This window comes from Sulfurospirillum sp. 1612 (genome assembly GCF_036556685.1).
In the GTDB taxonomy this organism is placed as follows: Bacteria; Campylobacterota; Campylobacteria; order Campylobacterales; family Sulfurospirillaceae; genus JAADIZ01.
On the sequence record NZ_CP140614.1, the window covers coordinates 2189887 to 2247557 of the forward strand.

The 57671-nt window shown below is 38.5% G+C and carries 60 protein-coding genes (2 of these 60 only partly in view); 24 read left to right on the plus strand and 36 right to left on the minus strand.

The annotated features are described in order from the left end of the window. On the minus strand, positions 1-121 hold the 5' portion of the coding sequence (locus SFB89_RS11015; protein WP_331774740.1) for a hypothetical protein. The gene continues 341 nt to the left of window position 1, outside the view; 121 of the gene's 462 nt are visible here — the first part of the coding sequence; the start codon lies at positions 119-121; the stop codon falls past the left edge of the window. Between the two features lie 130 nt (positions 122-251). Between SFB89_RS11015 and SFB89_RS11020 the strand changes: the two genes are divergently transcribed. The 6 genes from SFB89_RS11020 to SFB89_RS11045 all read left to right on the plus strand — a co-directional run bounded on the left by SFB89_RS11020 (position 252) and on the right by SFB89_RS11045 (position 4458). Continuing rightward, positions 252-761, plus strand: a complete 510-nt coding sequence (locus SFB89_RS11020; RefSeq protein WP_331774741.1) for a YbgA family protein — start codon at positions 252-254, stop codon at positions 759-761. A gap of 123 nt (positions 762-884) precedes the next feature. Then, the gene (locus tag SFB89_RS11025; protein WP_331776084.1) at positions 885-1361 is read left to right on the plus strand and encodes a glutathione peroxidase; all 477 of its coding nucleotides are present in this window, start codon (positions 885-887) and stop codon (positions 1359-1361) included. A 10-nt stretch (positions 1362-1371) separates the two neighbouring features. Next, complete coding sequence (locus SFB89_RS11030; protein ID WP_331774742.1) at positions 1372-1635, plus strand: hypothetical protein; 264 nt, start codon at positions 1372-1374, stop codon at positions 1633-1635. An 8-nt stretch (positions 1636-1643) separates the two neighbouring features. Further along, positions 1644-3188, plus strand: coding sequence for an ABC1 kinase family protein (locus tag SFB89_RS11035; RefSeq protein WP_331776085.1), 1545 nt, complete (start codon positions 1644-1646; stop codon positions 3186-3188). A gap of 13 nt (positions 3189-3201) precedes the next feature. Then, positions 3202-3603 carry a DUF2721 domain-containing protein gene (locus tag SFB89_RS11040; protein WP_331774743.1) on the plus strand — a complete coding sequence of 134 codons (402 nt, stop codon included), beginning with the start codon at positions 3202-3204 and terminating at the stop codon, positions 3601-3603. A gap of 30 nt (positions 3604-3633) precedes the next feature. Next, the gene (locus SFB89_RS11045; protein WP_331774744.1) at positions 3634-4458 is read left to right on the plus strand and encodes a TIGR01777 family oxidoreductase; all 825 of its coding nucleotides are present in this window, start codon (positions 3634-3636) and stop codon (positions 4456-4458) included. Positions 4459-4466: 8 nt separating this feature from the next. Here the strand turns inward: SFB89_RS11045 and SFB89_RS11050 are convergent, their stop codons facing one another. From SFB89_RS11050 to SFB89_RS11100, 11 genes are all read right to left on the minus strand, one after another. Next, entirely contained in the window at positions 4467-5276 is an 810-nt protein-coding gene (locus SFB89_RS11050; protein ID WP_331774745.1) for a glycerophosphodiester phosphodiesterase, read from the minus strand. A 1-nt stretch (position 5277) separates the two neighbouring features. Then, positions 5278-6138, minus strand: coding sequence for an ABC transporter permease (locus SFB89_RS11055; RefSeq protein ID WP_331774746.1), 861 nt, complete (start codon positions 6136-6138; stop codon positions 5278-5280). Continuing rightward, positions 6135-6992 carry an ABC transporter permease gene (locus tag SFB89_RS11060; RefSeq protein ID WP_331774747.1) on the minus strand — a complete coding sequence of 286 codons (858 nt, stop codon included), beginning with the start codon at positions 6990-6992 and terminating at the stop codon, positions 6135-6137. Before SFB89_RS11060 ends, SFB89_RS11055 begins: the two co-directional genes overlap by 4 nt. Next, the gene (locus tag SFB89_RS11065) at positions 6989-8056 is read right to left on the minus strand and encodes an ABC transporter ATP-binding protein (protein ID WP_331774748.1); all 1068 of its coding nucleotides are present in this window, start codon (positions 8054-8056) and stop codon (positions 6989-6991) included. Before SFB89_RS11065 ends, SFB89_RS11060 begins: the two co-directional genes overlap by 4 nt. 54 nt (positions 8057-8110) lie before the next feature. Next, positions 8111-9172: an extracellular solute-binding protein gene (locus tag SFB89_RS11070; RefSeq protein WP_331774749.1), complete on the minus strand. Its 1062-nt coding sequence runs from the start codon at positions 9170-9172 to the stop codon at positions 8111-8113. Between the two features lie 98 nt (positions 9173-9270). Further along, positions 9271-10857 carry a glycerol-3-phosphate dehydrogenase/oxidase gene (locus SFB89_RS11075; protein ID WP_331774750.1) on the minus strand — a complete coding sequence of 529 codons (1587 nt, stop codon included), beginning with the start codon at positions 10855-10857 and terminating at the stop codon, positions 9271-9273. A gap of 138 nt (positions 10858-10995) precedes the next feature. Next, positions 10996-11427 carry an acyl-CoA thioesterase gene (locus tag SFB89_RS11080; protein ID WP_331774751.1) on the minus strand — a complete coding sequence of 144 codons (432 nt, stop codon included), beginning with the start codon at positions 11425-11427 and terminating at the stop codon, positions 10996-10998. Positions 11428-11713: 286 nt separating this feature from the next. Then, the gene (selD, locus tag SFB89_RS11085; protein WP_331774752.1) at positions 11714-12754 is read right to left on the minus strand and encodes a selenide, water dikinase SelD; all 1041 of its coding nucleotides are present in this window, start codon (positions 12752-12754) and stop codon (positions 11714-11716) included. A 9-nt stretch (positions 12755-12763) separates the two neighbouring features. Next, positions 12764-13354 carry a sulfurtransferase-like selenium metabolism protein YedF gene (gene yedF, locus SFB89_RS11090; RefSeq protein ID WP_331774753.1) on the minus strand — a complete coding sequence of 197 codons (591 nt, stop codon included), beginning with the start codon at positions 13352-13354 and terminating at the stop codon, positions 12764-12766. A gap of 168 nt (positions 13355-13522) precedes the next feature. Next, positions 13523-13705 (minus strand): sodium-dependent tyrosine transporter, encoded by a 183-nt coding sequence (locus SFB89_RS11095; RefSeq protein WP_331774754.1) that lies wholly within the window; start codon positions 13703-13705, stop codon positions 13523-13525. Between the two features lie 100 nt (positions 13706-13805). Then, on the minus strand, positions 13806-14387 hold the full coding sequence (locus SFB89_RS11100) for a TetR/AcrR family transcriptional regulator (RefSeq protein ID WP_331774755.1): 582 nt from the start codon (positions 14385-14387) through the stop codon (positions 13806-13808). A 138-nt stretch (positions 14388-14525) separates the two neighbouring features. On the opposite strand from SFB89_RS11100, the gene SFB89_RS11105 reads away from it, so the two are divergent. Beyond that, complete coding sequence (locus SFB89_RS11105) at positions 14526-15020, plus strand: rhodanese-like domain-containing protein (protein ID WP_331774756.1); 495 nt, start codon at positions 14526-14528, stop codon at positions 15018-15020. A 28-nt stretch (positions 15021-15048) separates the two neighbouring features. On the opposite strand, the gene SFB89_RS11110 is transcribed toward SFB89_RS11105, so the two are convergent. From SFB89_RS11110 to SFB89_RS11160, 11 genes are all read right to left on the minus strand, one after another. Further along, positions 15049-15822, minus strand: coding sequence for an ABC transporter permease (locus SFB89_RS11110; RefSeq protein ID WP_331774757.1), 774 nt, complete (start codon positions 15820-15822; stop codon positions 15049-15051). Then, the gene (locus SFB89_RS11115; RefSeq protein WP_331774758.1) at positions 15819-16796 is read right to left on the minus strand and encodes an ATP-binding cassette domain-containing protein; all 978 of its coding nucleotides are present in this window, start codon (positions 16794-16796) and stop codon (positions 15819-15821) included. Before SFB89_RS11115 ends, SFB89_RS11110 begins: the two co-directional genes overlap by 4 nt. Then, positions 16796-17743 (minus strand): tungstate ABC transporter substrate-binding protein WtpA, encoded by a 948-nt coding sequence (gene wtpA / locus SFB89_RS11120; protein ID WP_331774759.1) that lies wholly within the window; start codon positions 17741-17743, stop codon positions 16796-16798. The genes SFB89_RS11115 and wtpA overlap by 1 nt, the downstream gene beginning before the upstream one ends. A 57-nt stretch (positions 17744-17800) precedes the next feature. Continuing rightward, positions 17801-18541: a winged helix-turn-helix domain-containing protein gene (locus SFB89_RS11125; protein WP_331774760.1), complete on the minus strand. Its 741-nt coding sequence runs from the start codon at positions 18539-18541 to the stop codon at positions 17801-17803. Continuing rightward, positions 18528-19325 carry a formate dehydrogenase accessory sulfurtransferase FdhD gene (gene fdhD / locus SFB89_RS11130; RefSeq protein ID WP_331774761.1) on the minus strand — a complete coding sequence of 266 codons (798 nt, stop codon included), beginning with the start codon at positions 19323-19325 and terminating at the stop codon, positions 18528-18530. The genes SFB89_RS11125 and fdhD overlap by 14 nt, the downstream gene beginning before the upstream one ends. Positions 19326-19424: 99 nt before the next feature. Further along, positions 19425-20348, minus strand: coding sequence for a formate dehydrogenase subunit gamma (locus SFB89_RS11135; protein ID WP_331774762.1), 924 nt, complete (start codon positions 20346-20348; stop codon positions 19425-19427). 12 nt (positions 20349-20360) lie between these two features. Then, complete coding sequence (fdh3B, locus tag SFB89_RS11140) at positions 20361-20960, minus strand: formate dehydrogenase FDH3 subunit beta (RefSeq protein ID WP_331774763.1); 600 nt, start codon at positions 20958-20960, stop codon at positions 20361-20363. Between the two features lie 10 nt (positions 20961-20970). Beyond that, the gene (locus SFB89_RS11145) at positions 20971-23802 is read right to left on the minus strand and encodes a formate dehydrogenase subunit alpha (RefSeq protein ID WP_331774764.1); all 2832 of its coding nucleotides are present in this window, start codon (positions 23800-23802) and stop codon (positions 20971-20973) included. An 18-nt stretch (positions 23803-23820) separates the two neighbouring features. After that, on the minus strand, positions 23821-24021 hold the full coding sequence (locus SFB89_RS11150) for a twin-arginine translocation signal domain-containing protein (RefSeq protein WP_331774765.1): 201 nt from the start codon (positions 24019-24021) through the stop codon (positions 23821-23823). Between the two features lie 124 nt (positions 24022-24145). Next, positions 24146-24931: a TorD/DmsD family molecular chaperone gene (locus SFB89_RS11155; protein WP_331774766.1), complete on the minus strand. Its 786-nt coding sequence runs from the start codon at positions 24929-24931 to the stop codon at positions 24146-24148. A gap of 327 nt (positions 24932-25258) precedes the next feature. Beyond that, on the minus strand, positions 25259-26944 hold the full coding sequence (locus tag SFB89_RS11160) for a 4Fe-4S binding protein (RefSeq protein WP_331774767.1): 1686 nt from the start codon (positions 26942-26944) through the stop codon (positions 25259-25261). A 168-nt stretch (positions 26945-27112) separates the two neighbouring features. Between SFB89_RS11160 and SFB89_RS11165 the strand changes: the two genes are divergently transcribed. The 5 genes from SFB89_RS11165 to selB are packed head-to-tail and all read left to right on the plus strand — an operon-like array spanning position 27113 to position 33776. Then, the gene (locus SFB89_RS11165; protein WP_331774768.1) at positions 27113-28273 is read left to right on the plus strand and encodes an ABC transporter substrate-binding protein; all 1161 of its coding nucleotides are present in this window, start codon (positions 27113-27115) and stop codon (positions 28271-28273) included. Then, positions 28270-29871 (plus strand): sensor histidine kinase, encoded by a 1602-nt coding sequence (locus SFB89_RS11170; protein ID WP_331774769.1) that lies wholly within the window; start codon positions 28270-28272, stop codon positions 29869-29871. Before SFB89_RS11165 ends, SFB89_RS11170 begins: the two co-directional genes overlap by 4 nt. Beyond that, positions 29871-30545, plus strand: a complete 675-nt coding sequence (locus tag SFB89_RS11175) for a response regulator (protein WP_331774770.1) — start codon at positions 29871-29873, stop codon at positions 30543-30545. Before SFB89_RS11170 ends, SFB89_RS11175 begins: the two co-directional genes overlap by 1 nt. 1 nt (position 30546) lies before the next feature. Then, entirely contained in the window at positions 30547-31890 is a 1344-nt protein-coding gene (gene selA, locus SFB89_RS11180; RefSeq protein WP_331774771.1) for an L-seryl-tRNA(Sec) selenium transferase, read from the plus strand. Between the two features lie 50 nt (positions 31891-31940). After that, positions 31941-33776, plus strand: a complete 1836-nt coding sequence (gene selB, locus SFB89_RS11185; RefSeq protein ID WP_331774772.1) for a selenocysteine-specific translation elongation factor — start codon at positions 31941-31943, stop codon at positions 33774-33776. Between the two features lie 22 nt (positions 33777-33798). On the opposite strand, the gene SFB89_RS11190 is transcribed toward selB, so the two are convergent. Beyond that, positions 33799-34557, minus strand: a complete 759-nt coding sequence (locus tag SFB89_RS11190; protein WP_331774773.1) for a DUF6515 family protein — start codon at positions 34555-34557, stop codon at positions 33799-33801. 150 nt (positions 34558-34707) lie between these two features. Here SFB89_RS11190 and SFB89_RS11195 point away from each other — a divergent pair, with 150 nt between their 5' ends. From SFB89_RS11195 to SFB89_RS11210, 4 genes are all read left to right on the plus strand, one after another. Continuing rightward, positions 34708-35412: a thioredoxin domain-containing protein gene (locus SFB89_RS11195; RefSeq protein WP_331774774.1), complete on the plus strand. Its 705-nt coding sequence runs from the start codon at positions 34708-34710 to the stop codon at positions 35410-35412. A 63-nt stretch (positions 35413-35475) separates the two neighbouring features. After that, positions 35476-37518: a diguanylate cyclase domain-containing protein gene (locus SFB89_RS11200; protein WP_331774775.1), complete on the plus strand. Its 2043-nt coding sequence runs from the start codon at positions 35476-35478 to the stop codon at positions 37516-37518. An 80-nt stretch (positions 37519-37598) separates the two neighbouring features. Continuing rightward, positions 37599-38258, plus strand: coding sequence for a response regulator transcription factor (locus tag SFB89_RS11205; RefSeq protein ID WP_331776086.1), 660 nt, complete (start codon positions 37599-37601; stop codon positions 38256-38258). Beyond that, positions 38255-39520, plus strand: coding sequence for an ArsS family sensor histidine kinase (locus SFB89_RS11210; protein ID WP_331774776.1), 1266 nt, complete (start codon positions 38255-38257; stop codon positions 39518-39520). Before SFB89_RS11205 ends, SFB89_RS11210 begins: the two co-directional genes overlap by 4 nt. Here SFB89_RS11210 and SFB89_RS11215 read toward each other — a convergent pair. From SFB89_RS11215 to SFB89_RS11240, 6 genes are read right to left on the minus strand one after another with little or no spacing between them, the layout of a single operon-like run. After that, complete coding sequence (locus tag SFB89_RS11215; RefSeq protein WP_331774777.1) at positions 39517-40398, minus strand: cation diffusion facilitator family transporter; 882 nt, start codon at positions 40396-40398, stop codon at positions 39517-39519. The two genes, SFB89_RS11210 and SFB89_RS11215, sit on opposite strands and share 4 nt — an antisense overlap. A 44-nt stretch (positions 40399-40442) precedes the next feature. Then, positions 40443-40679 (minus strand): thioredoxin family protein, encoded by a 237-nt coding sequence (locus tag SFB89_RS11220; protein ID WP_331774778.1) that lies wholly within the window; start codon positions 40677-40679, stop codon positions 40443-40445. Positions 40680-40691: 12 nt separating this feature from the next. Next, positions 40692-41636, minus strand: coding sequence for a permease (locus tag SFB89_RS11225; RefSeq protein ID WP_331774779.1), 945 nt, complete (start codon positions 41634-41636; stop codon positions 40692-40694). Positions 41637-41642: 6 nt separating this feature from the next. Further along, a complete protein-coding gene (locus SFB89_RS11230; protein WP_331774780.1) occupies positions 41643-42041 on the minus strand; it encodes an arsenate reductase ArsC in 399 nt (132 codons plus the stop codon). 12 nt (positions 42042-42053) lie between these two features. After that, the gene (locus SFB89_RS11235; protein ID WP_331774781.1) at positions 42054-43307 is read right to left on the minus strand and encodes an arsenic transporter; all 1254 of its coding nucleotides are present in this window, start codon (positions 43305-43307) and stop codon (positions 42054-42056) included. Then, positions 43291-43614: an ArsR/SmtB family transcription factor gene (locus SFB89_RS11240; RefSeq protein ID WP_331774782.1), complete on the minus strand. Its 324-nt coding sequence runs from the start codon at positions 43612-43614 to the stop codon at positions 43291-43293. Before SFB89_RS11240 ends, SFB89_RS11235 begins: the two co-directional genes overlap by 17 nt. Positions 43615-43759: 145 nt before the next feature. On the opposite strand from SFB89_RS11240, the gene SFB89_RS11245 reads away from it, so the two are divergent. Then, positions 43760-45448 (plus strand): methyl-accepting chemotaxis protein, encoded by a 1689-nt coding sequence (locus SFB89_RS11245; protein ID WP_331774783.1) that lies wholly within the window; start codon positions 43760-43762, stop codon positions 45446-45448. A gap of 2 nt (positions 45449-45450) precedes the next feature. Here the strand turns inward: SFB89_RS11245 and SFB89_RS11250 are convergent, their stop codons facing one another. Continuing rightward, complete coding sequence (locus tag SFB89_RS11250; protein ID WP_331774784.1) at positions 45451-45873, minus strand: MarR family winged helix-turn-helix transcriptional regulator; 423 nt, start codon at positions 45871-45873, stop codon at positions 45451-45453. Positions 45874-45997: 124 nt separating this feature from the next. Here SFB89_RS11250 and SFB89_RS11255 point away from each other — a divergent pair, with 124 nt between their 5' ends. The 5 genes from SFB89_RS11255 (at position 45998) to SFB89_RS11275 (ending at position 52797) form a co-directional block, all read left to right on the plus strand. Further along, complete coding sequence (locus tag SFB89_RS11255; RefSeq protein WP_331774785.1) at positions 45998-47143, plus strand: efflux RND transporter periplasmic adaptor subunit; 1146 nt, start codon at positions 45998-46000, stop codon at positions 47141-47143. Then, entirely contained in the window at positions 47140-48654 is a 1515-nt protein-coding gene (locus tag SFB89_RS11260) for a DHA2 family efflux MFS transporter permease subunit (RefSeq protein WP_331774786.1), read from the plus strand. Before SFB89_RS11255 ends, SFB89_RS11260 begins: the two co-directional genes overlap by 4 nt. A 9-nt stretch (positions 48655-48663) precedes the next feature. Next, positions 48664-49806, plus strand: a complete 1143-nt coding sequence (locus SFB89_RS11265; RefSeq protein ID WP_331774787.1) for an MFS transporter — start codon at positions 48664-48666, stop codon at positions 49804-49806. A 281-nt stretch (positions 49807-50087) separates the two neighbouring features. Further along, positions 50088-51551, plus strand: coding sequence for a DEAD/DEAH box helicase (locus SFB89_RS11270; RefSeq protein ID WP_331774788.1), 1464 nt, complete (start codon positions 50088-50090; stop codon positions 51549-51551). A 103-nt stretch (positions 51552-51654) separates the two neighbouring features. Beyond that, the gene (locus SFB89_RS11275) at positions 51655-52797 is read left to right on the plus strand and encodes an OmpP1/FadL family transporter (protein WP_331774789.1); all 1143 of its coding nucleotides are present in this window, start codon (positions 51655-51657) and stop codon (positions 52795-52797) included. 39 nt (positions 52798-52836) lie between these two features. On the opposite strand, the gene nspC is transcribed toward SFB89_RS11275, so the two are convergent. From nspC to SFB89_RS11290, 3 genes are read right to left on the minus strand one after another with little or no spacing between them, the layout of a single operon-like run. After that, positions 52837-53952 carry a carboxynorspermidine decarboxylase gene (gene nspC / locus SFB89_RS11280; protein ID WP_331774790.1) on the minus strand — a complete coding sequence of 372 codons (1116 nt, stop codon included), beginning with the start codon at positions 53950-53952 and terminating at the stop codon, positions 52837-52839. Beyond that, complete coding sequence (locus SFB89_RS11285) at positions 53945-54763, minus strand: SDR family NAD(P)-dependent oxidoreductase (RefSeq protein WP_331774791.1); 819 nt, start codon at positions 54761-54763, stop codon at positions 53945-53947. Before SFB89_RS11285 ends, nspC begins: the two co-directional genes overlap by 8 nt. Beyond that, positions 54760-55110, minus strand: a complete 351-nt coding sequence (locus SFB89_RS11290) for a cupin domain-containing protein (RefSeq protein WP_331774792.1) — start codon at positions 55108-55110, stop codon at positions 54760-54762. The genes SFB89_RS11285 and SFB89_RS11290 overlap by 4 nt, the downstream gene beginning before the upstream one ends. A 62-nt stretch (positions 55111-55172) precedes the next feature. Between SFB89_RS11290 and SFB89_RS11295 the strand changes: the two genes are divergently transcribed. Both SFB89_RS11295 and SFB89_RS11300 read left to right on the plus strand, forming a co-directional pair. Beyond that, positions 55173-55733, plus strand: a complete 561-nt coding sequence (locus SFB89_RS11295) for a CheB methylesterase domain-containing protein (RefSeq protein WP_331774793.1) — start codon at positions 55173-55175, stop codon at positions 55731-55733. Continuing rightward, the gene (locus tag SFB89_RS11300; RefSeq protein WP_331774794.1) at positions 55734-56513 is read left to right on the plus strand and encodes a CheR family methyltransferase; all 780 of its coding nucleotides are present in this window, start codon (positions 55734-55736) and stop codon (positions 56511-56513) included. Here the strand turns inward: SFB89_RS11300 and SFB89_RS11305 are convergent. Beyond that, on the minus strand, positions 56510-56848 hold the full coding sequence (locus tag SFB89_RS11305; RefSeq protein WP_331774795.1) for a DsrE family protein: 339 nt from the start codon (positions 56846-56848) through the stop codon (positions 56510-56512). The two genes, SFB89_RS11300 and SFB89_RS11305, sit on opposite strands and share 4 nt — an antisense overlap. An 85-nt stretch (positions 56849-56933) precedes the next feature. Beyond that, positions 56934-57671: the 3' portion of a saccharopine dehydrogenase family protein gene (locus SFB89_RS11310; RefSeq protein ID WP_331774796.1), read on the minus strand. It continues 489 nt past the right edge of the window; the window shows 738 of its 1227 coding nt (coding positions 490-1227); its start codon lies beyond the right edge, outside the window; it ends in the stop codon at positions 56934-56936.

The following is a 57671-nucleotide window of genomic DNA, read 5'->3' on the forward strand; positions in this document are numbered from 1 at the left end:
TTTGTACCATATTGTCATAATCAAAATAGGTGATAATCGCCTCAATACTGTTGCCTTCAAGTTTCGCCATAATGGCAGCGTGTTTTTTGGAGTGCGCATCACACCATTGCTGATAGGTCATACATCCTCTTTAAACTGATTTTGTTCTATTGTAACACAAAAAATCAAACGAATATCAGAAAATTTCACAAACTAAATCCTCTTACATCATTTTATGCTACTATATCTTAAACAATAGCTAGGGAGTGACGATGCAAGAGGCATATCAAAAGATAAATGCAAATGACGACCAGCACAGGACGCTTGTAGCACAACAATCTTTGAATACCTTAATAGCAGCAGCCCCAAATATGAACGATTTGATTCAATTTCACCGAAATCACAAATTTTTCTTGCAATCAAAAGATGAGCGCCTTTATCGTGAGCTTGGATACATTGTCGGAAATCATGAGAACAAAAGCTTGCATGAGATAATAGCGCAGTATCAGAGCTGTTTTCACATAATCATCAAGAAAAAAACGACACTAAAACAAAGCGTTAACGCCGTACAACACATGGCAGGCTTTCTCAAAAATGACCTCACCAAAGCAGAAAAAACACAACTTCATCAACACATTGAAGAGGTTGCACAACAGCGTGACGCTATGAGTGCCATCTTGCGCACATTGAAGCGTTATGCTCGCAAATATAACAATACCTATCTTCTCAATCAGACATTGCTAAATCTCTGTTACCAAGAGGTGAAGCAACACAAAAGATAAGCTATAAAGATGCATCGCAAGATTAAAATTCAGGCATAATAGCATAAGAAAAATATTGGAGCGAAAATGGTAAAATATCTCTTAATACTCGTCATGACATTACATCTTTTTGGAGGAGCCCCTATGAGCATTTATGATATTGAGGTCAAAACCATCGATGGCAAAACTATCACGCTTGAGAAGTATAAAGGGGAGGTTATGTTGATTGTCAATGTCGCCAGTAAATGTGGATTTACACCCCAATACAAGGGCTTGGAAGATTTATACGCAAAATATCATGAGAGGGGATTTCGTATCTTAGGATTTCCATGCAATCAGTTTCTCTCACAAGAACCCGGAAGCAATCAAGAGATTGCCAAGTTTTGCTCACTCACCTATGGGGTGACATTTGATATGTTTGCCAAAATTGATGTCAATGGCGATACGGCACACCCGCTTTATCAATATCTCAAAGCCCAAGAACCTGGTTTCATGGGAACGGAATTTATCAAGTGGAATTTTACAAAGTTTTTAGTCGATAGACAGGGGAATGTCATCAAACGTTATGCGCCATCAACAGAACCAAAAGAGATAGAAAAAGATATCGAAAAATTATTATAAAGGAATCATGATGTTAAAAGAATTACTCTATACCGGAATGGGAGCAGCTGTTGTTTTTAAAGAACGAGTCGAAGATGAGATGAAAAAGCTTGAAGAAAAAGGCAAAATCAATACCCAAGATGCCAAAAGTTTTTTAGAATCCATCGAGAAAAAAGGTAAAGAAGAAGATGAGAGAGTTAAAGAAAAATTAAAATCAACACTGAAAGAGATCATCGATGAACTCGGACTTGCCACCAAAGCAGATTTGGAAAAACTCAAAGAGGATCTAAAATAAAATCATCTATTTCTAAGCTAAAATACTACAAAATCACACGTATTTACAGTATTTTCAGATTTTTACTAACCATCTATCTGGTCATCAAAAAGCGTGAGAGTTTTCTAGGCATCAGGGCGCTCAAACCCAAAAAACTCAAGCAAACCATTGTGACATTGGGAGCGAGCTTCATCAAACTCGCACAAGTCTTAGCCACGCGCTCAGATTTTTTTGATGAGGAGTATCTCCGTGAGCTCAAAGAGCTTCATGATAAACTCCCGCCCATGAAACCGCATGAATTTGAGCAGGTTTTCAAGCAATCTTTTAGTGCCGATACTTTTGCATCATGTGATCCCCAACCCATCGCCTCAGCGTCTATCGGGCAAGTGCATATCGCCTACACCCACCAAGGGGAAAAACTCGCGGTCAAATTAAGACGCTATGACATCCAACGTAAAGTGCGTGCGGATATTCAGATTATTACCCTTTTTAATGCCCTATTTAAGCCGCTTTTTTCACACTACACTAAAAACTCTATCGAGGCGGTTATTAGTGAGTTTTCAAAGATGATTTTGCAAGAGGTGAGTTTCACGCATGAATTACAAAATCTCATCAAATTTTCACAAACCTACAAAGACAGCGGTGTCAAATTTCCCACGCCTTTTATCCAATATTGTAGTGAAACAGCTTTGGTCATGAGCTTTGAGGAGGGATTTCGATTTGATGATAAAGCACACATTTTACAACATGATATCGATTTTCATCAGATTATTGCCAAGCTTGTGAACTTCTATACCCAACAGATGCTCATAAACGGCTATTTTCACGCCGATCCCCATCCGGGCAACCTTCTTGTCACAAAAGAAGGCGGATTGATTCTATTGGATTTTGGGATGGTCAAAACCATACCCAACTATGCAAGGATTGCGATTATTTCACTCATCAAAGCAGCGCATGAGCAAGATTATGAAACCTACATCAGTGCGTCTAAAAAATTAGGCACCATCGCCTATGAAGCACCGGTGTCAGAATTGGCCGAATTTACCAGTCAAATGTTTGATATCTTTTCAAATAATAATCTCTCCAGCGAATCGATGCAAAAGCTGGCCTTTGATGTCTTGAGCTCTACAAGAAATCTGCCTTTTAAGTTACCCAGTGATGCCATCTATATCCTCAGAGTCAGCGCAATTGTAGAAGGACTTGGTACGACTTATATAGAAAATTTCAATGGGATAAAAGATATCCTGCCAATTTTACAGCAGAATATTCCCAAGGCTTTGGGAGCTAAAGAGAGTATCATCGAAACTTTGATTGATGAGATTAAAGATTTGCCTTTTATTACCAAAGATTTTAAAACTGCCCTGCGAAAAATCAGCAATGATGAACTCACAGTGGAACTCTCAAACGATCAAGTAGATTGGCTCAAAAAGAGCTTGCACGATCAAGTCAAATCTTATGCCGTATCATTTGTTTTTTTAATCAGCAGTATTGCCGTGCTTTTGTATGATAAAAGTCTTAAAGAGCTAGCTCTTGGGCTTTTTGTATTTGGCATTGCGAGAATTTTATATAAATAACAAAGGAATCCCCATGCAAATAGAAATCTCAACTCCCGCGCTCTTATTTCCCGCCGTTTCTTTGTTGTTGCTTGCCTATACCAACCGTTTTTTGGCAACAGCGAGTTTAATCAGACTGTTAAATAACCAAACCAAAGAAAACAACCAGATAGATCTCACCGGACAAATCAACAATCTTAAAAAAAGAGTCGAACTCACAAAATGGATGCAATTTTTTGGTGTGGTTTCCATACTCTTATGCACCATCTCTATGTTTGCACTCTTTTTGGATTATGTGGAATTGGGTAAGCAAGTCTTTGGTCTTAGTTTGATTGCGATGTGCCTCTCCTTGGTCTTATCACTATGGGAAGTGGTCATCTCATCGCACGCGATCAATCTGGCATTGAAAGATATGGATTCAAAATGCCAGCAATAACTCCAACATCATGATAAAAAGGAATAGAAGATGAAAATAGCACTCAATGGCGCTTCTGGCTTTGTCGGAGGACACATCAAAAACAGATTTCAAGACCACGTCATCATTGAGAAAACCGATAGTGAGGCGATGATTTTGGAAAAGCTCAAAGACGTAGATGTCGCTATCAACTTAGCCGGTGCGCCCATCATCAAGAAATGGGATGAAGACTACAAGCAACTCTTGATAGAGAGTCGCATTGAGAGCACCCGCAAACTGGTTAATGCCCTCAATCAAAGCGCCTGTTCCCAATTCATCTCCGCTTCTGCTATTGGAATCTATCCCAATGATGTGGCGTGCGATGAAACGACGCATTCTTACGCGGAGGATTTTTTGGCACAGCTGGTACAGCGTTGGGAAGAAGAAGCGCAAACATGTCACAAACCAACGGCAATTTTACGATTTGGCGTCGTGCTAGGAAATGATGGTGGGGCACTCAAACAAATGCTACCGGCTTTTAAGATGGGCTTGGGTGGGATTATAGGTTATGGCAAGATGATGACAAGCTGGATTGATATTGACGATTTGATCAATATTTATACCTTTATCATTGAAAACAAATTAAGTGGTATCTTCAATGCCACCGCACCGCATCCCATCAGTAATTATGAATTGACAAAGACGCTTGGAAAAGTTTTGTTTCGCCCCACGCTATTGCCACTTCCTGAGTCATTTTTGACCTTAATGTTTGGCGAAGCGGCCAGTGTCATGATCGATTCAAAAGAGGTTTATCCAAAAAATCTACAAGCACAAGGGTTTGAATTTTCATATCCAAATATCGAAACTTCGCTCCGACATCTTTTGAAAAAGCAGTGACCTACTCTTCATACAAAATCTGTAAAGACCGACTTGACGCCCCATTTGAAAAGCTGATCGATATCTTTTTGCTCATTGACCGTAAAGACATTGACATAAAATCCTGCCTCATTGAGTTCTTTAATAAGCGCCTCTGAGGTGATTTCTATATCGAGATGATAACTGCTCACGGAGAGCTTTTTGAGATAATTGACAAGATCTTCAGGATGTGATTTTTCTTGGAGTGCCGCGGTCACAATGTTAGGATCGAGATCATGTAATTGTTTGAGATATTTGTGATTAAACGATGAGATACAAACATACTCTTGCATCTGCATACGCTTCACAATATCCAACACGCTTGCTGCAGCATGATCATCAAAGGCGGTATTACTCATATCTTTGATCTCTATATTGGCTAACATTCTATTGCTTTTCAAATAAATCAACAGCGCCTCTAGCGTTAAAATTGTCTGCTTTTCTAACTCTAGCAAATCATGCTTTGAAGCGGTCCCCAGCTTGATAGTACCAAAGGTATCATCGCGTACAAACCAGGAGCCAAAATCGAGTTTTTTTAACATATCATGATCATAATCTGAAACCGAGTACGGCGGTTTAAATTCAGGGTGTTCACGGACATCACTGGTGCGCTCTAGCGTATCATCATGGATAATCACCGCCACACCATCACGACTAAATCCCACATCAAATTCTACTAAATCACAGCGTCCATTGGCATAAGCGAAAGCTGACATGGTATTTTCTGCCCGATACGCCCGTGCACCACGATGGGCGATAATGAGATGTTTATCTCTCTTAAAATGATCCCAAAATTGCATATCAGCGCACTTCTTCTTTTTTTGTAAAGACTAAATTCATCACCGCCATCACCGAAGTTGTCACAATCAATAAAAATGAAATCGCATTGATGATTGGCGTACTACCATCACGTACTTGAAGGTAGAGATTAATCGGCAAGGTCGTGTCTGATCCGACGAGAAAAAGTGTCGTATTGAAATTTTCAAAACTCATCAAAAAGGCTACGGCTCCTGCCCCGATGAGAGAGGGTTTTAAAAATGGCAAAATAATCAATCGAATCGTATCAAAACGACTCGCCCCTAGGTTCAGTGCCGCTTCTGAGAGGCTATTGTCAAATTTTTTGAGTCGCGACGAGACCACTAAGAGGACAAAAGTCGAGATAAATGAAAACTGTCCGATAACTACCAGCCAAAAGCTCGGTCGCAACACTCCAACATCCCAACCCAAATGATCTTCGACAAAGGTTCCCGCACTATTGGTCGCCAAAAGCAAAGAAATCCCCAAGATAACACCAGGAATGACCAAAGGAGCCAGTGCTAAAAAATAGAGTCCTTGTTTAAAGCGAAAATTCTCGCGCTCAAACAAAAAAGCACCCATCGTCCCAAGAATCAATGAAAAAATGGATACAAAAAATGCCGTCTGAATACTCACAAGAATACTTTGTAATGAGTTGGCATCATGTAATAATCCTACACGCTCTCTTGTATCAGAGAGAAACCAATCGAGCGAAAATCCTTTCCACGGCAAAGAGGGAAAATCAGAATTATTAAAAGCCAAAACACACGTAATCACCAAAGGAGCAAATAAAAAGATATAAAAAGCAATCACATAAATCAAAAATGCCGTATCATACTTTTTACTGCGGGGAAGAGAGCGTATCATGAGAGTGCCTTTGTGAGATTTTGTCTGCTAATTTTGAGTCCAATCCAAATAATAGCAGAAGAGAGAATCAAGAGTAAAAATCCAAATGCCGCACCTTGATTCCAATTGAAACTAGCGATGAATTGATTGTAAATTTGTTCGGTAAACCATAGAGAGTTTTTGCCACCCATGAGGTTTGGGGTCAAGTAATTTCCCAAGGTTAACATAAAGACGACAATCGAACCAGAGACGATGCCCGGAGCGGCATAGGGAATGATAATTTTAAAAAAGATGATGAATTTTGAAGCGCCCAAATCCATACCCGCTTCGATGTAACTATCATCCATACCTTCTAATGCAGAAATGAGTGGCACCACCATAAATAACATCGAAGTATATACCAATCCCATCACCATCGTGACATCATTATAAAGCATCTCAATGGGCTTATGAATCAATCCGAATTTCATCAAAAAGAAGTTGATGACGCCACTTTCACGTAACAAAATCATCCAGCCATAGACCCGTACCAATTCACTCACCCAAAAGGGCATCAAGAGTAAAATGGTCATAAAGCCTTTATACTTCGGAGAGACGACTTTGGTGATATAAAAGGCAATCGGAAAGGTGACAACAAAGGTCAAAAAAGTCACGAGTATCGAGTAAATCGCCGTTCTTGCAAAAGTATACCAATAGACTTTTTCGGTAAAAAACTCCCGATAATTTTCCAAACTCCAGACCATATTTCCCGCGTCATTTTCAAATTTGAGTGACATCAAAAACAGATCAATTTGAGGCAGGACTATGAGCAAAAAGAGCCACAGAAATACGGGGACAAAAAAGATATAAAACCCGAGTTTTAGATGTTTTTTCATGTGCGGTAACACTTACAATCTTCAAGATGTACGCCAGCTTTTACAACATCGCCTTCTTTGATGTGTGAAAATTCTCTATTTTGTGGTAAAGAGACCATGAGTTCGTGAGAATTATCTAAAAAGCTTGCCAATATCTTTGTATTAGACCCATCAAATAAAATCGTTTTGACTTTGAGGTCCAAATAATTCATACCCTTCATATCAGATTTTGGGAACAGTGCGATGGCCTCAGGTCGTACAAAAAGCGTACAATCACTTTGTATATCTGTATCTATAAAAACAGACAAAAACTCAGCGCCTTCTTTGGTTTTTACAGACCCATCACTATTTTTAACGGCCTCAAATCGGTTGGTCTCGCCAACAAAACCGGCGACAAAACTTGTCTTTGGATTGGCATAGAGATTTTGAGGGGTATCTATCTGCTCCAAATGTCCTTGATTCATAACCGCGACTTTATCACTCATAACAAGCGCTTCGGATTGATCGTGTGTAATATAGATAAAGGTCGTTCCAATCTCATGTTGCAGTTTTTTGAGTTCGATTTTCATCTGTTCTCGTAACTTCAAATCCAACGCACCAAGAGGTTCATCCAATAATAGGATAGACGGTGACAAAACCAAAGATCTGGCAATGGCAACGCGCTGTTTTTGACCACCTGAGAGTGCTTGAACGTTTTGCTTTTGATAGCCACCAAGTTGTACGATTTCTAACATCGCATCAACTTTTTTCTTAATCTCTGATTTGCTCACTTTTTGACGCTTGAGTCCAAAAGCAACATTTTCTTCCACGCTCATCATCGGGAATAGCGCCAAATTTTGAAAAACAAGATTCACAGGTCTTTTGTTGGGCGATACACCAATCATCTCCTCGCCATTAATCAAAATACTCCCCGAAGTTGGTTCTAAAAATCCGGCTATCATCCGAAGCAGTGTTGTCTTTCCACAGCCCGATGGTCCCAATATGGAAAAAAACTTTCCCTCTTCTACTTGGAAATTTACGCCATCGACGGCTTTGAAATCTCCAAAACTTTTTTTGAGATCAATAATCTCTAAAACATTTTGCATATATCATCCTGAAGAAAGAGAGAAAGCGAACACTTTCTCTCTTGTTGTTTTGTTTTATTGTGCTGATTTAACGATATCTAAAATTTTGCCTTCTATTTTTTCGAGTCGTGCTGGAACCGGTGGATACCACTTGATATTATCAATATCTGCTTTGGTAAAGGTTCTCTCGAAATTGTCTTTTTTCTCTGCATTCAAGAATTTGTTCGCACCCTTTGATGCCGTACCATAACCTTGATTGTTGGTGAAATACGCTGCATTTTCCGGTTTTAGCATGAAGTTAATCCATCGGTATGCCGCAGCCACATTTCGCGATTTTGAAGGAATCGCAAAGGTATCAATCCATCCCAAAGCGCCGCTTTTTGGGGCGACAAAGTCGATATCAGGATTTTCTTTGTGTAGCTTCCAGCCACCGCCATCCCAGCCCATCGCTACGGTCACTTCACCACTTCTGAGCATACTCAAAAGCGCGTCACCATTGGCCCAATAGTTGTTAACTAAAGGTTTGGCTTTAATCAAATCTTGACCCACTTTATCCATCAATTTGGCATAAGCTTTTGCATCAGAATATGCGGCAAAAGGATCCGCTCCCTTTGCAAATGCGACGCCTATCAAAGTCGGTCGTTTGAGGCGATAGGAGATTTTACCTTTATATTTTGGATTCAAAAGATCGCTATAATCTTTGGCATCCGGAGCCAATTTCTTATTGACGATGAGTCCAGATGTTCCATAACAAAACGGTACTGCATAAGATTTACCTTTGACTTTGGTATTTTTCTTCACCGCATTTAACATCGATGGGACAAACTCTTTTGTATCTATTTTAGAATAATCAATCGGTTGGTAGATTTTATATTTTGCTTGAACCGAACTGATACGATCTTGTGAAGGTTGCGCGAGATCAAACCCACCCCCACGAGTGGCCCGTAGTTTTGCAATCATCTCTTCGTTATTTGAGAACGTCAATTCCACTTTGATTCCGGTTTGCTTCTCAAATTTATCAACCAAAGCTTGAGGAGCATACCCTTTCCATGTCAAAATTCTCAATGTTTCTTGAGCCATTAAACTGCTACCAAGTACCAAAGTTGCAGCGGTTGCAACCATCATGAGTTTTTTCATTTTTTCTCCTAATTAAGATTAGAGGGTGCCCTTCATTTTTCAAAACACCCTACATATATTATACACAAAAAGTATTACAAAATGAGAACAATGATTGTCTAAATACTGTTATCTAGAATCTGTTTTGCCTCGTGTAACTTTTTAACATACTTCGCATCACTCCATGCAAATACTTCTTTTAAAATACCCGTCACCACTTCAAGACTCGTCTGCGTGGCCACAGTGTCAATCAGACCAAGATTACAACGACGTACGAGAAAATCCAAGGGCGTTTCGACGAATTCATGCGCCACAGCATAATAAACTTCTGCTCTTAGATAAGGATACGCCGGATGCAATTTTTCCGCGCCATAAATCTTAATAAAATCAGCCACATCTAAAGCGCGCGTCCCATACGCTTGAATCAAATGCTCTTTAACACTCGTTTCAAGTGCCATTGATGCAATCTTTTCTTGAGTGATTTTGAGAGGAGTTTCACTGCCAAAAAGTTTGAAATCTTTGGTCTGGCACTTTTTAAAATCTTTTTCTCTTCGTGTTTTTTGGACAACATCCATGACATCTTCTGCCATCTTGCGGTAAGATGTCCATTTGCCTCCGGCAATCGTGATTAATCCTGATTTTGATTCTTCTATATAATGTTCTCGTACCAATTCTTTGGTGTCCGCTGTATGTTTGAGTGTGACTAATGGTCGCAAGCCTGACCATGCTGAGAGGATGTCGCTTTTTTGAATATCAATGCTAAAATATTTTCTCATGTGTCGTAAAAGATACTCGATATCTTTCTCTTTGACTTCAGGATGGTCCACCGCTTTCGCCTCTTCATCCGTTGTCCCTACTAAACATTTATCAAGGTATGGCAGCATAAAAAGGACCCTACCATCTTCGGTTTTAGGAATCATGAGGCCTTCTTCATTGGGAAGAAATTTTTTATCTACGAGGATATGAATACCCGAACTCGCTTCGACAATTGGGCTAACACTTGGGTCATCCATACGTCTGATATCATCACAAAATACCCCCGTGGCATTGATAACACAATCTGCCCGCACTAAATATTGACTCTCGTTGATTTTATCTTGGACTCGCACGGCTTTAATCTTGCCAGCCTCGTGTTCAAAGGATAAAACTTCATGATAATTTCGAACAACACATCCCTTTTTCTTGGCACTTTGAAGTAAAGCAATGGCCATCCGACTGTCATTAAATGCGCCATCAAAGTATCGCACGCCTCCGGCTAAGCCCTCTTTTTTGACACTCGGGAAAATTTTCATGATTTCATTTTTACTGACAATGCGGCTCTTACCCAGACGTCTTTTGCCAGAGATGAGATCATAAAGTGCAAGACCGATATAAATATAAGGAATTTCATACCATTTATACAAAGGGGTGACCAATGTCATGGCATGGGCTAAGTGTGGTGCATTGTGCAAGATCCGGTAGCGCTCTTTTAAACCTTCACGCACAAGATCAAACTGACTTTTGTCGAACTTTTTGACAGCTGCTTCTAAGTAACGAACCCCACCGTGTACCAGTTTGGTACTGCGACTGCTCGTCCCTTCTGCAAAATCGTTTTTTTCTAAAAGCAAACACTTAAACCCGCGAAGTGTCGCATCCAAAGCCGTCCCAGCTCCTGTGGCACCGCCACCTATGATAACCAAGTCGTATTGTTCTTCTGTTGTTTTCATATCACTTCTTAATTGTCTGTATGGTTTATCCAATAACGCAATAAAAATTTTATCCCAACTTTGCTTTGTCACGCCTTTAGATTTATGTTTAGCTTTGCCATCAACAGGGTGATAACTTTTAAGATATGTGGCTTTTTTTCAACGCTTCGCTGCGTCACGTCTCTCAATTCCCAGTGCCTTTAGATACTCATCATCACATTCAATGGGTTTTTTCTTTCCTTCATGATTCACAGAAACATAAGTAATATCGGCGCTCGTGACATGTAAACATCGGCGCTCTCCTTGATACAATCGTTCCGCATTGACTTCAACGGCGACTTTGACAGAGGTGCGACCTACTTTGATGACTTTACTGTAAAAACTCACCGCATCACCCACATAAATTGGCTCTCTGAATTCTAAAGAATTCACCTTGACCGTCACCACACTTTCAATCGGCAAATCTCGTGTTGCCAATGATCCAGCTAAATCAATATGAGACATAATCCAACCACCGAAAATATTACCAGCAGGATTGGTATCTTTTGGCATCGCAACCACTTTTATTCGCGGTTCACCCATTTCATTCATTTCATTGCTCCCAATAATTTAAAATATACCATAAAAAATTCACAGAAAATTCTCCATAAAAGTTCACATATCAACATAATGCTCACCATAAAAAACTTCATTTTATAAGAATGGACGTGAAGGTGGTACTTTTTGGAGAAGAAGAGTACTAAAAATGGTATTATAATTGCCCCAAAAAAATAGACAAAACCTATAATATAAGGCGTGATTAAAAAATCAAAACTAAAAAAATCTAACATCGCACCTTCTTTATATAGTAAAATCGTGGAGATTATAAAAATAATCTCTACGATAAAATTAATGCTTTTTGATCTTTCTTCTCGCGCACCTCAGCAATGATAGCACTGTATTCAAAACCCTCATCATGCAATCGTTTCAACAATGCCGGTGCATCTTTTTGAGACACAGCTATCAAAAGGCCTCCTGATGTTTGCGCATCAAAAAAGAAAATCTCTTCATCATATTGATTTTGAATCTCTACATGCTCTTGGACATGTGTTTTATTATTATATGTACCCGCAGGGATAATGCCCATATCGGCAAGGTCCAAAGCTTCAGATAAAATCGGTATAGACTTGAAATCAAAAGCAATACTGACCTTATTGGCACTCATCTCATACGCATGTCCCCCCAAACCAAAACCGGTGACATCGGTACAAGCACTCACATCAAAATCCTTCATGATAACAGAAGGCTGATAATTGAGTTGCGCCAAAATCTCCGCCACTTTGATGGCACTTGAAGCCTCAAGCATATCCGCTTTAATCGCGGTGGTTAACACTCCCATACCAATTGGTTTGGTTAAAATCAAAACATCTCCAATGCGAGGAGTATCATTGTGATAAATATGTTCAGGATGTACAAAACCACTCACACTCAGTCCATACAACATCTCAGGAGTTTCAATCGTGTGCCCACCTACGACAACGCCACCACACTCTTGTATTTTGCTTTGTCCTCCCTCAAGTATCTCTTTGAGGACACTTTTAGGATGGTGACATCCATCAAACCCGACGATATTCATCGCTGTGGCTACTTTCGCTCCCATAGCAAAAACATCGCTGAGCGAATTGGCTGCGGCAATTTGTCCATAGACAAAAGGGTCATCAACCACCGGAGTAATAATATCAACCGTCTGAACTAATGCAACACTCTCATCAATTTGATAAATAGCAGCATCATCACTGCTGTCCATACCAACAAGGACATGTTCATTTTCACAGTTTAATCCACCAAGTGCCAATGTCAGCTCACCCGGAGCTAATTTAGCGGCTCAACCTGCGGCTTTCACATACTTTGTTAGTTTTGCGTCATTATTTAATTTCACTTTTTTTCCTTAAAGGGAAATGGTATTCTCAGATTCCAATAACATTTCAACAGTGGCATAGGCATTACCAATTTTTCCTACTTTTAAGTCATCGACGACATTAAAATATTCTAAACACACGCCACATGAATAAATTTCGACACCCTTGCTTTCAAGTGCTTGCAATGATTGTATCACATCATGATCAGCCGGTGCTGTGGTTAATTTGACTGCTTCATTGACGCAAATGATTTGATTGGGTAGTTTTGGAAGTTCTAAGATGGATTTCAAAAATCCTGCCATTAGTTTTTCACCTAATTCTCCCGAACCAACTTTATCGGTTTTGAGAAACAGTGTTTTATTATAAAATCGGTCATCCCCATCACTAGCAACAACGGCACAAGCATATCCCTTGATAATACTAATCACCGCCGTGCCATCATCGGACTCTTCCATTCTGGATTCATAGCCTGCTTTTGTGGCAAAACGTGTCACGTTTTCTTTGGATGATATGGAATTGACTTTGACCTCTAAAATAGAATCATCTGGTAATTCTTCTAAAGCTTTTTTGGTTTTGAGTACCGGCTCAGGGCACGCTAGATTACAACAATCTATCTTCATTTTTTCTCCTTAATTTATTGCATATTTCGAAATTTTTCTCTTTTCACTGATGTTATGAGCAGAAATTTCAGCACTGTTTTTTTGATAATTTATTTTGATTTTTAAAATGACAGATAAATTTCGTGAGTAAAAATATTGTCTACCTAAACCTTAGGTCTTATTTTTGATCTATTTTAATAGACCATCAATCCATGCTTGTGCCGCTTCAATAGTCTCAAATCGTTGACTTTTTGCGACTTGTGTCACCCCTTCATAAAATCGAACTCTAATTCCATCTTGTACTTGGTCAATCTTGATTCTAGTGATTCTATCTTTGTTTAGATACACTCTATCATTTAGTTTGATAAACATCATGTCTCCTTTAAATTTCCATCACTATATCATAGTGAAAGCGTGTGATAATTCTATCATATTTCATGTAAGAAAGTATTGATGTGACTGATTAAACAATCTATTTCAAAGAATTATAAATCGTCTCAGCAACCTCATCACGATAAATGTCAATACTATCTTGAAATACATGTTCGCCGCTTAAAAAAGTCATCCCCCCTAAAATACCCGCAATACTCGAAAAGGCAACAAAAAAGTTTTTGTCTCTAAATTCCCCATTATCAACACCATCTTGTATGTATCGCTCTACTTCATTGATAAACTCTTTAGCTAAGGCAAATCCACAATTATCCTCTTCACAAAATAATTCCCTATTAGATAGGTAGACTCTGAAGAAATATTCAATCATTTCTGGATATTTTTGGATAAAGCCAAAATACTCCCCCACAAATATGTGCATCTTCTCTTGTTGTGATATCTCTTTGTTGTTAATATAAGCCAAACTATTGGCTAATTTTTTCGTCACAAATTTTATAGCTGCGCGTGCCAAAATTTTTTTAGAAGGAAAATAATTATAAAAATTACCAACACTCATCCCTATATCTTGTGCAATTTGGGCTATGGTTGTGTTATAGAACCCTTGTTTTGAAAAAACTTTGAGTGCGGCAGAGATAATCATATTTTGTTTTTTGATTTTATTCATCAAAAATCCTTTCAGACAGTCAATTTTATAAATTGTAACAAAAGATTTATAATAGTGCGCTGAATATTCATTCATATAAATTAATATTGTCTTATGAGTAAATTTGGTAATATTTTTTAAACAAAAAAGGAGAAAAGTATGAAAAATTTGTTCAAAATGGTTGCAATTTTAGTGATTGCTGCCTTGTCACTCAATGCAGCTAATGCCAAAGATGCTAAGCTTAAAGCAGAAATGATGTCTGCGTGGAAAGCTCAAGGTGCCGCGGCTCAAAAGGTAACAAAAGGTATTACTGATAAAGAATTAATCAAATGGATGAAAGAAGATAGAGATTTTGTCCTAGTTGATGTAAGAGAGCCAAAAGAAGTGGCTGCCGGTACGATTTTATGGATGGATTTCAAAGCAATCCCAAGAGGAATGGTTGCACCAGCTGTTGGCAAACAGTTAGCATTAAAACCAAGTCAAACCATTGTATTTTATTGTAAATTTGGAATTAGAAGTGCCTATGCCGCACAAGAATTACAAAAATTTTATGGCTTTAAAAACGTCTACTATCTCAAAGGTGGTATCACAAACTGGCTCAAACAAGGTCATGAAATTAGCAATTTATTAGGGGAGCTAAAATTAGCTAAATAATTTCATTTTAAAGTAAGCCGATACAGGCTTACTTTAATCTATTATTCACAAATCTCACAGCCAAAAATAAACAAATCGAGACCATAATCATCGCTGCTGCTACGGGTGCTGAGTATTTTAACCCGAAACTATTAAAACGATCAAATATCAAGACCGGTGCCACCATTGGATGATAGGCGATAATGACCACAGCGCCAAACTCACCCAACCCACGACTCCACATCATCAATGCACCATTAATAATATCATTGCGTGAATTTGGTAGTACAATCCGAAAAAACGTACTAAAATGGCTCGCGCCTAAAGTTCGAGCAACATATTCGTATTCAACATCAACTTTTTTAAATCCCTCTTTGGCACTATTAATCAAAAAAGGTGCAGAGAGAAACATCATCGCACTCACGATTCCGGTCGTCGTATCAATAAATCCAAGCCCCAAATAAGAGAGTGCTTCTCCAATATAGCCATTATCAAACGCAATCAAAAGCGCAATACCTGCTGCTGTATGAGGCACCATAACGGGGATGTCAATGATGGATTCTAAAACTGATTTACCGAAAAACTCATGCCGCGCTATTAAATAAGCCAAAGGAATCCCAGTAACACAAACAAACGCAACAGAATAGAGTGCTGCTTTTATCGTAAGAAAGATTGCATTATAAACTTCAGCATCTTTCAACGTATCTATCACCCCAAATAATCCTACATTGATAAATAACTTAATCAAAGGAATCGTCAAAAAAAGGACGATAATGGAGGATAAAAATAGAAAAATCAACACAAAACTTTTATCTTTTATCATATGAATGCGATGTCCTTTTTGTTGATATTAAGAAAATAATCATGCCCCTCTTGTAAATCAAAATTTTCAAAAATAATCTGAGGAATTTTAACAAAGAAAAGCATCTCACCAGATTTTGCAAATATTTTATAGTGATCACTAATCCCCATAATCGTCTCAATAGTACAAGGAAAGTTGTAACATTGATCCACGCGTTGGGAAGATATTTTGATTTTATTAGGATCAATGGAAAAAAATCGATTTTCCTGATCAAATCCTAAAAAGGTTGATGGAAAGATATTTTTAAATCCCAAAAACTTTGCAACCTCAATACTTGTTGGCTTGTTTAAAACCTCGTCTGTTTTCCCCGTCTGCAAAATCTTACCATCGAGAATAATCGCAATCTTATCCGCAAGATATGAGGCTTCGCGGAAATTGTGAGTGACGTGTACAATCGTAATTTGATACCGTTTAACAATATCTTTCAATGACTTCATGATAGTATTACGAAACGTGGGATCCACAGCACTCAAGGGTTCATCTAATAACAAAAGTTTCGGTCTTGAATAGATGGCACGAGCGATGGCGACTCGTTGCTTTTCTCCACCGCTCAAGTTGGTAATTTTACGATCTAAAATCTTTTTGATTTGTAAAAAATCTATCAAATCTTGAAACAATTCTTTTTCATTCTCAATTTTTTTGTATCGTGATGAAAAAACAATATTTTCCCTAACATTCATATTAGGGAAGAGTTTAAAATCTTGATAAACAAACCCGAAATTTCTTCGTTCTGGAGGCAAATTTGTAATTTCTTTGCCATCAAAAGAGATACTTCCTTCAACGCTTTGAATACCCGCCAGCGCTTCTAGCAACATGGTTTTACCGCTACCGGTTTTGCCTAAGATCACAAAATAAGAATTTGTTTCTACCTCAAAAGAGAGTTTTTGTAAAACAAAACTCCCTTTTTTGAGAAAAAGATTTTCAACTTTTAACATTATTTTCCTAGAATACTAGCATCGCCAGTGATTACTGGTGGGTTAATAACACCTTGTCCGTTTTTACGCATAATAGCTTGTCCCTCAGCTGAGAGTACAAAATTTACAAATTTAACCGCACCATCTTTATTGATTGGTGATTTTGCATTTTGAACCACAGTCAAACCATAAACCATTGGTGAGCCTTTTTTAACAACCCAAGTTCCAGGTTTTTTGCCTGTAATTTTAAAAGTGGCTTGTTTGTAATATTTTGCATATTTAGCACTTTTAAGAGAAATTTTCTCAGGTAATGAGATGTATTTGAGTCCATGTTGTTGTGCTACTGATTTATAAATGTAGAGATAATCATAAGCCCCTGCTTCTAAAAGTCCTAACAAATCTGTCTCTTTCGGTCGTACGACTACTTTGTTTTTGTTCTCTTCGCCATTGGTATAACTATCGCCATAACCAAACAGTTTTTTAAACAAACCCGGTTCTTTATAATAATCTTCTGCTAGTTTAGTCACCAACATCGTTCGATATCCACAAGGGTCTAGATTTGGATTAGAATGTCCTACTTTGACACCGGGTCTCAAAAATATTTTGGTCCAATTTTTTTCATTAATTTCATTGGCAAATTTTGATTTTGCAGTATAGGCCAAGACCATTTCATTGGTCGCAAAATGCGCATCAAATTTTGCATTTTTTGGGATGAGTAAATTGTCGATGACTTTATAATCCGCACTGGCCATCACGTCCGCTGGTTTGCCGATATCGGTTATTTTTCTCGCACATGCCCGACTTCCCGCTGGCTCTCTTAAGACTTTATATTGTGGATATTTAGCCTCAAATACTTTAGATATCTCCGAAAAAGGTACCGATAAACTTCCTGCATGGAAAATAATAATATTTTCTTTTGCAAACCCAAGTGTTGCAACTAATCCTAACGCTAAAACCAATTTTTTCATAAAAACTCCTTAATATGTAATTTTTGCACATTACTATGCAATAAAAAGACTGCTATCTCAGTCTTTAAACTCTCTTTTGTTTCGAGGTTTCAAAAACAATTCTTTAAAACGCTCATTGGCATACGCCTCTATATCTTTTTCCAATTGTTTGTAATTATTAATATATTCATCGGCAAGTGGTGTCAGTTTGCTACCACTATTCTCACCTCCTCCTTGTTGGGATTCCACTAATACATCATCTAAATTTTTTTGAAGTATTTTAACATGGCTCCAAGTTTTTTTATAACTCATTTTGAGTTTTTGTGCCGCTCCTGCAATTGAGCCTTCTTGTTCAATCAATTCTAAAACTTCTGTTTTTCCCTTACCAAAGAGTAATTCTCCTTCTTGGTTTTCAATCCAAGTTTTTGTCTTGACATAGAGTCTGCTGCGTCGTTTTTCTTTAAAACATCCCAACTCACAATAAGTCACATCCATATTTTTCTCTTTGATAGTCCCACGGATTTTTTTAAGTCCGATACCTCCGGCTGCACTTCTGGCATCTTTGCAGCGGATTCTGTTTTTGTCATCAATAAAAGGTGCCATTTTTTCCAAAGCCACCTCACTAAATTCACCCGTACCTTTTAAATTACCAAATTGACCGAGCTCACACCCTGCGATGCGAATACCCAACTCTTTTGCCTTATCCCCAACTTCTAAGATAGGAGTTTTTGTTTTGGCTGAGATTTTAAAAGCATCTTTGCAATCCAACTTTCCTTCTGTATTGAGATTTTCTTTGATAATTGTTTCAAGATTCGACATGGATTCTCTCCGGATTTCTATAAATATTCATGCTCTGTCCTCTGACAAAACCAATCAGCGTTAAGCCAAATTTTGCAGCAATATTCACCCCTCTACAAGTAGAAGCGGTGCGAGAAGCTAGAATCGGAATTTGATGCATCACCGCTTTGGCCACCATTTCGGAACTCAATCTGCCACTGACCATCAAAAAAGCACGATTGACACTGTGTCCGGCTAGTAAAGCTTTGCCAACGGCTTTATCGATAGTATTGTGTTGTGCAATATCTTCACCGATAAAATAGATCGAATCATCAATGTGAATTTTTGCCGTATGCACGCACCCGGTTTGCTCATAAAGAGGGCATTGGGTGTAAAATTCTCCCATCTCTTTGAAAAGGAGGTTTGCATCGATATAAAAATCATCCTGCATCACTTTGGCTTCGATGGATTTGAGTGAAATATGCGTACTTGCCCCACGACCACAGCCGCTGACAATCACGCCTTCTGTGTTTAATTTATCACTACTCGCTTCGTTGATTGTTGCTTTGATATCTGCTTTGTAGATTTTGGTATCGATATCAGTGATTTCAAACTGTGTGATATCTGAAACTTTTTCAATAATATTTTCACTAATTAGGTAACCAATACTCAATTCTTTTAGATCTGTAGGTGTCGCCATCAAAGAGACAATGCGTTTGCCATTGATATTAATATCCAACTTAATTTCACGAATCACCGTATCATCGGTTTCAAATTTTTTATTATTTTTAATTTTCGTCACTTGTGTTGTAAAAATTGGTCCCATTTTTCGTCACTTTTTAGTAATATTTTAATTTTGCACATTTATAAGTATAACAAATGCCAATACTCTGGTTTGAGTATTGGCAATATAGCGAAAAAAAGATTAAATCTTCCCCTCTTTTTTTAATTTTTTATAATAAGATGAGTGAAGATGTGCCACTTCGTCTTCTTCTTTGTAGCCATCTTTCATACTTTGCAATGAACCCTTTATCGCAAATACTGACATATAAATATGTGTCAAGAAAAGTGCTAAAACGGCAAAGCCTAAAATATTATGAACTAATGCACTCAATCGCAACAGATCAATTTGCGTCATATCTAAGCTTTTAGCAATTCCCAAATCAAAGTTTTGGAAAAACATCGCAGCGCCAGTTATAATCATGACAATACCACCAAGCGTTGCAATCCAAAACCACATCTTCTGTCCTGCATTGAATTTTCCGGCAGGTACCTCAATTTTCTTTTTACTTAAATATCCTCCTACAATGAAAAGCCACTTGACATCATCAAAGGTAGGAAGCATCTCTTTGAACCAAGATATAAACATCGGGATCACAGATATAATAAAAACCGGTGTAAAATATCCATGCAATTCTCTCGCGATTCGAATCGGCTCACCACCGCCTAAGTATTTTCCAAAAACCATCATCAAACCCGTTGGGATTAATACAACAAAAGCAACAGCTGCAACCCAATGGACAATCCGATTAAAAAGCGTAAAAAAGTAAATCCTTTTTCCGCCATGTATAAAGCGTTTTGCTCCAATAATTAGGTAATGCAGTAAAAATACTAAAGGCACTCCGATAAGAATACCCAAAAAAATGACCTTAAAATAGTGCGCTTGAAGATAGGTAAATAAATCTCCAAATTTTTGATAATCCAAGATATTTGTAATCATTTGGGAAGAGACCAAAAGGTCTCCTCCCTGACTTGGAGCGATATCTTTAGATGCCAATGGTACTTTGCCCGTTAATTCTCTTGCATACAAACCCAGTATACTAAGCGAGAGCAATATTAATTTTTTCATGACATCCCTTCATCAATTTTTATACGCAACGCTCCAGCCATTTGGAACCGACTGAACCCCATGTCCCCTTGATGCTACACGCTCACGGTAGATTTTAGAAACATCTTCACTATCCCCAACGAGTAGTGCTTTGGTAGAACACATCGCCGCACAAACAGGAACTTTTCCCTCTGCAATACGATTTTGTCCATAAAGCTCACGCTCTTTGGCAGAATTTGTAGGTTCAGGTCCCCCTGCACACATTGTACATTTATCCATCACACCGCGAGTGCCAAAAGCACCATCTTGTGGAAATTGTGGCGCGCCAAAAGGACAGGCATAAAGGCAATAACCACAACCAATACAAGTATTTTTATCATGAAGCACAATTCCGTCTTCTCTAATATAAAAACAATCCACCGGACACACTTGCTCACAAGGAGCATCCGTACAGTGCATACACGCCATTGACGTGGAGAATTCTTTACCTTCTACCCCTTCATTAAGGGTGACAACTTTCCGTCTGCTGATACCAACAGGGAGCTCATGTGCCTCAGCACATGCAATGCTACATCCGTCACAATCAATACATCTGGCCTCATCGCAATAAAATTTCATTCTTGCATAACTCATTTCACACCCCCTACGCTTTTTCGATGCGGCATAATCCGCCTTTAGTTTCAGGAAGCTGAGTGATGATGTCATAGCCGTAATTTGTAACCGTATTGGCGCTTTCACCTATCGCATAAGGTTTTGTACCTTCTGGGTAATGCGAGCTTCGATCCTGCCCTTGAAAATATCCGGCAAAGTGCATCGGTAAAAAGATTCTATCAGCACTAACACTGTAAGAGTATCTGGCTCTTACTTTCACTTTTGTTCCCTCAGGAGAGTGAACCCACATCATGCTACCATTTTTGATACCATGATCAGCGGCTAAGTCTGGATTAATATCACAGAACATTTCCGGTGTGAGTTTCGCAAGATATTTTGATGCTCTTGTTTCCATCCCGGCACCATTCATATTGACCAATCGTCCTGTGACTAGGTTGATCGGGAATTTTTTACTCCAATCCTCTTTGGTTTGCTCACTGATATATCTGGTGTCAACCCTAAAGTGATTTGGTTTGTCTGGATAACTTGGGTACTCTTTGACCAAATCTTCTCTTGGAGAGTGAAGTGGTTCTCTGTGCATTGGTATTTTATCCGGGAAGTTCCATACAATCGCACGGGCTCTTGCATTTCCATATGGCGCAATGCCCCGTTCCATACATTTTTCTGCGATAATATTACTCGTATCTACTTTCCAGTTCGCACCGATTCGTTTCTTTTCATCTTCTGTCAGTGTAATACCGAGTACTTTTTCGATGTTTTTGGCTGTGATTTCAGGATATCCGTTTGGATTAGCAGAATCTTTAGGCGCTGAGCCTTTAGATGCTAACAAATCATGACCATCATGTTCTAGTCCAAATCGATTTCTAAATCCCATACCACCCTCAGCAACGGATCTGTGAATATCATAAAGGATTGGGCTGCCGGAGTGTGTTTCTGTCCAACAAGGCCAAGGCAATCCATAATACTCACCCTTCATCGGACCGTATCCTTTGAGCGTGATTTGGTCGAATTTATCCCAGTTTTCTTGGTGTTTTTTGAGTCGTGCTGATGTCCATCCTGTGAGTCCGATTGTTTTGATGATTCGGGCAAACTCATCGGTGGCATCTTCTGGCCATTTGAATGTTTTCTTGTTTTCTTTCATCAACATACCCTTGGTGAGTTGATCGTAAAAACCTAATCTTTTGGCCAATTCAAACATCACTTCTTCATCCGGTTTGCTTTCATAAAGTGGATCCACTACCTTACTACGCCATTGTACCGATCGGTTGGTTGCAGTAACGGAACCGCTGGTTTCAAATTGAGTCGCGGCAGGAAGTAAGAAAACATTGTCTTTTTTGTCTGTTAAAACCGCAGCTTCATTGACAAAAGGATCGGCTAAGACGATCAATTCAAGATTGTCCAATGCTTCTTTGACTTTTGCTTGTTGTGCAATTGAGGTGATACCATTTCCCATAACAAAAAGTGCTTTGAGGTTCGTACCGCCATTGTGGATTGCATCTTCACCTGGATTTCCAGCCAATACTCCAGCCCACCAACGTGCAAGCGAGAAGCCTTTGGCATTCATCATCTTTTTATTTTTAAATCTACTTTTGACCCATTCGTAATCAACACCCCATGATTTACAGAAGTATTTCCATGAGCCATCACTTAGACCATAGTATCCAGGAAGTGTATCTGCAAGACATGCAAAATCTGTAGCACCTTGGACATTATCATGACCTCTTAGAATATTGGTTCCACCACCTTCTTCACCCATGTTTCCAAGAGCAAGTTGGATAATCGGAGCCAAACGAGTATTAGAACTACCGATTGAGTGTTGTGTCAAGCCCATCGCCCATACGAGAGTTCCCGGTCTTGATTTTGCATAGACTCTTGTAATTTGCATTAATTTTTCAGCTGGAACGCCTGTGACGTTGGCAACAACATCTGGTGTCCATTTTTTGGCTTCTTTTCTAATCTCATCCATGCCATACACTCTGGCATCGATAAATTCTTTATCATCCCAACCATTTTCAAATATGATATTGAGCATACCATACATAAATGCGATATCCGTACCCGGTCGCACTCTAGCATATAAATCTGCTTTGGCTGCTGTTCTGGTATATCGAGGATCGATAACGATTAATTGTGCATTATTTCTCTCTTTAGCAATTAGGAAATGTCTAAAACCAACAGGATGGTTTACCGCAGGATTGGCTCCAAATATAATGATCGCTTTTGCATTCTGAATATCATTCAATGAATTCGTCATAGCGCCATAACCCCATGTATTCGCCACACCGGCGACTGTTGTGCTATGTCAAATTCGAGCTTGGTGATCGATGTTATTAGTTCCAAACATGGCAGCAAACTTTCTAAAATAATAAGCTTGCTCATTGCTAAATTTCGCAGAACCTAGGAACATTGCTGCATCCGGTCCACTTGTTTTTCTTAAATCTTCCAATTTTGTGGCTATTTGATCAAGGGCACTATCCCAACTGATACGCTTCCACTGACCATTTTCTCTTTTCATTGGATGTTTAAGTCTCACTTCGGCTCTGACATTATCAATCATGTCAGCACCCTTACAACAATGTCCGCCCAAACTAACGGGGTGGTCTTGCGCCACTTCTTGTCTTACCCAAACACCGTTTTGTACTTCTGCATTAATACCACATCCTACTGAACATGAGGTACATACTGATTTGACAAACTTCGATCCAGGGAAAGGATTTTTGATCTCTTCCTCCGTTGCCGGTCTCATCACGCCTTCGCTTGCAAATGCACTGGTAGCACCAAATGCACCGGCGACAGCTGCCATTTTTAAAAATGACCTACGACCGATTCGGGTGGAGAGCGCTTTTTGAGTTGTGTTTTCCATACTCAATGTCTCCTATTTCTATAACGCGGTTCGATAATATTCATCCCACGCTTCTGTTTTCTTGTAGAGAATCTCTTTTTTATCAGAGTGTCCTACAACAACGCCATTTGAACTGTATGTACTACTTTTTGTAGCTGCGGTTGCTGCCACAGTACCGACGGCACTTACGGCACCGACAACGGCTGCTTTTTTCAAAAAGCTACGTCTTTTCTCTTCCATATAGTCCTCCTTGCTAAAATTTACTTCTTGACACCAAGAAGTTTTGAAAAACAATTTAAAAATTGTCTTTCAAAAGTTCTATTGTTATCTCTTGCCGGCGTGGGAAAACCCCCACACCGATTCATTATAGAATATCTTTAAATTCTTCAGTGGTCGATGAATCTTCGATACTACACGAAGAGACTAACGAATCTGCTTCTCGTTTTGCTCTATTCTCAGCCCGTCTTTTTGCTTCCACGTCACTAATATATTCACACGATTCAGTCGCCGTGGCTACGACAGGTTTTTCTTTTGGTAATGGTTTTTTTACATCAAAATACAAGCGCTCAAATTCTAAAAAAGCATTGAGTACAACAGCCAAAGATCGATACGCATTGGCTTTGTCATGTTCATAAAGGTTTACGATAAATTCATCGAAAAATTCATTGATAATTTCGGTAAACAGACAATGTTGTACTGTCTCATATTGGGTTTCACCTTTTAAAATCAATTCAATTAATTCGTGCATAAATGTTACCAAAAATCCCACGCTGTCTTCATTATCATAATAATTTGCTTCGTTTCGTCTAATTTTGGTTTTTCCTAAAAAGTTTTTAACCGCAACGCGTTTCTTTCCGCTCTCCACCCCTTCATCATAATACGAGGCCGTATCTCGCAATGCGCGAGAATCTGGGTCATTAAATATATAATCATATTCATCGCACAACCCGCTCTCATGGTAGGTTTGAATAAATTCCTTGATCTCCTTAAGGGCTTCGCATGAGTTTTCATCAAGTGGATTAGAAATCATTACATCTAAAACTTCCAAAAGCCCATCAAACCGGTTTGGACGTGTTGTAAATACTAACATTTTGCTAAAAAAGCCATAATAAAGTGATCGTGCTTTGTAAAGAGATTCTTTTTGTGTCACGTGCTTCCTTTTTATTTAAAGTAAATAAAAATAGACCAATTTGACTCTGTCTAAAAAAAGACTAAAAAAGCCAAAATAAAAGTCCATCTATTCCCACTATATGGGAAGATTGTAAAGTTTTATCAAACTTCAATCTGCTTACTTTCTAGATAAACAAATAGATACTAGGTAAACAATTGTTTATCAATACAGTAAATCTACCATATCTAGGCTTAGACGAGAATTGGACTAAAAAAGTAACAGAATTGCTTAAATATGCCTTAAATATTCAAATTTTGCATATTACTAGGAGGAGGAAAACGGAATCAGTGAGACCGTTTTTTGTATTTATTTGTTTTGCTCTTCTTCTCTAACTTTTTCTAGATAAGAATTTAGCACCACTTTAGGCTTACAATCAGCACAGCAATAAAGGCTTCTGATTTTGACCTCATCATCGCCAAATATCGGTGTCATGATATCTGCAATTTTTTTAATGGCTTTGACCGTAGCAAACTCTTTGCCGCACTCAACACAGGCGAAAAGTTCGTCTTTTGCCATCACTTTTTGAGTAAACCAATCGGGTTTGAGGCTGATTTCATCTTTGACGACTCTCAAACAATCGGCTTCTGGACAGGTTACCTCACAATAGCCACAATCGGTACAGATTGAGGCATTGAATCGTAAGCTATTGTCTTCAGGATGCGCGGTGAGGGCTCTCACATTACAAGCGCCTACACAACTCAAACACAGTGTACAATTGGCTTCATTGATCTCAACACGACCATAATGGACATGTTCGCCAGTCTTGACGACACCCAAATCATCCTCACCCACAAGATGCGCCAGTCTCGCAGAAAAGATTTCACGTTTTTTTAAATCTTTTTCATTAATACCATACTGACATTCGCTCAATGATTCAAGTGCACCAAAAGCATCAGCTAATGCTTCTGAATCTTGACAAACATAAATCGCTTTTTTGTGATATTTTTTTTCAAAAATTTCATTGACCATCATGATAGCATCTCCTGTGCCTTTGGAGATAAAATCTGTATAGAAAATCACCGGATTTCCACTCGTTTGCAATAGTGTCATGAAATGTGCCTCATGAAGAAACTTTTCACCTGCAATCATAAAAGGAAGAACCTGTTTTGGCAAATCAACACGAATGGATTCAAGCGCCATCTTTTCAGGGATTATCAAAGCAATTTGATCGCGAAAATAACTACTTACTTCACTAAAAGCAACGCGAGGCATCTGCGTATAATCAAGCGCGCCACTAGGACACACACTCACACATCCCCCACAACCGTGGCAATCCACATGAGAAAAGACCAAATGCTTGCTCTCATCCTCTTTTAAAATCGAAACCGTTGGACAGACTTCAGCACACTTGCCACAGATCTCTTCGCGTCGCTCATGATACTGACAAATCGAGGAGTCATAGGTGACAAAATTTTTGTATTTATAGCCTTCTAAATTCTCTTTTACCTTCTTATAGATAGTATCAATATCTAAGACATTAGGATCAAAAGTCCCACTTTGCTTCATCGCAAATACGGGAGCATCAGGCCAGATAATTTGATCGCATTCCAAAGCATATTCTTCTGCATCTTTTAAAATTGTCACATTGAGTTTGCCAATATGTCCATTGACATCTAAAATCATCTCCGGATTTAAAGTAATGCTCATCAAGGCATCATCTTCAAGAAAAGGTGCATAAATATCACTTTTTTCATCTTGCGTTACAATCAGTAACTTATTGCCTACGGGCTCTTCATAATCAACATATTGTGCTAAATCAAAGTTATCCGCTCGTATATCATAGAGCTTTTTGACGTTAGTAATTTTTTGGCGTATGTCATCTTGTGAATGTTTTAAATAGAAGTTAATTTCCGGTGCATAGATTTGTGTATTTTTAATATTTTCATTTGAGACTAAATACTCTTGCTCATCCTGCTCATGTGCTACGGTGATACTCTCATCAAGAGGAAAATCAAGCTTTTCTTTAGAGAGAAATAGATATTCATTTTGCATGGTTGCGTTACCTTTTGGTCAAAATTATTTGACTAGATTGTAATTTTTTTTGAATTAATACCTCCTTAATTAAAATACTAATTTTATCATTTTATATCCATATTTTGCAGTAAAGATTAAAAAAATTTCAGATATAATATTTTCAAAATATCAAGAAGGATCACCGTTTTGGTCAAAAAAAGTTATATATTAGTCGCCCTAATTTTTGTGACAATACTGATAGGAACGTTATTCTCTTATACGCATGATCCATTAAAAGACCAAAATGAAATCCGGCTCGGTGCCTCTTTGCCGCTCAGCGGCATCAACCAAAACTTAGGCAAAGAGATTGTCATAGGGGCTGATACCTATTTTCAAAGCGTCAATGCAACCGGAGGCGTACACCATAAAAAAATCAAATTCATCTACTATGATGACAAATATGAACCAGAGATCACCTGGAGTAATACAAAGCGTCTCATTGATCATGATAGCGTTTTTGCGCTTTTTGAATTTGTCGGAACGCCCACGACCAAAAAAATCCTACCCCTTGTGGAAAAACGTGGCATTCCTTTTATCGCCCCTTATACTGGTGCCTCGTTTTTACGCAATCCCAAATTTAAAAATATTATTAATTTTAGAAGTTCGTATCAAGAAGAAGTTGATGCCCTCATTGGATACTTGACCAAAAACAAAAAGTTTTCAAAATTTTCAATTTTCTATCAAAATGATGATTATGGACGCGAAGGATACATTGCACTCTTAAAGGCATTGAAAAAAAGAGGCTTAGCGCTTGTCAGCGAAGGTACCTACAAGAGAAATACCCTCTTTGTGAAGCAAGCCCTCTATGATATCAAAGACAAAAAGCCCGAAGCCGTCATCTTAATCGGTTCGTATAAACCCACGGCCCGTTTTATCAAAAAAGCGAGAAAAGACAAGAGTTTCAAATCTGTCATCTTCTGTCCCATCTCTTTTGTCAATGCCAATGCATTGATGGAAGAATTACACAATAATGGGCACAATTTACTCTTTTCTCAAACCGTACCCACCTATACTAACAACACCGCACAAGCACAAGAGTATTTGAAACTATTGCAAACCTTTCATCCGCATCATCCCCCAACGTTTGCCTCATTTGAATCTTTTTTGGCAGCTAAAGTTTTAGTCAAAAGTATTGAAAAAATCAAAGGGAATATCACCACAAAAAAGTTTCTTGAAAATATCAAGACACCCCAAGAACACACACTTGAGGATGTCAATGTTCACTATAAGCATTCGCAACTACTCAACAGTGTGTATCTACTCAAATTCCAAGATGGTATCTTTAAAACAATTTGTGAGAAAAAATGAATGCTTTTGTGACGTATATCAATAAAATCTTAGAAAAAATCACCTTTACAAGTAAGACCAAGATATTAATTGGAACAACCTTTGGAGGGACGATTATCATCGGATTTTTGATGTTCATTTCGATTTTTGCTCTAAAATATGATTTTGAAGTCTTATTTCAAAATTATACCGCCCCGCAGGTGAAACTCGAAGAAATCAAAGATATTTATCAAGTCAATATCAAAGAAACACTCAATGCCATCGAAAATCAACAAATTAGCAATCAAGAGGGCATTGAAGTCCTACTGATTGCCAAACAAATTATTAAAAAACAGTGGAAGGAATACAAGCGGGGCACAGAAAAATCCATCGGAGGATTGCCAGAATTTGCCAATAATTGGCTTAACTTCTTTTTGCGCCCGCACAAAGATAACAATAACAATGAATTTACAAACCGCATCATCAATAATATAGAAGAAAAAATTCACAGCATCGATGAAAAAACCACCATCTTAATCACCTTACTCAAAAACAATACCAAAGAAATCACCCACGATCAAAAAATCAATGATATTATTTTGGAGACCAACTCCATTAGTATCTATCTCTCGAGTCTCATTACGAACAATTTACAACATGCTATCTCCAAAAAAGAGGCCAATGACCAGCTTTTTAGCACGAGTACCTATATGTTAATCCTGCTCATCAGCCTCACTTTTGCCTTTGTTGTCTTAGTCTCAATCATCATCATTAACAACTTTAAACACCTCCACTATACCCTAGAAGAGAATGTCATGAGAAAAACCAAAGCACTGCGTCAACTCAATAGTTCTCTGGAGAGTCGTATCAAAAAAGAGGTCGAAAACAGCAGAAAGCGCGATAATATTATGTTTCAACAAGCTAGGCTCGCTAGGATGGGTGAGGTATTACAAAATATCGCCCATCAATGGCGCCAACCGCTTGGCACTTTGATGATGATCGTGCAAAGTTTTCAGAGCAAGTTTTATGCAGGGAAACTCGATGTCGAATTTGTTGACAGTCGTGTTGAAGATGCGCTAAAAGTCGGCAAAAATATGTCGGATACCTTAGAAGATTTTAGAAACTTTTTTATGCCCAATCGTACCAAAGAGATTTTTGATGTCAAAGAGGCCATCAATAAAGCCATCAGCCTCTCAAAATATCAACTCAAAAAAGAGTACATAGAACTCACAAGCAATCGTGCGGGTTCCATCCAACTCTACGGTTTCAAAAATGAGCTGATTCATGTGATTTTAAACCTCATTAGCAATTCCAAAGATGTCCTCACATCACAACAAAATCTAGAATCCAAAAAGATACGCATCATCTTAAAACAGACACGCAAAAACATCCTCATCAGCGTCATCGACAATGGCGGCGGCATAAAAGATGATATAATATCTAAGATATTTGATCCCTATTTTACCACAAAACACAAGAGTATTGGCACGGGAATCGGCCTTTATATGTCGAAACAATTAGTAGAAAAACATATGAATGGAAAAATCAGTTGTAAGAATATTATCCATCGATTTGGAGAAGACAAATTTTTTCAATGCGCGATGTTTAGTGTAGAACTACCACTCAAAGGAGAGGCATAATGCAAAAAAGAAATCTTGATTTACTCGGGAACTTTAACGTACTGTATCTTGAGGATGAGCCCGAACTTCTCAAACACACATTTTCAGCCTTAGAAGATTTTGTCGGCACGATTTTTCCGGTACCTACCTGTGAGGAAGCCCTCAAAGTTCTCAAAACCAACAAAGTCGATATTATCATCGCCGATATCAATCTCAAATATGAAAATGGTATCGAATTTTTAAGATCTTTGAAATACGAACATGGCTATGAAATACCGGCCATCTTAACCACCGCCTTTACCGATACAGAATATTTACTTGATGCAATTAAACTCAAGATTGATGATTATATTGTCAAACCCATCAGCATCAAAGATCTTCTCAATTCCATTCACGATACACTGTTGCCTAAGATGCAACAAAAAGAGATTGAACGCTCTTATAATATGATTAAAACCATCTCTGCGATTATTGATGGGAAACAAATCGAATTAATTAAGTTTATCATCAAAAATCTCGATCATGATAATATGTTTAACTACTCCTATGGCGATATTATGGAAAAAGTCGATGTGAGTAAACCCACGGTTATCAAAGTGTTTCGTCAACTCGCTGAAAAAGAAATTTTGGTAAAAATCCAAAATAAAAAGTATTTTTTTGACGAAAACAAACTACCCAATCCAAACGAGGAATGACATGAAGAATAAATTTCGAGAAATCCCAAAGATAGATAAAATAGCACAAGATCCAATCTTTGAGGGATTAAACCAAAAACTTATACTTAAAATAGCCAAAGAGAAGATTGAAGCATTACGCGAAGCCTTGCGATCTGGAACAATAGAAAAAATTGACCAATCAGAACTTTTAGAAGCGGTCAAAAAAAGCTATCATGATCTCTTTTCTCCTTCACTCAAGCAGCTCATCAATGCAACAGGAGTCATCTTGCACACCAATATGGGCAGAAGCCTCATCAGTGAAACGTTGATAGAGAGAGCCAAACCAATCTTGTGTAACTACTCAAACCTCGAATACGATCTTGAACACGGTTGCCGTGGTGAGCGATACGAACATGTCAGCCGTCATATGATCAATCTCTTAGGCGTGGAAGATGTCCTTGTGGTCAACAATAATGCCAGTGCGGTATTTTTAATCCTCAATACCTTCGCCAAAGGGAAAGAAGTCATCGTTTCCCGAGGTGAACTGGTCGAAATTGGCGGCAGTTTTAGGATTCCTGAGGTGATGAGTCAAAGCGGAGCCATCTTGCGAGAAGTAGGTGCCACAAACAAAACAAAACTCAGCGATTATGATAAGGCACTCAGTGATAATAGTGTCATGATTATGAAGGTACACAAATCCAACTTTTCCATCGAAGGATTTAGCGAAGAGACTCCTTATGAAGAGATTCAAAATCTCGCACAAACCCATCATCTTTTAGATTACTATGATTTAGGAAGCGGTTATATTCCCACTTTGCCTTATCATCTCGGTCAAAAAGAGCACTCCTTGCCACAAATTCTCAAATCCAAGCCCTCCTTGATTAGTTTTAGTGGTGACAAACTCTTTGGCAGTGTTCAAGCGGGGATTATCGCAGGGAAAAAAGAGCTCATCAGCGAACTCAAAAAAAATCAACTTCTTAGAATGTTGCGCGTCGATAAGATTACGCTCGCACTCTTAGAAGAGACGATTAAATCCTATCTTAAAGAGGAATTTGAAGACATCCCGACATTAGACATGCTCTTTACCGAGGTCCAAACACTAAAAGAGCGGGCGCTCAAAGTGCAAGAAGATATCGGAATAACACGATGTGACGTGATTGACAGTACGACCGTCATGGGAGGGGGCACGCTGCCAAATCGTGAATTTCCAACCGTCGCATTGCACATCAAAGGGAAAGCTGAAGTTTTAGAGAAAGAGTTTAGAAATCACCATATCATCGGACGCATCGAAAATGATAAGTTTTTACTTGATTTTAGAAGTATTTTACCTAGAATCGATGCCATATTAACCCAAAAGATCAAAGCGATCTTAACAATCAAATAATATGTCTTTTGAGACATTTGTATGACCAATATTAAAGAGAGATAAGCAACATGAAATACATAATAGTAGGAACTGCCGGTCACGTAGACCATGGAAAAACCGCACTCATCGAAGCGATGACTGGATTCAGTGGAGACAGTTTAGAAGAAGAAAAACGTCGAGGTATCACGATAGATTTGAGTTTTTCACATCTACAAAATGACGATATTAATGTCGCCTTTATTGACGTTCCCGGTCATGAGAAACTTTTGAAAAATATGATTGCGGGGGCTTTTGGTTTTGATGCCAGCTTGGTTGTTGTTGATGCCAATGAGGGATTAAAACCTCAAACCATTGAACATCTTGAAATTCTCAATCTATTACACGTCAAAAACATCATCATCGCACTCACCAAAAGTGATCTTGCAACAGATGAAATCCTCACGACGCGAGAAAGCGAAATCAGAGAATATATCAAAACCCTTCAAAATCTAGAGATATTTGACCTTTTAAAAGTGAGTATTTATGATCAAGATTCGATACAAAAACTCAAAGAGTCTCTATTCTCCTTGCCCCTTTTAGAGAAAGAGAGTAATGGATTATTTCGCTACTATATCGACCGATCTTTTTCACTCTCAGGCGTCGGACAAGTCGTCACCGGCACCGTGCTTGATGGCAGTATCGCAGTCGGCGATAAAATCTTCGCACCAGAGCTCAATCAAGAATTTAAAATCAAAAATTTACAAGTCCATGACCACGATGTCCCCAATGCCCTCAGTTCTCAAAGAACGGCTATCAATCTACAAGGCACGTTGAAATCACCACTCAAACGTGGTACCCTTTTGTGTAAAAAAGGGTTTATTAAAGGGTTTAATAATGTTGATGCTTGGGTTGAAGGCATCGCTTCTCACAAAATCAAGCATAACACTTCAGTGAACCTTTTCATTGGGACCAAACAAGTCGAAGCTAAAATTCTTCTCTTAGAAGGGGTGGAACCCATCGAGCGGGGATTTGCGACACTTTGTTTTAAACAGAAACTTTTTTTGGTACATAATGAGCCTTTTATCCTCTCAACAAGCGGCAGAACTATCGGGGGTGGGCGCATCTTGAACCCCATCAACGATCCTTTGAAAAAACGCGTCAAACTCGAACTCCTCTCAGCCCTACGCGATGATGATTTTGATCGTGCCTTTTCAATACTCTCATCGACGCATAAACGTGGTTTTGGACTCATCTCCTCAAATCAACGCTTTGGGCTGAGCCATGATGAAGCCATCGCAGTGGCTGATAGACTCGATGATGTATTTGTAGATGAGCAAGGATTGGTCATTTATCCGACTTTAATCAAAACGGAATTAAAACAAATCATCAAAAATATCTATGCAAAAAATCAATATGCCCTCCTCTCACCCGCCTCTTTATCGTTGAAAATCAAGTGGGCAAGTGTCTCCCTTTTACAAGATATCTTGACCACGTTATGTGATGAGGGACTCTTGAAATTGGAAAATGGAATTTATAAGAATGCCGAAATCAAAATTGATGACATCAATAAACTCATTGAAGATAAAATATTTGAGACTTTAGAGAAATCCGATATCACCCCCGATGCGCCTTATAATATTTATGATGCATTGGATATTGATAAAAAAATTGGAGATAATGCCCTCAAAAACCTCACAAAAGCACGAAAAGTGGTACGACTCGCACACAATCTCTTTGTCACCTCACAAGTGCTGAGCAAAATCGTCGCAAAAATGCGAGACATTATGCTCAAAGAGGGCTATATTGATATCAGCTCTTTTAAAAAACATTTTAATATCAGTCGTAAATATCTCGTTGCGTATCTTGATTATCTTGATGAATTTGATGATATCAATAAGCAAGACAACCGAAGATCACTCATCTAATCTGTGTCCCTCGCGATTATTATTAGCGAGGGTTCACGACAATATAGACATCATGACCATTTTGACGTGACTTTGAAAGATAGTGTCCATCAATCCAATAGTAATTAACACCGTTTAAAATACGCTCCGTCGCTCCCGCAGGCAAACTCTCAAAAACAGTCCCAATCGCATAGGGAGTATCAAGAGCCGTGTCATCATCAACATATTGAGGGGATGACACACTCACGGGTTGACTCGGACTTTCAACAATGCGATACCCTTGTGGGGAATCAGACCAGACATAATAGGTTTGATCATAAACATAATAATCCTGACCATAGAGGTGCATCAAAGCATATCCTACAGGGAGTACCGGGACAATAGCGCCAATAGGAGGTCTCACGATGATATAGGCTCCTTGGTGTGGTTTATAAAATACTCCATTATGTCGGTAATACCGAATACCTTTAAAACGAAACATTCGTGCTTGACTCGGTTTGGAGTGCACCACACGTCCCCAGCGTCGCGCTTTTGGTATCGATTTATAGTGCTTTACATTGCGATTTTGCACCACCCGCGTTTTTTTGACTTGAACTTTCGTAGTACGACGCTCAACCTTTTTGTGCACTACTTTTTTGTGCACTACCTTATGTTTCACTACTCTTTGTTTTTGTTGGTGTACCGTTTTTTTGACCGCTTTACGTTCGTGTTTTTTATACTCTTCTGAGCGTGGAGCAGCATAAAGCGACGCCCCTACAAAACAACACAATATTAAAAGTTTTAGTATATTTTGACCATACATAAACATGCCTCCTTATATCAAAATTTTAAATATTCTTAAATATCATGATACCATTTCAAATGGCCCAAATGTTAATCAACTGACAATAGATTTATAATATATTTAATTAAAAGCGGTAAAATACTTTCAAATAATACCAAGGAAATCATGATGAAAACAAGTATAGTCCTATCCCTTGCCTTACTTGCTAGTGCCGCTTTTAGTGCAACCAATGATGAAATTATCACACATTTTAAAAATCAAATCCCTTTGTCTCATATACAAATTAAAGTATTGTCAAGACAACAAATTTCAAAAGATTTGGATTATGTTTCTCTTCACATCACAGATGGACAAAATAACCAAAATATTTCAATTTTTACTCATGGAGATTATATTTTTCCAGATGCAATCGACCTCAAAACCGGGATGAGTATAAAAGACAAAATGCAACGCGTACAAATCAATAAAAATATTGCCAAAGTCTTCAAAGCAGAAGACCCGAAGTATATCATATCCATCGGTCATGATCCCCAAAAAGAGACGCTGGTAATCTTCTCAGACCCTGAGTGTCCATTTTGTAAAAAAGAGCTTGATGGCATTGAAAATGATCTCAAAAAATATAATATCAAAATGATTTTTACGCCCGTTCATGATAGAAGCTCTTTGGCAAAATCTTATTTGATTTATAAATACATCAAAGATGCCAAGACAGATGCACAAAAAATCAAAATCATCAGAAAATATTTTGAATCTGGTGCCAATGAACAAGTCAACAATTCCAATGTCCAAAAAATAGATACGTTACGACAAAAATACTTCCAAGCAGGTATTAATGGAACACCTTATAAGGTTATGGAGAAAGATTTACAATAAAATTAGGATTTTACAATCTTTTGATGCTATAATATAACGCATTCTCACACAAAAGGTTGCGTGATGGAATATGAAAATCAATTATTTGTTATCATCATTATTTTATCAGTCCTCCTATTGTACGTTTTTTTTAATTCAAAAATAAAGCTTAATCGCCTAGAAAAACGGCTTTATGATGAATCTGAGTCTGAAAGATTTCTAGATATTTTACCTTTGCCCATTTTTTATGAAACCAAACACAACCGTGCGATATTTACCAATAAATCTTTTAATTTACTTTTTGGAATCAACAAAAAAAAAGCCCTAGAAACTTTATCTCTTCCTTACCGCAATCCTATCGAAAAGATCACATTTCTGTGTGATAATGATATCAAGAAACAACTCTTAGTCTACTCCGCACATACCTTCGATGCCAACAAAAATATAACAGCCACCATCCGCACACTGGTCGATATTGATGAGATGCAACATGTCATCGACAACCTCCTCGCTACCAAACAGCGCTATGGACTTGCTGTAGATCACGCACTCTTTGGCGTTTGGGATTGGGATATTCTCAAAGATACCTTTGATGTCTCCGCACAATGGAAACATATCATGGGATACCAAGAGGATGAAGCTCCCAAAAATCTCAATGCCTGGTTGCGCTTAGTCGCTCCCAAAAATATGGCACACATCAACGAGGCTATTAGAAGACATTTGGATGGAGAGAGTGAACTCTTTATTGCCGAACATGAGGTAAAATCATCACAAGGAAGAAAGTGGGTTCAAATCCGAGGCAAGGCCATCCGTGATGCCCACAATCAAGCCACCAGATTTTCAGGCCTCATCTTTGATATCACAGAAGAGAAACAAAAAGATATCCAACACCATCAAAGCCAAAAACTCTTCGCTAGTTTTATGGACAGTCTCCCCGCCATCGCATTTATCAAAGATATCAATCATCGCTACATCTATCTCAATAGTTTTTATCAAGATTATATTGGATTTAAAGAGTGGAAAAATAAAACGCCTCATGAGATTTTTGATAAAAAAACAGCAGATAGCATTGTAGAAAATGATCGTAAAGCATTTTATGAAGGTCAAAAACAACATGCTGAAGTGATTCCAAATGCCGAAGGTACCTTGAAATATTTCAGAGCCTATAAATTTGCCATTGATGCAGGAAATGATGAGAAATTTATCTGTGGATTTGGTATCGACAGCACCAAAGAAAAACTCTACTTAGATGAAATTAATTTGTACTCAAAAATCTTCAACAACACCACAGAAAGTATCATCATGACAGATGAAAAGTTCCATATTATCTCAGTCAATAAGGCTTTTGAAGAGAATTTAGGATATACCAGTAAAGAAATCATGGGTAAAAAACCCAACTTTTTGAGACCTAGAGGAGGAGATGGTACCCGCTATGAAAAGATGGACAAAGCACTCAAAGAGAAGGGAAGATTTTCGGGTGAACTACTCGTAGCAACCAAACAAGGCACGCTCATCCCAGAGTTGGTCAATGCCAGTTCGATTAAAAATGACCAAGGCGAAGTCATCAATTATTTTGCAATCTACCAAAGTATTGTCCAACAAAAAGAGACCGAAAACAAGCTAAAGAAAATGGCACAATATGATAATCTAACAAAACTGCCCAATCGATTTTTATTTCGTTTCCGACTCCTCAATGCCTTTGAGCGTATGGAGCAAAGCGACATGAAAACGGCATTGGTGTTTGTGGATTTGGATGACTTTAAAAATGTCAATGATACATTAGGTCATGATGCCGGCGATATCGTCTTGGTGCAAACGGCTAAAAAAATATCTGAGAGCATTCGCAAAAATGATACGGTCGCACGTCTTGGAGGTGATGAGTTTGTCATCATTTTAGAAGACATACAAAATCTAGAAAATCTCAAAAGAATCTGTCAAAAGATTATAACAAATCTACACCAACCTTTTCCTCTCCTTGGGACAACGTACCGCATTAGTGCGAGTTTAGGCGTCAGTATCAGTCCAGATCATACTAAAAACTATCGAGAATTATTGAAATTTGCAGATAAAGCCATGTACCAGGCTAAGAATAAAGGGAAAAACACTATCGTATTCTACAAATCATGATTAACGACTCATTCACATAGATATGCTATGATTCTTGTTACGATTATACAAGGAGGAGAGAATTGAAAGCCAATCTTTTAATGATTGAAGATGATACAGAACTTGCAGATTTATTATGTGCATTTTTATCAAAGTACAATATTAATGTCACCAATTATGAAGATCCTTTTTTGGGTATTAGCGCCCTTAACATCGGCACATTTGATCTCGTCATCTTAGACCTTTCATTGCCAGGATTAGACGGTTTGGAGATATGCAAAGAAATCCGAGAAAAATCCAATATCCCTATCATCATCTCATCGGCTAGAAGTGATGTCGAAGATAAAATTATCGGCCTCATGCTAGGGGCGGATGATTACCTGCCAAAACCTTATGAACCCAAAGAGCTATATGCCCGTATCATCAGTGTTTTGAGACGTTATAAAGTCAATATTGATGACAAAGAAGAACACTCCAATATCTTTCATGTCGATAAAAACGCCATGCTGATTACCTTTGAAGGAGAAGCATTACAACTCACCAAAGCAGAATATGAAGTATTAAGTCATCTTATTGAGAAAAAAAACTGTGCCGTAACACGAACCGAATTGATTAACAGTTCTCATTCACTCAGTAGTGAAAATGAGAGTCGCAGTCTGGATGTTCTCATCAGTAGAATACGACAGAAACTCGGCGAAACTTCAAAAAATCCAAAATACATCCACTCCATCCGCGGAATGGGATACAGGCTTCAAGTTTGAAATGGTACCACTCTATCATCACGAAAATCTCCTTGATTTTTTTGTTGGCACTGTTTGGGATTGGTACGGTTTTATTTTTATTTGTTAATCATGAAAGAGAAAAAGAATTCGCCAGTATCAAAGGTTATGCCCGATATGCCCTGCATTCATCTTTCAACCATACCACGAAGCAATTCGATTTTGAACATCTAAAAAATCTTGGTTTTAAACAAATTACCGATAAAAAACTGCGGGGCAATATACTCAAACAAAAAGAGCGATTTGGGCCACAACATTTCAATCAAAATCCTATGATGATGCGCCGTATGCCACGAATGAAGCTCGAAGCAGTCGTATATAAAAATCAGATTTATCTCATATTGCGATATGAAAATAGAAAAAATTTTGTCTTTACAACGCCTTATGAAAAAGAGTTTTTATCAACCCTCATCTATCCTTCAATCTTTATACTTTTAGTGATTTTACTCTATATTGTGATTATTAAAAACATCTTGCCACTTTATAGCCTTCGGCACAAGATACAGCGCTTTGCCGATGGTGATTATGATATTGACTGCAACAGTAAAAACAAAGATGAAATCGGAATTTTATCCAATGATTTCGATCATGCCGTCAAAAAAATCAAACGCCTAAGAGATTCAAGACAACTTTTTTTGCGTAATATCATGCATGAGCTCAAAACGCCCATTGCTAAAGGCAAATTTGCAACCGAACTCGCCGAGGATGTCACATTAAAAAAGACACTGAGTAATATTTTTCAACGACAAGAGAGCCTCTTAGAAGAATTCTCGAGAATCGAAAAGCTCAGCGCCAATGAACTTAAAATAAAACGCCAACCTTATCTTTTGGAAGATGTTTTGGATTTTGCACTGGATATTTTAAATCATGATGCAAAAAAAGTTGAAAAAAATCTCACTCCTGTGAAAATCAATGTGGACTTTGAACTCTTTGGCACCGCGTTGAAAAACCTACTGGATAATGGTATCAATTATGCATACGATGCCAAGGTGAAGATTTGCAATACCAAAGATTCCATCACCATTAGTAATCGAGGCGATGCGCTTGATGTTCCTTTGGAAAAGTATAAAGAACCCTTCTATTTAGGGGGTAAAAAGCAAAAAAGCTCACGGGGATTGGGGTTTGGTCTTTATATCACACTGCGTATCATCGAACTGCATCACATGACCCTCACATATCAACGCGATGGCGAAGAGAACATCTTTATGATTGCATTTCAAAGTGAGGACACAACACACGCTTAGCAATCATTGCAACACGCATACTCCATCTGCCATGTCGTATGGGTGATATGAAATTCATCATGAGCAATTTTTGTGAGCGTTTTCATCAACGCATTGGATTCAGCAACATTAAGATTGGCATCTAAGCGCACATGAGCTTCTAAAAAAATATCATGATCGTTTAATTGCCACACATGCACATGATGAATATCTTGGACTAAGGGCACAGATTGAAATCGCGTCTTTAGCCGTTGCATATCCAAATGTTTGGGACTGTTTTGCATCAAGATATCAATACTTTGTGCCACAATTCCATAGGACATATAAATCAGATAAAACGCGATGATGAGTGTCATGAGGGCATCAATCCAATAAATATGCCAAAACATCATCGCAACACCACCCAATAATACAGCAACCGAGGTCATGACATCACTTAAAAGGTGCAAATATGCTGATTTAATATTTAAATTATGCGCAGAATCCTCTTTGATCAAAAGCACACTTACAAAATTGAGGATAATACTCAAAAGTGCCAAGGCAATCACCCAGAAAGATTTGATCTCCACAGGATTCATCCATTTGCCAATCGCTTCTATTATCAGATAAAAACCAATACCAACTAGCACCGTGGCATTGAATAATGAGGCGAGTATCTCCGCTCTTTTGTATCCAAATGTTTTGGTCTCTGTCCTAGGTCTTGCAGCCATTTTATGGGTTACATAGCTAAGAACAAGAGCGATAACATCACTAAAATTATGCAAAGCATCACTCAGCAGCGCAAGCGAACCTGAGATAATACCTCCGATGATTTGAGCGATGGTGATGATGATATTGAGAAGAATCGTAATAAAAAGATTCTTCCCGCTTACATGATGGTGATGATGATGTTCAGACATACGCTTACCTTTTTTTATATATTCGGTATTTTATCGAAATCACATCAAACATTTTTTAAAATTTCTAAAATCTCCTCTTTGTTCAAAACTTTTCCCGTTGTTTTCACCACCCCATCAATCACAAGTGCTGGGGTACTCATCACATCATACTCCATAATTTTTTGAATATCTTCTACTTTTTCCACACTATGAAATCCGCCAAAATCTGCTACGGCATCTTTTACAACTTTTTCCAATGTTTTGCATTTTGCACAACCGGTTCCTAATACTTCAATTTTCATTATTTTTCCTTTCTATAAAATAGCATTAAATAAATATCCAATGGCAATAATACCACACCCCACAATCCCAAAGAAGAGACCAATAAGCTTCACATGTAAGATTTTTTTGAGAATCATCGCCTCAGGCAAGCTCAAAGCCGTCACGGCCATCATGAAGCTCAACGCCGTTCCAAGCAACATCCCCTTAGATGTCAACACTTCTACCAAAGGCATTACACCCGCAGCATTGGAGTACATCGGAATCCCCATCAACACCGCAATCAATACTGCAAATGGATTATCGGCTCCTGCATATTTTGCGATAAAATCCGTAGGCACATAACCGTGAATAAACGCACCAATACCCACCCCAATTAAGACGTAAATATAGATTTTTTTGAAGATATCGCTCGTATAAGCCCATGCTTCGTTGAGTCTTTGTTTGAATGTCAGCTTGATTTTGATCTCATCCAACTCCCCTTCCATCGGTTTGACACTGAGTAATATGTATTTTTCCATATTCAATTTACCGATAAAGTAACCACCAAAAATTGCTACTAAAAGACCAAATCCAATATAAATCGCGGTGATTTTCCAACCAAAAAGGCCAAACAAAAGAGCGATGGCAATCTCATTGTTCAAAGGCGAACTAATCAAAAAGCTAAACGTCACACCAAGAGGAATCCTCGCTTGAATAAAGCCTAAGAATAAAGGAATCGCGCTACAACTACAAAACGGGGTGATGATCCCAAACACTGCGGCAAGCACATTGCCATAAAACTGTGATTTTCCCTGCAAATATGCTCTAACATACTCGGTATTAAAATGCGTCCTCAGATAAGAAACCACAAAAATAATTGTAATCAATAAAAACCAAATCTTAATCGTATCATAGATGAAAAAATTCAACGTCGCATTGACGCGTCCACTCAAGCCTAAAATATCAACGGTCAAATAATCGACCATACTCTGTAACATAACTTTTTACTCCAATTCTGTTTTAATTTTTTCTAATAAGAGACTTTTGAGCTCTTCATACAAGCGCACAAATGCCTCATAATCCTCCCCATCAGGATCAGCAAATCCAACATGGATTTTTTTGATAGCACGGGGAAACATCGGGCACGTCTCTTTAGCATGATCACACACGGTCACCACCAAATCAAAATCCTCATCCAAGACTTCATCCAAAGTTTTGGAATGATAAGAAGCATCCCAAATCCCCTGCTCTTCTAGCACACGCTTAGCATGAGGATTCACGCGACCACTGGCTTTTACCCCACTACTTTTGGCTTCGATACCTTCTAAAAACGCATTGACAAGCGCTTCAGCCATAATACTTCGGCAACTATTGCCCGTACATAAAATCAACACTTTTTTCATTGTCTGTCTCCTCTAAACCAAGCTGAGTAACACGATTAACAACACCGGTGGTGTCACCAAAAGACCAAATTTACTATACTGCCAAAATCCTATCTTGATGCCCTTTTGTGCAAGCACATGAAGCCAAAGCAACGTGGCAAGCGACCCAAAAGGTGTCATCTTTGGTCCTAAATTACATCCGATGATATTGGCATAAGCCAAAAGATGATTGGGAACATCATGTAATGAGATATCCATAATCATCACCGTTGGCATATTGTTCATAATCGCACTCAAAAAGGCTGATATAAAACCCGTCCCTAGCACGGCTATAAGATTTCCCTGTTGGCTAAGTGTATGTAAAATCGTCGCTAAATAATCAGTCAACCCCGCATTTTTCAGACCATAAACCACAATATAAAGTCCGATACTAAACCACACCACTTGCCAAGGAGCATTTTTTATCGTCAGCCACGCTTTGGCACTTTTTGTATAGCTCGCAATGGCTAAAAATACTAATCCTCCCCCCAGTGCAAAAAGGCTAATCGGGAGATGAAAATGATCACCGATAAAATAGCCCGCGAGCAAAATTGCTAAAAAAAGCCAGCTAAATTTAAAAAGCATTTTGTTTTTGAGCACATCATCTTCATTTTTCAACAAACGAATATCAACCGCTTTTGGGATATCTTTACGCAACACAATCCACAAAACAACAATAGAGACTATCGTACTGATAAGATAAGGCGCCCACATATTTTGAAGATACTCTAAAAATCCGATATGAAAATAATTAGCGGTGACAATATTGGTGAGGTTTGAAAAAACAAACGGCAAAGAAGCACTATCACTAATAAAGCCTCCGGCTAATAAAAAGGCTAAAATCGTCTTGGTATTGAGCTTCAAAACCCGCATCTTTGCAAGCAAAATCGGTGTTAAAATCAGAGCAGCCCCATCATTGGCAAAAAGAGCAGAAACAAAAGAGCCCAAACTCAAAGAGTAGATAAACATCAAAGTGCCATTTCCTTTTGAGAGTTTGGCCATCTTGATGGCACACCATTCAAAAAAACCAATCTCATCTAAAACCATAGAAAGGATGATAATCCCTACAAAGGCAAGTGTGGCATCCCAAACAATGCCCGTGACGGTCACAATATCATGAACACTCACCACACCCAAAACCAACGCGATGATAGCCCCAATGATGGCAGTCGTCCCGATTTGTAACCCTTTAGGTTGCCAAATCACAAAAAGAAGGGTGAGTAAAAACAGACTAGTTGCGAGTATCATCGAGGTCACATCCTTTGTCTAATTTTGGAATTTCAATATCGAGATAACCAATCTCTTTTAAAATAGCTTGACGAAATGCATCAAGTGGCGTTCTGATACTATAATGGGCCCATCGTCCCCTGCGTTCTACTTTTAAAAATCCCGCCTCTTTCAAAATCTTTAGGTGTCGTGATACGCGTGATTGAATCATCTCAAAGGAGTTTTCGATATCACAAACACAGACTTCACCATGCATATCAATAAATCTGAGAATTTGTACTCTTGTCTCATCATTCGTTGCGCCAATAGTCTTCAAAAATATATCCATGATGCGTGCTCCTTTTATAATTTTTTCGAAAGTATAGCAGAATAATTACAATATATCAAGATATGTTGATATATTGTAATTAAGTTTTTATAAATCCCTAAAATTGTATTATTCTCCAATATTTATTGATTAGAAGGATTCTTTCATGAAACTTGCCACAAAAACACTACTTGTCGTTTTAAGCTTCTTGACACTGACTGCTGTGTCAATCGTCAGTATTTCAGCCTATTTCAGCTATCAAAATAGCCAAAAATATCAAAATGAATTTAAAAAACAAATCCTTAATCAAGCAAAAGAAAAAGTGAAAACGGAAATTGATATTGCCATAAGCACCGCACAATCTCTCTATCAAGAAGAGAAGAAACTCGGCTTCAAAGAAGAACGAATTAAAGAGGATATTAAAAATGCACTCCGAGGTATCTCTTTTGATAAAGGAGAAGGATATTTTTTCATATATGATACACAAGGCATTCGCGTGATGCACCCAAAACTCACAGATACAGAAGGAAAAAACTACATCAATCTTAAAGACTCCAACGGGGTCAAGATTATCAAAGAACTTATCAAAGTAGCTCAAAATGGTGGTGGCTATGTGACGTATTATTTCTCTAAGAAAAAAGGGGGCAAACCGTATCCAAAACTCAGCTATGCCAAAGAATTTGAACCCTATGGTTGGGTAGTAGGAACGGGTGAATATATTGACCATCTTGATACGAAAATGGCACAAATGAAAACAGCGGCAAAAACATCATTTTTTAATGATATGATGACATTTGTCACCATCATCCTACTGTGTGCGATCATCGGCTCTATCTTGATCTATTTTTTACTCAACATGATGCTCTCACGTCCGTTGAAAAAATTAGCAGAAACTACAAAAGATTTAGCCAGTGGGAATGGTGATCTTACCAAAAAATTGACTGTTAAAGGCAAAGATGAGATTGCAATGGCAAGCACAGAGATTAATAACTTCATTGAAAAAGTTCGTATCATGACACAAAATGCCAAGTCACTCTCAGCTGAGAATTCCTCAATCTCCAATGAGCTCTCCAACACCTCACTTGAGGTCGGTAAACTGGTCGAAAACTCTACGGTATTAGTAGAAACCACCACAAAACAAGCCGGTGGTATTTATACCGATATGACGGCAAGCATCGAAGAGGCAAAAACAGCAAAAGGGGATTTAGAGACGGCTAACAACTCGCTTGATGAAGCGCGTGATGCCATATTGAAACTCACACAAGATATCCAAGAAAGTGCAGCCATAGAGGTCGAAATGGCAGGCCGAATCCAACAACTCAGCAGTGATGCTGAACAAGTCAAACAAGTCTTGAATGTCATCAGCGATATTGCTGAGCAAACCAACTTACTCGCACTCAATGCAGCTATTGAAGCCGCACGTGCCGGAGAACACGGTCGTGGATTTGCCGTGGTGGCTGATGAAGTGAGAAAATTAGCAGAGCGTACACAAAAATCTCTGTCTGAAATCAATGCGACGATTAACGTCATCGTCCAATCCATCACAGAATCAAGCCAACAAATGACTCAAAATTCCGAACATGTCGAAGAGTTAAGCGTCACGGCGCAAAGTGTGGAGAGTAAAATCAATGATCTCTCTTCTGTGATGGTCAAAGCCAACCATATGGCTGAAAATAGCGTCGATCAATACATTCAAAGTGGCAATAACATCAAAGTCATCATCAATAATATCGAAGAAGTCAACAAAATTTCAGCTAAAAATGCCAGAAGTATCGAAGAAATCGCTAGTGCCGCAGAACATATGAACAGTATGACAGAAACACTCAACAACAAGTTAAGTGAATTTAGAACATGATATTAGAGATTTGTTAAATTATTAAAGATAGTTCTGAGTGTTTTAATATTATTATGAAGCATCTCATCACTCACGCCCATGAGTATATCTGAGCGAAGTGCATTAATAATCGTCTTTGAATCTTCAAATCTTATCGCACCCTCATCTGTAAATTGAACGATTTTAGCACGTTTATCATGAGGGTGTTCTACCCTCTCAATCCAACCATCTGCTTCTAGAGAATTAAGCAATCTAGCAAGCGTCGAATTTTCAATTGTCAAATACGTTGCCAGTTCATGCTGAATAATACCCTCCTTGTGACGGCTCATCAACGACATCGCCGACCATTTTGCATGGCTTAATCCTAAAGGCTTCAACCTTTCATTTAAAGACATCCTCCACAATCTCGCCGTATCTCCCATCAATTGACCAAACTCTTCTTTCATGATTTCCCCTATAGTATTCTGTATCATATTTCTAAAAAAATTACTTAATGATTATTTTACATAAAAAATGCTAAAATCCAGTTTTAATTTAGTTAGCAATGCTAACAATATACAAGGATTTTATGTGGAAGCAAAAGAGATTAACAAAAATAAAAAGAGAAATAACATCTTAATATTTCTTGCTTTATTTTTCATTTTAGTCGGTTTAGGGTATGGCGTTTACTACTATTTATACGCTCAGTTTTACGAATCAACCGATAATGCCTATGCCAAACAAAATATTGTCTATGTGACCCCTCAAGTCAGTGGCATCGTCGATAAAGTCTATGTTCATGAAACCCAATATGTCAAAAGAGGACAATTGTTAGCCAGTCTTGATGATAGAGATTTGAATCTCGCATTTGAACAAGCCAAAACCAATCTTGCCAATACAGTGAGAGATATTAGCAAATTGTACCAACAAAAAGCCTCAGCACTCTCTGCTCTCAAACTCGCGCAAATCAATTTAGAAAAAGCCAAAACGGACCTAAAGAGAAAAGAGTATCTCAAAAAATACCATGCCCTCTCAGAAGAGGTATATCAAGATTTCAAGTTTGCCTACGATAAGGCCGTACAAAATCTTGATATTGCCAAAAAACAAGTGGCAGAGCTCAATTCTATTTTAAGAAGTAATACCATCTATGAAGACCCTCAGGTCAAAAAAGCTGTTGTTGCTGTAAAGCAGAGTTATTTAAACTTAAAAAGAAGCAAAATCATGGCACCTACTAGCGGTATCATCGCGCAAAGAAAACTCAGTGATGGAGAATCCGTCAGTCCTGCTTCTACACTGTTTGCAATCGTCCCAACGAAAGGATTTTGGGTTGATGCCAATTTTAAGGAGACCCAATTGCATCATATCCGAATTGGGCAGAGTGCCATATTATACTCTGATCTTTATGGCGCGAGTGTCACTTATCATGGAAAAGTAGCAGGAATCAATCCAGGAACGGGTGCTGTTTTTTCATTATTGCCAGCACAAAATGCAACCGGAAACTGGATAAAAATCGTACAAAGAATTCCCGTTCGCATCACACTCGATCCAAAAGAGTTACAAAAACATCCGCTTCATGTAGGAAACTCGATGCAAGTGACCGTAGATATTCACAACCAAAAGGGTCAAATCTATAATCACCAAACAAAAAGTGTAGAGGATACAACGCCACCGCTATATCAAGATTCAATCAAAGAGGCAACGGCTATTTCCAATCACATCATCAGGCAAAATCTGTGAATCAACACGAACCTTTTCCAACCCCGCTTCTAGCGGTGCTGACGCTATTTTTGGCACTAGCTACTTTTATGCAGGTGCTTGATACCACTATTGCCAATGTTTCCATCCCTACCATTGCCGGTGATTTAGGGGTGACTCCGACACAGGGTACCTGGGTCATTACAGCCTTTGCGGTTTCTAATGCCATCGCCATGCCACTCACGGGATGGCTTGCCAAACGCTTTGGAGAGGTGCGATTATTTGTCTTCTCCACGGGACTTTTTTCACTCACATCCATGTTATGCGGTATGGCACCAAATTATCAAATGCTCATATTTGGAAGGGTATTACAAGGTGCCGTTGCTGCGCCAATGATGCCCTTGTCTCAGAGTTTATTGCTCTCCAATTACCCAAAACATAAAAAAGGATTGGCACTAGCATTTTGGTCGATGACAGCAACACTAGGACCTATTGCAGGGCCTCTTCTTGGTGGATACATCACAGATAATTTTGATTGGCCTTGGATTTTTTATATCAACGTTCCTATCGGCTTACTCAGTGCTTTTATCGTTTGGGAAATGCTAAAAGATAGAGAAACTGATGTTGCAAAATTTCCGATTGATTATATCGGATTGGCTCTTTTGATCGTGGGAGTCGGATCCTTGCAAATTATGCTAGATAAAGGCAACGAACTAGACTGGTTCTCCTCTCCTACCATTATTATTTTGTGTATTATCACCGTAATATCCATCTCATTTTTTATCGTTTGGGAATTGTTCAACAAACATCCGGTCATCGACCTTTCACTCTTTACAAGTCGCAATTTCACCATAGGAGCCATCTCTTTGAGCCTGGGTTATACGATATTTTTAGGCGGAGGTGTTGTGTTTCCTTTGTGGCTTCAAACAGAACTGGGATATACTGCATTTTGGGCAGGATTTGCATCTGCTACGGTAGGAATCTTTGCCTTTTTACTCTCCCCTTTAGTAGGAAGCAATATGCACCGTCTGAATCTGAGAGTTTTGATTACCTTTAGCTTTATTTTATTTGGGATTAGCTATTATTGGATGGCAAATTTTACGACCGAAATCGATCTCTTTCATGCATCCGTACCACGACTTTTGATGGGTGCTGCTATGAGTATGTTTTTTGTGCCTTTAACTGCTATCATTCTATCTGAATTGGACGAAGCACACACCGCCTCAGCTATGGGACTAGTAAACTTCTTGCGAATTTTAGGTGGAGGACTTGGGACTTCTATCGCCGTCACGCTCTGGGAGCGATGGGGTCACTATCATCATGCAATCATATCAGAGCAAGTCACGATGTTTTCTCACACAGCACAAACGGCTGTTTCGTCCTTACATCATGCTGCATTACCGGCACTGCCTATTATAGACCAGTTGATAACGCAACAAGCAATGACGCGATCTAATGATGATATATTGTTGTTGTCTAGCTATGCATTTGCTGGACTGATTATATTGATATGGATGGCAAAACCGCCATTTATGTCGCATCACGCCAAATAGTAGGAGATAATGAAAAAAATTGAATTAGCGATCTTGGTCTATATTATCACCATATCACTCTCTGTTATGTACGCAACCCAACCTCTACAACCCCTGCTTGCAAGGGTCTTTCATGTTGACTTGATTCAAGCTTCTGCTTTTACGGCCGTCATGCTCTTCTCTTTAGCGATTGCACCGATTATTTATGGCTATATACTAGAGAGTTTCTCAGCAAAAAAAATGTTGCAGATATCAACAGCCGTACTCTTTATTACCAATATATTTTTAGGGCTCAGTGTGAATTATGAGATGTTTTTAGCCATCCGCTTGATAGAGGGATTGGTCATCCCGGCCATTTTGACATCCGTGATGAGTATCTTGGCAAATTTGGATAAAGAAAATGTGAAATTTAACATGTCCTTATATGTCGCAGCCACCGTTTTTGGAGGTATTGTAGGACGTGTAGGATCAGGAGTCATCGCCACCAATTTTGGATGGAGGATAGTATTTATATCTTTATCCGTGCAATTATTGTTCGCATTATATTTTGTCAGAAAGATTCAATACACCGGCGAAACTAAAATGGTCAAAGCCAAGCTATCAGATGTCCTCTCCATCCTCAAAGATCGAAGATTTACAACCGTATACTTACTGATGTTTACAATATTTTTTGTCTTTGGCGGACTTTTAAATATCATCCCTTTTCGCATGAAAGAGATCAATCCAAACAGCACTGAAGCACAAATCGGATTGATGTATTTAGGATACAGTACCGGTATTGTCGTCTCACTTTTTTCACATAAAATTGTCAAATTCTTCAAAACGGAGATGCGAACCATTATCGTAGCGACACTTTTTTTTAATATTATTGTCGTCATTTTTGTCGTTAAAAATATCACCTTTATTTTCCTGCTTCTCTTTTTATTTTGTGTAGGGATGTTTACGATACATTCGATTTCATCAGGACTTGCCAACTCAATCCGTGCAGATAAGCGTTCCATCACATCGGGGATGTACCTGACATTTTATTATATTGGGGGATCATTGGGTTCCATATTTCCCGCGATGATTTATCAAAATTTTGGATGGAATACTACGATATTTATGTTCACGTTTATCCTATTTTCTATTCTCATGTTTGTCCTTTATAGTCAGCGATATTTCAAAACATAAAAACGTGATTTTTGATTCACAGCTAATTTTAAGTAATTTTTAAGTAAAATATCTGTCAATTCAGAACTTCTTAAAAGAACTTCTTCTAAACCTGCCGAGATTTGGTCCTACCGAGCGAGCATGCAGGTTTTTTGCATACTAGTTTGTCGGGTTAATAGGACACCAATCACTAACTCAAAATTTTTATGTAGTAAAGTATTGCTTTACATTTATATTCTTTAATATAGTTTTGAAAATAAAATTTATGAAAAAATAAAATTTTTTCAAACAGGAAACAAAAAATGGCAATCACCTTCGAAGAATTTAATCTCGATCCCGATATCTTAAAAGCAGTAGTCGATGCAGGCTTTAGAGAACCAAGTCCCGTACAAGAAATGGCAATCCCACTGGTTATGGCCGGTCATGATATCGTAGCACAAGCACAAACCGGTACCGGAAAAACCGCAGCATTTGGTCTCTCTACTATGAGTATGATCGATCCTAGTAAAAACAGAGTACAGATTTTGGTCATCACACCAACCAGAGAATTGGCTACCCAAGTGAGTGATGAACTTTTTTCTCTTGGAAAACATAAAAACATCAAAACCGTCACCATCTATGGGGGTAGCTCTTATGTCAGACAACTCTCCCTCATCGAAAAAGGAGCAAGCGTTGTCGTTGCTACTCCAGGTAGAATGCTAGATCTTTTGCAAAATGGAAAACTACGAAATTTTGCACCTGAAATCGTTGTACTTGATGAAGCAGATGAGATGCTTGATATGGGATTTTTAGAGGATATTGAAAGTATTTTGAAATTTCTACCTGAAACACGACAAACACTGCTTTTCTCAGCTACCATGCCAGAACCAATTAAAAGATTGGCAAAACGCACATTAAAAGATCCAAAATTTGTGAGTATTACACCAAAAGAACATGCTACTAATGAAGATATTGAACAACTCTATTATGTCATCGAAGAACAAGAGCGAGACAATGCCCTAATTCGATTATTAGACTCACTTGAGCCGACCAAATCGATTGTCTTTTGTCGTACCAAAAAAGAAGTCGATCGTGTTTCCACGCAACTCATGGCCATTGGATATCCAGCAAAAGGCTTGCATGGAGATATGGAACAAAATCAAAGAGAGAGCGTCATCAAAGCTTTTAGAAATTCTCAAATTGAGATTCTTGTGGCAACTGATGTGGCAGCTAGAGGTTTGAATGTAGCAGATATTTCTCATGTCTTTAACTTTCACATGCCATTTGATCCTGAGAGTTATGTTCACAGAATCGGAAGAACTGGAAGAGCCGGTAAAAAAGGGACGGCTATTACATTGGTCACACCAATGGAATACCACAGTATGCAACGCATTGCCAAAAAAGTTGGTACGAATATCCAGTTTAAAATGGTACCAACTTTGAATGATGTCAAAGAATCTCAACTCGAAAAAGTGGCAAGAGAAATCGAAAAAGCAGAACTCGACGAAAATGCACAAAAGATACTTGACATTTTGGGTGACGATATAAATCTGAGCAAAATTTCACTCAAACTCATCTCAATGTTGCTCAACCAAAACTCTTTCCAAGGTCCAAATACGATTGGATTTGATCAAAAATCACTCTCTAAAATCATCAAAAGAATCGAAGAGCGAAACAATCGCAATGGCCGCAGTAGAGATAGGAACAGAAGTTATAGCAGAGGCCGAGGGCGTGATTCAGGCAGTCGAAGTACCTCAAGTGGGAGAAGAAGTCGAACACGTAATTGAGTAATAAAAGAATAATTTTTTAAAATTGACGAAATTGACGAAAGAAATATTTATTTTTGTTATGCAACACTGTATAATGAAGTAAATTTTCTAAGGAGTCAGATTGAAAAAAGTAGTTTTATTAGCACTCAGTGCCTCGCTTTTACTAGCGACAAATGGAGATAACCTCATAGGGCTTGGCGCCAAATCAAGAGCAATGGGTGGTGGGGGAATTGCCACATTCTTTGGAGCAGAGAATACGCTCTCAAATCCCGCACTTATCTCAGGTGGTAAGGGCACCGAAATCAACTTTGGTGCCACCTTGTTCATGCCAGATGTTAAAGCAAATGGTGTCAAAAGTTCAGCGGATATGAATGTCATCCCAGAAGTCTCTCTTTCACAAAAAATCAATGACAATTGGGCTTTTGGTATTGGAATGTTTGGATCAGCCGGTATGGGTGTTGACTACAGAGGAAACACTTCGTTAATGGATGCAAGAACCAATCTTCTTTTGATGAAGTTTGCCCCAGCGCTTTCTTATCACAAAGATAAATTCTCTTTTGGTTTTGCACCGGTTGTGCAATACGGTTCACTCGATATCGCATACAATAATGGATCACCGGTAGGTCAAGGCAGTAGTGATGATTTTGGTCTGGGCTATGAATTGGGTGCTGCCTATGATATCACGAGTGATTTAAAACTGGGATTGGTTTACAAATCATCAATCTCTATGAAATATAAAAACACCCTCAGTGTAGCATCTGCTCCATTTTCAGGACTTCTTGGCGGAACTTTTGCTGATGATTTAGAACAACCTGCTGAATTTGGCGTTGGTGTATCTTATAATTATGGATTCTTTAATTTCTCAGCTGATTACAGAAAAGTGAAATGGGGAGATGCAAAAGGATACAAAGATTTTGGATGGAAAGACCAAGATATCTATGCCTTCGGTGCAAAATATGAAAAAGATGGTACATGGTATGGTGTCGGTTATAACTATGCAAAAAATCCTATCAACAATTATGCTACCACAGCTGGTATGAACCCAAAAGCCGTTCTTAATTTGTTTAACTATCTCATGTTCCCAGCCACTTCAGAAAGTCATTTTAGTATCGGTGCGGGTACAAAAATCACCAAAAATCTCTCTTTAGATTTTGATGTTTTATACGCTCCAAAGGTTACTGTCAATACAATGACGCCTTCTGGTTCTTTTAAGGTAGAACACTCTGAAACATCAGTAGCATTTTCTATGCGATACAATTTCTAATATCAACTGCTTACATGTAAGGGATTCCCTTACATGTAACTAATTTCTATCCCGATAATCCTCATAAGAAAACTCTTTGACAACTTTCAAAATACCCTCTTTTTTCACCACAGCAAGTGAGGGCAATTGAATCCCATTGAATGTAGTATTTTTCACAATCGTATAGTGAATTTGGTCTTCAAAAATCACCACATCGCCAACCTTCAAAGGCGCATCAAAAGAGTAATCGCCCATAATATCCCCCGATAAACAACTGTTGCCTGTGAGTTTATAAGTATATGCTTTTTCACCACGCAATCCCGCCCCTCGAACTTGCGCACGATAAGGCATCGCAAGGGTGTCTGGCATATGCGCTTCAGCTGAGGCATCTAAGATAGCCACCGGCATCCCATTTTGTATGATATCCTGCACGCGCGCTACTAAGACACCAACTTCCCAACCGATAGCTTCTCCGGGCTCTAGATAGACCTCAACATCATATTTTGCTCTAAATTTTCGAATCAAGCTTATCAATTTTTCCACATCATACCCCGCTTTCGTGATATGATGCCCTCCTCCAAAGTTGACCCATTTCATCTGATGGATATATTTTCCAAACTTTGCTTCAACAGCCTCTAAAACAATCTCTAATGCATCCGCACCTTGTTCACACAGTGCGTGAAAATGAAGCCCTTCTAAACCCTCTAAAAGTTTTTCGTCAAACTCCTTTTGGGTCACGCCAAACCGGCTGTATAAGCCACACGGATTGTACAGCTCTACTGGAGCACACGAGACTTCAGGATTGATACGCAGACCACACGATGTTTGACCCAACGCTTTGTCTTTGTATTTTTCCCACTGCGCAAAGGAGTTAAAGACAACATGATGGGAGAGGGAGAGAATTTCATCAATCTCCTCTTCTTTAAAAGCCGGCGAATAGGTGTGGGTTTCACCCTTGAATTTTTCAGCTGAGAGCTTGGCTTCCCATAATCCACTCGCACAACACCCATCCAAATATTTTGAGACAAGTGGTTCTAGATGATAAAACGAAAATCCTTTGAGCGCTAAGAGGATTTTGGCACCACTTTGCGCTTTAACATCAGAGAGAAGTTTAAGATTTTTCTCAAGCAATTCCTCAAAACAGACATAACTGGGAGTTTTTAGATTTTCAAACACGTTTTAATACCTTATCTAACATTTTTGTACTCAAAATCCGTTTTAAAAACCAAAGCAGCGTCGTCGGGAAAGTCACACGATACCGCGGTTTTGGATTTGTTGCATTGATGATTTTTAGAAGCACCTCATACACCGCGCGCTCACTCAGTGTAAAACTGTCATCTTCAGTTGATTCAAATCTTTTGATGGCGCTTTTATAATCGGCTTCATAAAAACTGCCATCCACCCTGATGTGGCTTTTAAATTTAGCATAAGCATTTTTTCTAAACGCACTATGTATGGGACCGGGTTCAATCAAGCAAACTTTGATACCAAAGGGTTCCAATTCAAGCCGCAACGTATCACTTAAGCCCTCTATCGCATACTTGCTTGCATTGTAAGCGCCACGATATTTTAGTGCGATAAAGCCTAAAATAGAGCTATTTTGCACGATTTTTGGATTCTCAGATTTACGAAGTAATCTTAGAGCTGCTTTTGTGAGGGCAAAGTTGCCAAACACATTAGTCTCAAACTGTGCTTTGAGTGCCGCCACGCTCAAATCCTCCAAGGCTCCGGGTTGTCCATATCCTGCATTATTAAAAAGCACATCAATCACACCATTTTCTTGCTCAATTTTTGCAATCATTGCTTGAATATCCGCTTCGCTCGTGACATCGAGTTTGAAACTTGTTAAGCCTTCATGTTGCAAACGCGCGACATCATGATCAGCACGGGCTGTGGCATAAACGCTGTGTCCTAAATCATGCAGTGCTTTGGCACAAAAGTAGCCAATCCCCGAGGAACATCCGGTGATGAGGATGGTTTGTTTCATGAAAGGATTTTAATCTCATCTTCCATATTAGGGACTAAACATAAAAATTCATAATCTTCATCACCAATCACATCATAAGAGTGTGCCACACCTGCTGGGATAAAAAGCACATCATCCTTTTTTGCGATACTCTCTTCGTCTCCAATCACGACTTTAGCACTCCCATTAAGGACATATTGCTCATGTTCAACACTATTGGTATGAAGTGGCATGGAACCGCCTTGCTTGATGATAAACTTTCTCATTGCAAAATGAGGTGCTTTGTCATTGCCGATTAAGACACTCATAGAGCCACCAACCCCTGATTCTAAAGGTGTAAATTCGTATTCAGTGATATTTTTGACCATTTTATTCCTTTTTTTTTATTATTTTATTATATAATTTTAAAATATTAGATAAAGAGTTGCATTTGAATACACAAAAATTAATCTTAATAGGCGCATCCACTGGTGGACCGGGACAGATAGAAAAAATAATCAAATCACTCCGTCCAGATTTTGATGCCGCTATGATCATCGCACAACACATGCAAGAGGCCTATGTCTCAAGTTTTATGGATTATCTCAATAACAATACATCCATAGAGATACTCCAAGCACGTGATGGCGCGTGTATCGAAAATAAAAAAATCTATCTACTCTCGCAAAGTACCCAAATTATCAAAAAATTCTCTTCTTTGTATTTTTCCAAAAGCACACAACCGCATACTTACTCTCCTAATATCAATGTACTTTTTAATTCAGTCGTAGCCTTTAGTGAGATGATTCAAGTCCTGTGTATCATTCTAACGGGTATCGGTAATGATGGCGCAAAGGGGGCTTTGAATCTGTATCACGCCAAGGCCCATTGCATCGCAGAAGCTGAATCTAGTGCGATTGTCTATGGAATGCCAAAAGCTGCATTTGAACTCAATCCGGATATAAAACAATATGACATCAATCAAATTTGTGACGCGATTAATAGGTTTTAGATGTTTGGTTTTTGGAAGAAAAAAAAGAAATTACCCCCAAAAGAGGCACTCCCTCCAATAGAAAATTTTACAAATATCGATCCATTTATCACGTATTTCAAAGAAGAAACCGGTATTGATTTTCTCAATAAAAAAGATATTGTCACCAATAAGCTCATGATATTTTGTCGCAATCATGAAATTTATACCTTTGATGATTGTATCCAAAAGATACGTGGAAATTATGAATTAAAGCAAAAATTAATCGATACTTTTGCTGTCAATGAGACCTATTTTTTTAGAGAAATCAGACAAATCAAAGCGATGGTTTCAAAAGCCATACAACGACAAGAAAAGATTCAAATCCTCTGTGCTCCGTGCTCCTCAGGAGAAGAGCCCTACTCTATCGCCATTTTGCTACTAGAAGCAGGAATTGACGCAGAACGTTTTCATATCACCGGAGTTGATATCAGTAATAAAGCCATTCTTAAAGCCAAACAAGCGCTATATAACAAACGAAGCCTTCATCGGGTTGAGGACACGCTCATCAATAAATATTTTACTCAAAAAAATGAGAGTTATGAGCTCAAAGCCTTTGTCAAACAAAATGTCTCATTTGAACGCATGAATATCTTTGATCCTCATTTTATGAATCTTCCCAAATTTGATTATATCTTTTCGAGAAATATGATGATCTACTTTGATGATGCGACCAAACAAAAGGCCAAAAATATTCTGCTCAAGCACCTCAAAGATCCCAAAGAGCCAATCCTTTTTGGGCATGCAGATATGGTCGGCTAAATCGTGATAATCGGTTTACCGCTTTTTAGCCAATCACTGAGTAATACTCCCGTATAAAAGACTTCAACACCACAACTTTGTAACGTATCTTTGATACCTAAATCCTCACTGCATTTTTGACAGGCTTTGACGTTCACTCCCGCATCGCTCATCTCTTTGATTTTCATCTGAAGCTCGGTATCTTCGATTAAAGTTCGCTGTGATGCACCCCAAATAAGAAGTGTCACCTCATCAAACCAACCTTGTAATTTTGCATTAAGCGTATAGAGAAACACCATATGATGGATGGTCTCTTTGTTGTCAGTCGTCCATACGACCATCAGTTCATTTTTCATTTAACGCTCCTTTAATGGGGGACAAGTCCCTCATGATATTTCTCGCACTAAAGCTGACACATCGTGTAAAATTTTTGGCTTGCTCTTACACCTCATACGTTTCATCGGGGTTCATTTCGATAATATGCCATGGCAATCCTTGAGCATTGAGTGCTTCCATAAAAGGCTTGGCATCAAAATTTTCCATATTAAAAACACCTGTGCCACTCCATTTCCCCTCTAATATCATCTTCGCACCAATCATCGCTGGCACACCAGTGGTATAACTAACCGCCTGTGCCCCCGTCTCTTTATAGCAGACTTGATGGTCACACACATTGTAAATATAAACTTTTTTCTTCGTGCCATCTTTGAGACCTTCAATCACACAGCCAATATTGGTTTGACCCACCGTTCGGGCTCCAAGACTTGCAGGGTCAGGCAAGAGTTTTGCCAAAAGCTCCATCGGGACGACTTTCACGCCATTGACTTCGACTTCATCGATTCTGAGCATCCCCACATTTTCCAAACACTTCATGTGGGTGAGATAACTCTCTCCAAAGGTCATAAAAAATCGTATTCTTTGGAGTCCTTTAATATTTTTACTCAAAGATTCAAGCTCCTCATGATAGAGAAGGTAGCTATCTTTTGGACCAATTTGTGGATAATCCCATACCATCTTGATAGCCATCGGTTCGGTCTCAATCCATCGTCCCTGTCCCTTTTCATCTTTTTGCCAATATCGCCCCTTTGAACTCACTTCCCGTAGATTAATTTCAGGATTGAAATTGGTCGCAAAAGCATAGCCGTGATCGCCCGCATTACAATCTAAAATATCGATAGT

Coding starts and splice junctions, on each gene's coding strand:
- SFB89_RS11300 (WP_331774794.1), top strand. CDS start 55,734: ATGTTTGGTTTTTGGAAGAAAAAAAAGAAATTACCCCCAAAAGAGGCA.
- SFB89_RS11305 (WP_331774795.1), bottom strand. CDS start 56,848: ATGAAAAATGAACTGATGGTCGTATGGACGACTGACAACAAAGAGACC.
- wtpA (WP_331774759.1), bottom strand. CDS start 17,743: ATGAAAAAATTGGTTTTAGCGTTAGGATTAGTTGCAACACTTGGGTTT.
- SFB89_RS11055 (WP_331774746.1), bottom strand. CDS start 6,138: ATGATACGCTCTCTTCCCCGCAGTAAAAAGTATGATACGGCATTTTTG.
- SFB89_RS11245 (WP_331774783.1), top strand. CDS start 43,760: ATGAAACTTGCCACAAAAACACTACTTGTCGTTTTAAGCTTCTTGACA.
- SFB89_RS11030 (WP_331774742.1), top strand. CDS start 1,372: ATGTTAAAAGAATTACTCTATACCGGAATGGGAGCAGCTGTTGTTTTT.
- SFB89_RS11240 (WP_331774782.1), bottom strand. CDS start 43,614: ATGGATATATTTTTGAAGACTATTGGCGCAACGAATGATGAGACAAGA.
- SFB89_RS11205 (WP_331776086.1), top strand. CDS start 37,599: ATGATTGAAGATGATACAGAACTTGCAGATTTATTATGTGCATTTTTA.
- SFB89_RS11105 (WP_331774756.1), top strand. CDS start 14,526: ATGAAAAATTTGTTCAAAATGGTTGCAATTTTAGTGATTGCTGCCTTG.
- SFB89_RS11170 (WP_331774769.1), top strand. CDS start 28,270: ATGAATGCTTTTGTGACGTATATCAATAAAATCTTAGAAAAAATCACC.
- fdh3B (WP_331774763.1), bottom strand. CDS start 20,960: ATGAGTTATGCAAGAATGAAATTTTATTGCGATGAGGCCAGATGTATT.
- SFB89_RS11025 (WP_331776084.1), top strand. CDS start 885: ATGAGCATTTATGATATTGAGGTCAAAACCATCGATGGCAAAACTATC.
- selA (WP_331774771.1), top strand. CDS start 30,547: ATGAAGAATAAATTTCGAGAAATCCCAAAGATAGATAAAATAGCACAA.
- SFB89_RS11265 (WP_331774787.1), top strand. CDS start 48,664: ATGAAAAAAATTGAATTAGCGATCTTGGTCTATATTATCACCATATCA.
- SFB89_RS11230 (WP_331774780.1), bottom strand. CDS start 42,041: ATGAAAAAAGTGTTGATTTTATGTACGGGCAATAGTTGCCGAAGTATT.
- SFB89_RS11190 (WP_331774773.1), bottom strand. CDS start 34,557: ATGTATGGTCAAAATATACTAAAACTTTTAATATTGTGTTGTTTTGTA.
- SFB89_RS11060 (WP_331774747.1), bottom strand. CDS start 6,992: ATGAAAAAACATCTAAAACTCGGGTTTTATATCTTTTTTGTCCCCGTA.
- SFB89_RS11095 (WP_331774754.1), bottom strand. CDS start 13,705: ATGTTTATCAAACTAAATGATAGAGTGTATCTAAACAAAGATAGAATC.
- SFB89_RS11195 (WP_331774774.1), top strand. CDS start 34,708: ATGAAAACAAGTATAGTCCTATCCCTTGCCTTACTTGCTAGTGCCGCT.
- SFB89_RS11270 (WP_331774788.1), top strand. CDS start 50,088: ATGGCAATCACCTTCGAAGAATTTAATCTCGATCCCGATATCTTAAAA.
- yedF (WP_331774753.1), bottom strand. CDS start 13,354: ATGAAGATAGATTGTTGTAATCTAGCGTGCCCTGAGCCGGTACTCAAA.
- selB (WP_331774772.1), top strand. CDS start 31,941: ATGAAATACATAATAGTAGGAACTGCCGGTCACGTAGACCATGGAAAA.
- SFB89_RS11110 (WP_331774757.1), bottom strand. CDS start 15,822: ATGATAAAAGATAAAAGTTTTGTGTTGATTTTTCTATTTTTATCCTCC.
- SFB89_RS11160 (WP_331774767.1), bottom strand. CDS start 26,944: ATGCAAAATGAATATCTATTTCTCTCTAAAGAAAAGCTTGATTTTCCT.
- SFB89_RS11100 (WP_331774755.1), bottom strand. CDS start 14,387: ATGAATAAAATCAAAAAACAAAATATGATTATCTCTGCCGCACTCAAA.
- SFB89_RS11200 (WP_331774775.1), top strand. CDS start 35,476: ATGGAATATGAAAATCAATTATTTGTTATCATCATTATTTTATCAGTC.
- SFB89_RS11065 (WP_331774748.1), bottom strand. CDS start 8,056: ATGCAAAATGTTTTAGAGATTATTGATCTCAAAAAAAGTTTTGGAGAT.
- SFB89_RS11050 (WP_331774745.1), bottom strand. CDS start 5,276: ATGCAATTTTGGGATCATTTTAAGAGAGATAAACATCTCATTATCGCC.
- SFB89_RS11115 (WP_331774758.1), bottom strand. CDS start 16,796: ATGTTAAAAGTTGAAAATCTTTTTCTCAAAAAAGGGAGTTTTGTTTTA.
- SFB89_RS11150 (WP_331774765.1), bottom strand. CDS start 24,021: ATGGAAGAGAAAAGACGTAGCTTTTTGAAAAAAGCAGCCGTTGTCGGT.
- SFB89_RS11285 (WP_331774791.1), bottom strand. CDS start 54,763: ATGAAACAAACCATCCTCATCACCGGATGTTCCTCGGGGATTGGCTAC.
- SFB89_RS11290 (WP_331774792.1), bottom strand. CDS start 55,110: ATGGTCAAAAATATCACTGAATACGAATTTACACCTTTAGAATCAGGG.
- fdhD (WP_331774761.1), bottom strand. CDS start 19,325: ATGGGACCAATTTTTACAACACAAGTGACGAAAATTAAAAATAATAAA.
- SFB89_RS11220 (WP_331774778.1), bottom strand. CDS start 40,679: ATGAAAATTGAAGTATTAGGAACCGGTTGTGCAAAATGCAAAACATTG.
- SFB89_RS11250 (WP_331774784.1), bottom strand. CDS start 45,873: ATGAAAGAAGAGTTTGGTCAATTGATGGGAGATACGGCGAGATTGTGG.
- SFB89_RS11215 (WP_331774777.1), bottom strand. CDS start 40,398: ATGTCTGAACATCATCATCACCATCATGTAAGCGGGAAGAATCTTTTT.
- SFB89_RS11080 (WP_331774751.1), bottom strand. CDS start 11,427: ATGAATGAAATGGGTGAACCGCGAATAAAAGTGGTTGCGATGCCAAAA.
- SFB89_RS11125 (WP_331774760.1), bottom strand. CDS start 18,541: ATGTCGAATCTTGAAACAATTATCAAAGAAAATCTCAATACAGAAGGA.
- SFB89_RS11175 (WP_331774770.1), top strand. CDS start 29,871: ATGCAAAAAAGAAATCTTGATTTACTCGGGAACTTTAACGTACTGTAT.
- SFB89_RS11040 (WP_331774743.1), top strand. CDS start 3,202: ATGCAAATAGAAATCTCAACTCCCGCGCTCTTATTTCCCGCCGTTTCT.
- SFB89_RS11075 (WP_331774750.1), bottom strand. CDS start 10,857: ATGAAAACAACAGAAGAACAATACGACTTGGTTATCATAGGTGGCGGT.
- SFB89_RS11045 (WP_331774744.1), top strand. CDS start 3,634: ATGAAAATAGCACTCAATGGCGCTTCTGGCTTTGTCGGAGGACACATC.
- SFB89_RS11235 (WP_331774781.1), bottom strand. CDS start 43,307: ATGATACTCGCAACTAGTCTGTTTTTACTCACCCTTCTTTTTGTGATT.
- SFB89_RS11070 (WP_331774749.1), bottom strand. CDS start 9,172: ATGAAAAAACTCATGATGGTTGCAACCGCTGCAACTTTGGTACTTGGT.
- SFB89_RS11020 (WP_331774741.1), top strand. CDS start 252: ATGCAAGAGGCATATCAAAAGATAAATGCAAATGACGACCAGCACAGG.
- SFB89_RS11225 (WP_331774779.1), bottom strand. CDS start 41,636: ATGTTACAGAGTATGGTCGATTATTTGACCGTTGATATTTTAGGCTTG.
- SFB89_RS11135 (WP_331774762.1), bottom strand. CDS start 20,348: ATGAAAAAATTAATATTGCTCTCGCTTAGTATACTGGGTTTGTATGCA.